Origin of the sequence: Bacillus sp. AFS015802 (assembly GCF_002561455.1) — a bacterium.
GTDB lineage: Bacteria > Bacillota > Bacilli > Bacillales > Bacillaceae_B > Rossellomorea.
The window spans coordinates 57,119-114,789 of sequence record NZ_NTUP01000059.1 but is presented as its reverse complement, the minus strand read 5'-3'; the positions used below and the strand labels follow the sequence as shown (position 1 = coordinate 114,789).

Annotated in this window: 56 protein-coding genes, 1 other RNA gene and 2 other annotated features (1 of these 59 cut by a window edge); of the genes, 50 read left to right on the top strand and 7 right to left on the bottom strand. The window is 47.0% G+C overall.

Features of this window, described 5'->3' with window-relative positions; translation table 11 throughout:
- Nucleotides 1–14: 14 nt before the first annotated feature.
- Nucleotides 15–551: a transcription repressor NadR gene (locus CN378_RS15300; protein WP_257141159.1), complete on the bottom strand. Its 537-nt coding sequence runs from the start codon at nt 549–551 to the stop codon at nt 15–17.
- Nucleotides 552–609: 58 nt separating this feature from the next.
- On the bottom strand, nt 610–1,746 hold the full coding sequence (locus CN378_RS15295; RefSeq protein WP_098353350.1) for an IscS subfamily cysteine desulfurase: 1,137 nt from the start codon (nt 1,744–1,746) through the stop codon (nt 610–612).
- 124 nt (nt 1,747–1,870) lie between these two features.
- On the opposite strand from CN378_RS15295, the gene nadB reads away from it, so the two are divergent.
- From nadB to yajC, 14 genes are all read left to right on the top strand, one after another.
- Complete coding sequence (gene nadB / locus CN378_RS15290) at nt 1,871–3,460, top strand: L-aspartate oxidase (RefSeq protein ID WP_098353276.1); 1,590 nt, start codon at nt 1,871–1,873, stop codon at nt 3,458–3,460.
- Complete coding sequence (gene nadC, locus CN378_RS15285) at nt 3,429–4,274, top strand: carboxylating nicotinate-nucleotide diphosphorylase (protein ID WP_098353274.1); 846 nt, start codon at nt 3,429–3,431, stop codon at nt 4,272–4,274. Before nadB ends, nadC begins: the two co-directional genes overlap by 32 nt.
- Before the next feature lie 2 nt (nt 4,275–4,276).
- Entirely contained in the window at nt 4,277–5,383 is a 1,107-nt protein-coding gene (nadA, locus tag CN378_RS15280; RefSeq protein ID WP_098353273.1) for a quinolinate synthase NadA, read from the top strand.
- 158 nt (nt 5,384–5,541) lie between these two features.
- Complete coding sequence (safA, locus tag CN378_RS23095; RefSeq protein WP_306471879.1) at nt 5,542–7,032, top strand: SafA/ExsA family spore coat assembly protein; 1,491 nt, start codon at nt 5,542–5,544, stop codon at nt 7,030–7,032.
- Entirely contained in the window at nt 7,010–8,008 is a 999-nt protein-coding gene (locus tag CN378_RS15270; protein WP_142323618.1) for a phosphotransferase, read from the top strand. The genes safA and CN378_RS15270 overlap by 23 nt, the downstream gene beginning before the upstream one ends.
- Before the next feature lie 103 nt (nt 8,009–8,111).
- Nucleotides 8,112–8,849, top strand: coding sequence for a YhcN/YlaJ family sporulation lipoprotein (locus CN378_RS15265; protein WP_098353267.1), 738 nt, complete (start codon nt 8,112–8,114; stop codon nt 8,847–8,849).
- Nucleotides 8,850–9,026: 177 nt separating this feature from the next.
- A complete protein-coding gene (locus tag CN378_RS15260; RefSeq protein WP_098353265.1) occupies nt 9,027–9,575 on the top strand; it encodes an intercompartmental signaling factor BofC in 549 nt (182 codons plus the stop codon).
- Nucleotides 9,576–10,058: 483 nt separating this feature from the next.
- A complete protein-coding gene (locus tag CN378_RS22340) occupies nt 10,059–10,250 on the top strand; it encodes a hypothetical protein (protein ID WP_142323616.1) in 192 nt (63 codons plus the stop codon).
- A gap of 43 nt (nt 10,251–10,293) precedes the next feature.
- Nucleotides 10,294–10,905, top strand: coding sequence for a Holliday junction branch migration protein RuvA (ruvA, locus tag CN378_RS15255; protein ID WP_098353263.1), 612 nt, complete (start codon nt 10,294–10,296; stop codon nt 10,903–10,905).
- Between the two features lie 24 nt (nt 10,906–10,929).
- Complete coding sequence (ruvB, locus tag CN378_RS15250) at nt 10,930–11,931, top strand: Holliday junction branch migration DNA helicase RuvB (protein ID WP_098353261.1); 1,002 nt, start codon at nt 10,930–10,932, stop codon at nt 11,929–11,931.
- Nucleotides 11,928–12,134 carry a DUF2905 domain-containing protein gene (locus CN378_RS15245; RefSeq protein WP_098353259.1) on the top strand — a complete coding sequence of 69 codons (207 nt, stop codon included), beginning with the start codon at nt 11,928–11,930 and terminating at the stop codon, nt 12,132–12,134. The genes ruvB and CN378_RS15245 overlap by 4 nt, the downstream gene beginning before the upstream one ends.
- 39 nt (nt 12,135–12,173) lie before the next feature.
- The gene (queA, locus tag CN378_RS15240) at nt 12,174–13,199 is read left to right on the top strand and encodes a tRNA preQ1(34) S-adenosylmethionine ribosyltransferase-isomerase QueA (RefSeq protein ID WP_098353257.1); all 1,026 of its coding nucleotides are present in this window, start codon (nt 12,174–12,176) and stop codon (nt 13,197–13,199) included.
- A 41-nt stretch (nt 13,200–13,240) separates the two neighbouring features.
- Nucleotides 13,241–14,380: a tRNA guanosine(34) transglycosylase Tgt gene (gene tgt / locus CN378_RS15235; protein WP_098353256.1), complete on the top strand. Its 1,140-nt coding sequence runs from the start codon at nt 13,241–13,243 to the stop codon at nt 14,378–14,380.
- A 43-nt stretch (nt 14,381–14,423) separates the two neighbouring features.
- Nucleotides 14,424–14,696 (top strand): preprotein translocase subunit YajC, encoded by a 273-nt coding sequence (gene yajC / locus CN378_RS15230; protein ID WP_098353254.1) that lies wholly within the window; start codon nt 14,424–14,426, stop codon nt 14,694–14,696.
- A gap of 70 nt (nt 14,697–14,766) precedes the next feature.
- On the opposite strand, the gene CN378_RS15225 is transcribed toward yajC, so the two are convergent.
- Nucleotides 14,767–15,138, bottom strand: coding sequence for a TIGR04086 family membrane protein (locus tag CN378_RS15225; protein ID WP_098353252.1), 372 nt, complete (start codon nt 15,136–15,138; stop codon nt 14,767–14,769).
- A 161-nt stretch (nt 15,139–15,299) separates the two neighbouring features.
- On the opposite strand from CN378_RS15225, the gene CN378_RS15220 reads away from it, so the two are divergent.
- Together CN378_RS15220 and CN378_RS15215 are read left to right on the top strand one after the other, a co-directional pair.
- Nucleotides 15,300–16,595: an ArsB/NhaD family transporter gene (locus CN378_RS15220; RefSeq protein WP_098353251.1), complete on the top strand. Its 1,296-nt coding sequence runs from the start codon at nt 15,300–15,302 to the stop codon at nt 16,593–16,595.
- Nucleotides 16,596–16,637: 42 nt separating this feature from the next.
- Nucleotides 16,638–17,312 (top strand): DUF421 domain-containing protein, encoded by a 675-nt coding sequence (locus CN378_RS15215; RefSeq protein WP_098353250.1) that lies wholly within the window; start codon nt 16,638–16,640, stop codon nt 17,310–17,312.
- A 46-nt stretch (nt 17,313–17,358) separates the two neighbouring features.
- Here the strand turns inward: CN378_RS15215 and spoVB are convergent, their stop codons facing one another.
- Nucleotides 17,359–18,909: a stage V sporulation protein B gene (spoVB, locus tag CN378_RS15210; RefSeq protein WP_098353248.1), complete on the bottom strand. Its 1,551-nt coding sequence runs from the start codon at nt 18,907–18,909 to the stop codon at nt 17,359–17,361.
- A gap of 125 nt (nt 18,910–19,034) precedes the next feature.
- Between spoVB and CN378_RS15205 the strand changes: the two genes are divergently transcribed.
- From CN378_RS15205 to dtd, 8 genes are all read left to right on the top strand, one after another.
- Entirely contained in the window at nt 19,035–19,355 is a 321-nt protein-coding gene (locus tag CN378_RS15205) for a post-transcriptional regulator (protein WP_098353246.1), read from the top strand.
- A 129-nt stretch (nt 19,356–19,484) separates the two neighbouring features.
- Nucleotides 19,485–21,749, top strand: coding sequence for a protein translocase subunit SecDF (secDF, locus tag CN378_RS15200; RefSeq protein WP_098353244.1), 2,265 nt, complete (start codon nt 19,485–19,487; stop codon nt 21,747–21,749).
- Between the two features lie 103 nt (nt 21,750–21,852).
- A complete protein-coding gene (locus tag CN378_RS15195) occupies nt 21,853–22,779 on the top strand; it encodes a cation diffusion facilitator family transporter (RefSeq protein WP_098353242.1) in 927 nt (308 codons plus the stop codon).
- Nucleotides 22,780–22,794: 15 nt separating this feature from the next.
- Nucleotides 22,795–23,130, top strand: a complete 336-nt coding sequence (locus tag CN378_RS15190) for a LapA family protein (protein WP_098353241.1) — start codon at nt 22,795–22,797, stop codon at nt 23,128–23,130.
- Between the two features lie 247 nt (nt 23,131–23,377).
- Nucleotides 23,378–25,741 carry a single-stranded-DNA-specific exonuclease RecJ gene (gene recJ / locus CN378_RS15185; RefSeq protein WP_098353239.1) on the top strand — a complete coding sequence of 788 codons (2,364 nt, stop codon included), beginning with the start codon at nt 23,378–23,380 and terminating at the stop codon, nt 25,739–25,741.
- Nucleotides 25,732–26,244, top strand: a complete 513-nt coding sequence (locus tag CN378_RS15180) for an adenine phosphoribosyltransferase (protein ID WP_098353237.1) — start codon at nt 25,732–25,734, stop codon at nt 26,242–26,244. The genes recJ and CN378_RS15180 overlap by 10 nt, the downstream gene beginning before the upstream one ends.
- Nucleotides 26,245–26,503: 259 nt before the next feature.
- Nucleotides 26,504–28,693, top strand: coding sequence for a RelA/SpoT family protein (locus CN378_RS15175; RefSeq protein ID WP_098353235.1), 2,190 nt, complete (start codon nt 26,504–26,506; stop codon nt 28,691–28,693).
- A 13-nt stretch (nt 28,694–28,706) separates the two neighbouring features.
- On the top strand, nt 28,707–29,150 hold the full coding sequence (gene dtd, locus CN378_RS15170; protein WP_098353233.1) for a D-aminoacyl-tRNA deacylase: 444 nt from the start codon (nt 28,707–28,709) through the stop codon (nt 29,148–29,150).
- Nucleotides 29,151–29,203: 53 nt separating this feature from the next.
- Here dtd and CN378_RS15165 read toward each other — a convergent pair whose 3' ends face one another.
- Nucleotides 29,204–30,964, bottom strand: coding sequence for an N-acetylmuramoyl-L-alanine amidase family protein (locus CN378_RS15165; RefSeq protein WP_098353231.1), 1,761 nt, complete (start codon nt 30,962–30,964; stop codon nt 29,204–29,206).
- A 189-nt stretch (nt 30,965–31,153) separates the two neighbouring features.
- Between CN378_RS15165 and CN378_RS15160 the strand changes: the two genes are divergently transcribed.
- The 10 genes from CN378_RS15160 to CN378_RS15115 all read left to right on the top strand — a co-directional run bounded on the left by CN378_RS15160 (nt 31,154) and on the right by CN378_RS15115 (nt 39,878).
- The gene (locus tag CN378_RS15160) at nt 31,154–31,306 is read left to right on the top strand and encodes an RNA polymerase subunit sigma-70 (protein ID WP_483295088.1); all 153 of its coding nucleotides are present in this window, start codon (nt 31,154–31,156) and stop codon (nt 31,304–31,306) included.
- Nucleotides 31,307–31,376: 70 nt separating this feature from the next.
- Nucleotides 31,377–31,606, top strand: a binding site (T-box leader).
- A 74-nt stretch (nt 31,607–31,680) separates the two neighbouring features.
- Nucleotides 31,681–32,955, top strand: coding sequence for a histidine--tRNA ligase (hisS, locus tag CN378_RS15155; protein WP_098353227.1), 1,275 nt, complete (start codon nt 31,681–31,683; stop codon nt 32,953–32,955).
- Between the two features lie 31 nt (nt 32,956–32,986).
- Nucleotides 32,987–34,753, top strand: a complete 1,767-nt coding sequence (aspS, locus tag CN378_RS15150; protein WP_098353225.1) for an aspartate--tRNA ligase — start codon at nt 32,987–32,989, stop codon at nt 34,751–34,753.
- 70 nt (nt 34,754–34,823) lie between these two features.
- A non-coding RNA gene (gene ssrS, locus CN378_RS15145) (6S RNA) lies at nt 34,824–35,013 on the top strand.
- Nucleotides 35,014–35,213: 200 nt separating this feature from the next.
- On the top strand, nt 35,214–35,978 hold the full coding sequence (locus tag CN378_RS15140) for a tRNA threonylcarbamoyladenosine dehydratase (protein ID WP_098353223.1): 765 nt from the start codon (nt 35,214–35,216) through the stop codon (nt 35,976–35,978).
- 160 nt (nt 35,979–36,138) lie between these two features.
- A complete protein-coding gene (locus CN378_RS15135; protein WP_098353221.1) occupies nt 36,139–36,918 on the top strand; it encodes a hypothetical protein in 780 nt (259 codons plus the stop codon).
- Between the two features lie 3 nt (nt 36,919–36,921).
- A complete protein-coding gene (locus CN378_RS15130) occupies nt 36,922–37,296 on the top strand; it encodes a GntR family transcriptional regulator (RefSeq protein ID WP_098353219.1) in 375 nt (124 codons plus the stop codon).
- A gap of 2 nt (nt 37,297–37,298) precedes the next feature.
- A complete protein-coding gene (locus tag CN378_RS15125; protein ID WP_098353217.1) occupies nt 37,299–38,009 on the top strand; it encodes an ABC transporter ATP-binding protein in 711 nt (236 codons plus the stop codon).
- The gene (locus CN378_RS15120) at nt 38,009–38,935 is read left to right on the top strand and encodes an ABC transporter ATP-binding protein (protein WP_098353215.1); all 927 of its coding nucleotides are present in this window, start codon (nt 38,009–38,011) and stop codon (nt 38,933–38,935) included. The genes CN378_RS15125 and CN378_RS15120 overlap by 1 nt, the downstream gene beginning before the upstream one ends.
- Complete coding sequence (locus tag CN378_RS15115) at nt 38,928–39,878, top strand: ABC transporter permease (RefSeq protein WP_098353213.1); 951 nt, start codon at nt 38,928–38,930, stop codon at nt 39,876–39,878. The genes CN378_RS15120 and CN378_RS15115 overlap by 8 nt, the downstream gene beginning before the upstream one ends.
- Before the next feature lie 57 nt (nt 39,879–39,935).
- On the opposite strand, the gene CN378_RS15110 is transcribed toward CN378_RS15115, so the two are convergent.
- Both CN378_RS15110 and CN378_RS15105 read right to left on the bottom strand, forming a co-directional pair.
- Nucleotides 39,936–40,646, bottom strand: coding sequence for a protein-glutamine gamma-glutamyltransferase (locus tag CN378_RS15110; RefSeq protein ID WP_098353348.1), 711 nt, complete (start codon nt 40,644–40,646; stop codon nt 39,936–39,938).
- A gap of 155 nt (nt 40,647–40,801) precedes the next feature.
- A complete protein-coding gene (locus CN378_RS15105) occupies nt 40,802–42,070 on the bottom strand; it encodes a replication-associated recombination protein A (RefSeq protein WP_179884946.1) in 1,269 nt (422 codons plus the stop codon).
- A 201-nt stretch (nt 42,071–42,271) separates the two neighbouring features.
- On the opposite strand from CN378_RS15105, the gene cymR reads away from it, so the two are divergent.
- The 16 genes from cymR to CN378_RS15025 all read left to right on the top strand — a co-directional run.
- Nucleotides 42,272–42,691 (top strand): cysteine metabolism transcriptional regulator CymR, encoded by a 420-nt coding sequence (cymR, locus tag CN378_RS15100; RefSeq protein WP_044339554.1) that lies wholly within the window; start codon nt 42,272–42,274, stop codon nt 42,689–42,691.
- A gap of 13 nt (nt 42,692–42,704) precedes the next feature.
- Nucleotides 42,705–43,847 (top strand): cysteine desulfurase family protein, encoded by a 1,143-nt coding sequence (locus CN378_RS15095; RefSeq protein WP_098353209.1) that lies wholly within the window; start codon nt 42,705–42,707, stop codon nt 43,845–43,847.
- Nucleotides 43,848–43,892: 45 nt separating this feature from the next.
- The gene (mnmA, locus tag CN378_RS15090) at nt 43,893–45,008 is read left to right on the top strand and encodes a tRNA 2-thiouridine(34) synthase MnmA (protein ID WP_098353207.1); all 1,116 of its coding nucleotides are present in this window, start codon (nt 43,893–43,895) and stop codon (nt 45,006–45,008) included.
- A gap of 168 nt (nt 45,009–45,176) precedes the next feature.
- Nucleotides 45,177–45,848 (top strand): tetratricopeptide repeat protein, encoded by a 672-nt coding sequence (locus tag CN378_RS15085; RefSeq protein WP_098353205.1) that lies wholly within the window; start codon nt 45,177–45,179, stop codon nt 45,846–45,848.
- Nucleotides 45,849–45,865: 17 nt separating this feature from the next.
- A complete protein-coding gene (gene recD2 / locus CN378_RS15080; RefSeq protein WP_098353203.1) occupies nt 45,866–48,262 on the top strand; it encodes an SF1B family DNA helicase RecD2 in 2,397 nt (798 codons plus the stop codon).
- 159 nt (nt 48,263–48,421) lie between these two features.
- Nucleotides 48,422–49,018 carry a biotin transporter BioY gene (locus CN378_RS15075; protein WP_098353201.1) on the top strand — a complete coding sequence of 199 codons (597 nt, stop codon included), beginning with the start codon at nt 48,422–48,424 and terminating at the stop codon, nt 49,016–49,018.
- A 15-nt stretch (nt 49,019–49,033) separates the two neighbouring features.
- Nucleotides 49,034–50,041 (top strand): biotin synthase BioB, encoded by a 1,008-nt coding sequence (gene bioB / locus CN378_RS15070; protein WP_098353199.1) that lies wholly within the window; start codon nt 49,034–49,036, stop codon nt 50,039–50,041.
- 188 nt (nt 50,042–50,229) lie between these two features.
- Entirely contained in the window at nt 50,230–50,415 is a 186-nt protein-coding gene (locus CN378_RS15065; protein WP_098353197.1) for a hypothetical protein, read from the top strand.
- 15 nt (nt 50,416–50,430) lie between these two features.
- A complete protein-coding gene (locus tag CN378_RS15060; RefSeq protein WP_179884939.1) occupies nt 50,431–50,562 on the top strand; it encodes a YrzQ family protein in 132 nt (43 codons plus the stop codon).
- 153 nt (nt 50,563–50,715) lie between these two features.
- On the top strand, nt 50,716–51,816 hold the full coding sequence (locus CN378_RS15055) for an AI-2E family transporter (RefSeq protein ID WP_098353346.1): 1,101 nt from the start codon (nt 50,716–50,718) through the stop codon (nt 51,814–51,816).
- 51 nt (nt 51,817–51,867) lie between these two features.
- Nucleotides 51,868–52,086: a binding site (T-box leader), on the top strand.
- Nucleotides 52,087–52,147: 61 nt separating this feature from the next.
- The gene (gene alaS, locus CN378_RS15050; RefSeq protein ID WP_098353193.1) at nt 52,148–54,784 is read left to right on the top strand and encodes an alanine--tRNA ligase; all 2,637 of its coding nucleotides are present in this window, start codon (nt 52,148–52,150) and stop codon (nt 54,782–54,784) included.
- An 83-nt stretch (nt 54,785–54,867) separates the two neighbouring features.
- Nucleotides 54,868–55,134, top strand: coding sequence for an IreB family regulatory phosphoprotein (locus CN378_RS15045; RefSeq protein ID WP_034757362.1), 267 nt, complete (start codon nt 54,868–54,870; stop codon nt 55,132–55,134).
- A gap of 3 nt (nt 55,135–55,137) precedes the next feature.
- Nucleotides 55,138–55,554 (top strand): Holliday junction resolvase RuvX, encoded by a 417-nt coding sequence (gene ruvX, locus CN378_RS15040; RefSeq protein WP_098353191.1) that lies wholly within the window; start codon nt 55,138–55,140, stop codon nt 55,552–55,554.
- Nucleotides 55,555–55,568: 14 nt separating this feature from the next.
- Nucleotides 55,569–55,859, top strand: coding sequence for a DUF1292 domain-containing protein (locus CN378_RS15035; RefSeq protein WP_034757367.1), 291 nt, complete (start codon nt 55,569–55,571; stop codon nt 55,857–55,859).
- Nucleotides 55,860–56,063: 204 nt separating this feature from the next.
- Nucleotides 56,064–57,164 (top strand): endolytic transglycosylase MltG, encoded by a 1,101-nt coding sequence (gene mltG / locus CN378_RS15030; protein ID WP_483295090.1) that lies wholly within the window; start codon nt 56,064–56,066, stop codon nt 57,162–57,164.
- A 202-nt stretch (nt 57,165–57,366) separates the two neighbouring features.
- Nucleotides 57,367–57,671: the start of an O-methyltransferase gene (locus CN378_RS15025; protein ID WP_098353187.1), read on the top strand. The gene runs 343 nt beyond the window's last position; the window shows 305 of its 648 coding nt (coding positions 1–305); the start codon lies at nt 57,367–57,369; its stop codon lies beyond the right edge, outside the window.

Below are 57,671 nucleotides of genomic sequence, written 5' to 3'. Positions count from 1 at the left end.
CATTTCTATTCGTATCAAGCCTGAATCAGGAACCCTGCATCCTGAAGGGCTTTTTCTGCTGTCTCCAGGGCTTGCTCACTATTCGCCATCAGGGTATGTAAATGAACACCGTCGGTTAATTCCGAAAGAAAAGAGGCCCCGGTTTCTTCAATCTTCTTCATAAATTGCTCCACTTCCTTACGGTTGGACACCATAATCGAAGCCGTCAGGTCTCCGTAAACGCCGTGTTCGATCTTGACATCCTTGACGGTGACCCCGTGATCGACCAGCAGGAAGAGTTCTTCTTCGGAGCGGTCAGGTGAATGCTGGCAGGCAACCGTCCGTTCCACCATGTTATCCTGATTGGAATGGGGCATATACAGGTAGCCCTGACTCGTCGCAATGATCGGTTCACCCTTTGCTTTCAGCAGGGTAATGTCACTTACGATCACCTGCCGGCTGACATTGGTCTGCTTGGCGAACTCTCCCCCTGTGATCGGTGCCTGCTTCGTGATCAGCTTATCGAGGATCCACTGTCTTCTTTCATCCCCGAGGATTTTTTTTCCTGTCAATGTTATCGCCTCCGTCCCGAATTGATATAGGAAATCATACCACAACCGGCCCTTCAAGTTAAGGGTATTTATGAGCATCATGAATGTCCGCGAGCGTATCCGCCAATGCCCCTGCCTGATCCATCCCCGTATCCCTTCCGAATGAAATCCGGATGAATTCTTTCCCGGCTCTCGAACTGACTCTCATACTTCCAAGTGTCCTGGACATGTCCTGTGACCCTGCACTGCATGCACTGCCGGTGGAAATAGAGAATCCCCGCCTGTTGCATTCAAGCATGAGCCACTGCCCCTCAAGGCCATGGATCCCAAGACCGATGACATGCGACAGCTGTGCATGTGAGGGAGCTTCATAAAGGGTGTATTGCCCTTGCAGCCGTTCTTCGAGCCGTGATATAAAATGTGTCCGCAGTTCCATGTAATGGGAGGTTCGTAAGGAATGGAGACTTTTTTCTGCAGCTGTCACAAACCCTGCTATCCCGGGCAGATTCACCGTTCCTCCCCGGAATCCGTCTTCATGGGTCTGTCCCGGTATCATGGGGGAGACGTCAAGCCCTGGATGGATATAGAGGGCGCCGACTCCCTTGGGTCCGTAGATCTTATGAGAGGAAAGGGTGAAGCTGTCGACCATGGAAGCATATTCCGTAATGTCTATTTTCCCGAATGATTGAACCATATCACTGTGAAGCAGCACATCACGGTTTGAAAGCATATCTTTAATGGCATGGAGCGGCTGTATCGTTCCGATTTCACCATTGACGTGTCCGATGCTCACGACGGTCGTTTGGTCGGAAAGGGATGCTTCTAATCGCTCCAGATCGATCAACCCTTTAGAATTCAGAGGAACCTTCGTCACTGAAAAGCCGAGATCCTGGAGGAAGCCTGCAGAGGAATGCAGGGAAGAATGCTCCGCTCCCCCGATGATGATGTGCTTCCCTTTCGTCCGTCTGCTTGTAGCCAGCGTGACGAGGGCCAAATGGTTCCCTTCCGTCCCTCCGGAAGTGAAGTAGATCCCCTTCGCCGGAACACCGAGCATGGTGCTTAGTTTTTCCCTGCATTTCGAAAGGAGATGCTGTGCTTTTCCCCCGATATCGTGAAGACTGCTCGGATTACCCCAGAACTCCTCGCTCACGGTCCGGAAGATCTGTAAACTTTCAGGGTCAACAGGGGTTGTCGCAGCGTAATCAAAATAGTTCATCATGTAACCTGCCTTTAATGGGAATTGTCTGAATATATGAGTCTTGTAAAAAACTCTTGTCATTAGTTTAAATATGTGTAAACATATGTGTCAAGACACCTGTAAATAATCAGGAGGGTTTTTAATGAAAAAAGCCGATATTATCATTGTTGGAAGTGGCATTGCCGCACTGCAATTGGCACGGCGGCTTCAAGATCATTTTTATGTGATGATTATCACAAAGGATGAAATCGAAAGCGGCAACTCGTTCCTTGCCCAAGGCGGTATCGCGGCACCTTTGGGACTGAAGGATTCCGTCCGTGCCCATTTGAAAGATACATTGGAAGCAGGCTGCTATCACCAGGAAGAAGAGAGTGTGAAGGAACTCATAGTCGATGGAAAGAGGATCGTTGAATCCATGGTGGATGATGGGGCACCTTTCGATCGAAATAGGGATGGAAGCCTTGCTCTCGGGATGGAGGGGGCACACAGTGAACACCGTATCCTCCACAGCGGTGGAGATCAGACGGGGAAATATTTAGTGAAGCATTTATTGAAGGGCCTATCGGGTAAGAAGGTCGAATTCGTTGAAGGACAAATGGTGTATGAGCTTGTCAAGGATGACAGGGGGCATTGCTGCGGGGTGAAAACGAAGGATAAAGATGAGGCGATCCGCTATTACTATGCTCCCCACATTGTTCTCGCCACAGGCGGGATCGGCGGGTTATATCCGTTTACATCCAATCACCCGGCAGTGACGGGAGACGGGATGGCCCTTGCCTTTCTAGCTGGGGCAAAGCTCTCAGATATGGAATTCATTCAGTTTCATCCGACGCTGCTTTGGTCGGAGGGGAAAACATGTGGACTTATTTCGGAAGCGGTAAGGGGAGAGGGAGCCCTTCTTTTAAACGATGAGGGAAAAAGGATCATGGAGGGCGTCGATTCCCTTATGGAGCTTGCCCCCCGGCATATCGTAGCTGAGTGCATATATAAGGAACGGCAAAAGGGAAAAGACGTGTATCTGGATATTAGTAGAATAGAAGACTTTCAACGGAAATTCCCTTCTATTTCCGCCCTTTGCTCAACCCATCATATTTCCATCGAGGCAGGGAGGATCCCTGTTTCTCCGGGATGTCATTTTATGATGGGAGGAATCGTGACCGATCGTGCAGGACGGACCAATATCCCGGGATTGTACGCCATCGGGGAGGTTGCGTGCAGCGGCATCCACGGTGCGAATCGCCTGGCAAGCAATTCACTTCTGGAAGGATTGGTGTACGGAGACCGCCTCGGTGAGTATTTGATCCGGAGCGGTGTCACACACTCCCCCCGGGTTCATTCTCCGATTGATCAGTTAGTAGAGGGAGAGTCGCTGCATATTCCCTTTCAACCCGATGAGTTGAAAAGAGGAATGATGAATCATGTGGGGATCATCCGGGAGGAAAACGGATTGCTTGCTCATCTGAACTGGCTCAAGAAGCAGCCTCTGACATTCCATGAACACCTTGATTTTAATTCACGTGAAGAGATTCATGCCTATTTCATGTGGGTCGTCAGCCTGCTTGTCTCAGAGTCCGCTCTATTACGGACGGAAAGCAGGGGAGGGCATATCCGGGCGGATTACCCCGGGGAAGATCAAGATGGGTGGTTTAAACGAAAGATCATTTTACAAAATAATGAAGGCCGATTGAGGGTGGGATACCATGAACAAAATGAAATTAAAATCTATGCTTGAAGCATTTTACCGGGAAGATCTTGGCGACGGTGATATATCGTCCCAGATTTTATTCGGTAAAAACGATGAAGGGTCCTTTTCCTTCCATATGAAAGAAAACGGTATTTTTTGCGGTAAGGATGTGATTGAAATCGGTTTTTCCCTGTTTGATCCTTCTATCCATGTGCAAATGTACGTGGAGGATGGTGAATCGGTGGAGGAAGGACAAAAGGTTGCTGAAATGACGGGTCCGATGGGGGATCTCCTTCAAGCTGAACGGGTGGTGCTGAATCTGATTCAGCGCATGAGCGGTATTGCAACGGAAACATACCGGGCCGTCGAGCAGGTGAAGGGCAGCGGCGTAAGGCTCTGTGATACGAGGAAAACGACGCCGGGGCTCAGGATGCTTGAGAAGTATGCCGTAAGGACCGGCGGGGGGTTCAATCACAGGAATGGCCTGTATGATGCCGTCATGCTGAAGGATAATCACATTTCCTTTGCCGGCTCGATCACCGGGGCCGTAAAGCAGGTGAAAAGTCGGATCGGTCATATGGTCAAAGTGGAAGTTGAAATCGAAACAAAGGAGCAGTTAATGGAAGCGGTCGATGCCTGTGCCGATGTCATTATGTTCGATAACTGCACACCAGAGACGATCCGGGAGTGGATCCCCCTCGTGCCTTCCCATATCGTGACGGAAGCTTCAGGAGGAATCACCAGGGATACGCTCGGTGCTTATGCGGAGACCGGGGTGGACTATATCTCCCTCGGATACTTGACACATTCGGTGAAATCACTTGATATCAGTGCAAGAGTACGGATAGGAAAAGGGGTATGAACATGGGGTTACTGGATGAATTAACGAAGGAAACGGGCGTTTTGCCTGAAGCGATTACGCGACTTTCCATTGAAGAGATGGAAAGAAGAGTGAAAGAAATCAAGCTCCAAATGGGAAAGAAGCTTTTTATCCCGGGGCATCATTATCAGAAGGACGAAGTGATCCAATTTGCTGATGCCGTTGGGGATTCCCTGCAGCTTGCCCAACTATCAGCCGAAAATAAAGAAGCGGAGTATATTGTGTTTTGTGGTGTTCATTTTATGGCTGAAACGGCCGATATTTTAACGGACGATCACCAGGCAGTCATTTTGCCGGACATGAGGGCAGGGTGTTCCATGGCGGATATGGCCGACATTTATCAGACGGAAAAAGCATGGAAGACACTTAAGGATGTTTTCGGGGACAGTATCATCCCCCTTACGTATGTGAACTCGACTGCGGCGATCAAAAGCTTTGTCGGAAAAAATGGGGGAGCCACGGTGACGTCATCCAATGCCCATAAAATGGTGGAGTGGGCTTTGGGGGAGAAACAACGCATCCTTTTCCTTCCTGATCAGCATTTAGGACGCAATACAGCAGCCGATCTCGGTGTGCCCTTGAGTGAAATGGCCGTTTGGGACCCCATCCGAAATGAACTGATTTATGAGGGGGATGTGGAAAGGGTGAAAGTGATCCTGTGGAAAGGTCACTGCTCGGTGCATGAAAATTTCACAGAGAAAAATATCGAAGACATCCGCAACCATCATCCTGAAATGAAAATCATCGTTCACCCGGAATGTCGACGTGAAGTCGTCGAGAAATCCGATCTGAATGGAAGTACAAAATATATTATCGACACGATCGAACAATCTCCGCCGGGTTCGTCCTTTGCCATCGGGACGGAAATGAACCTTGTGAAGAGGCTGATCAACCAGCATCAGGACAAGAAAATTGTTTCCCTCAACCCCTATATGTGTCCCTGCTTGACGATGAATCGAATCGATTTGCCCCATCTCCTGTGGTCATTGGAGAAAATGGTGGAAGGAAATCCTGAAAATATCATTAAAGTGGATGAAGAGATCTCAAAAAATGCGATTTTCGCTTTAGATCGCATGTTGGTCCGCGCTTAATGCATATAAATAGTTAGTTGAACAAGCTGAAATATACCGTCCCTATCCTGGAGACGGTATATTTTTTTTTGCTATCTCATAAGTTTTTATGTAGATGATTAGCAATTTGCCTATCTTGTCATAGGATATATAGACTTATGCCTGAGGAGGGAAACAGAGTGAAAATCCATATTGTTCAAAAAGGGGATACTCTTTGGAAAATCGCCAAGAAGTATGGCGTGAATTTCGAAGAATTAAAGCAAATGAATGCCCAGCTTTCAAATCCTGACATGATCATGCCCGGCATGAAAATTAAAGTGCCGACTGCAGGCGGGACCGTGAAAAAAGAGACACAGATCAAATACGGTTCCAAGGAAATGCCGAAGAAGGAGATGCCGAAAGCCGAGCATCCATTCAAAGAGCAGAAGCCTATGGCCATGCCGGTAGAAGAGCCAAAGAAAGAAATGCCGAAAGAAGTACAAAAGCCATTCGCACCAAAAATGCCAAAGCCGGTAGTCCCGGAAATTGATATCAACAACTATTACATGATGAATATGGCGAATATGCAAGTGCAGCAGCCAAAACAGCAGGCAAAACCAATGCCTAAACCTGTATCGCCGCCTAAACCTACCAACGTACTCCCGAAAGCGAAAGAACAGCCAAAGCCAAAACAAGAAGCCGTGAAAGGTGTTCAAGAAGAAGAAAGCTTACAAATGCCAGCACAACCACAAGGAGGGAACACCCAGCCTATGTATTATAACCCGAATAATTGCGTACCTGTATCACCCGTCATGCCAGGATCAGGTTTCTGCCCGCCACATGGAGGAATGTATCCAGGAGCAGGCTATGGAATGCCGATGGGACCAGGAAGTCAGGTCCAAGGTGCTCAATCGATGCCTGGAATGCAGAACATGCCAATGATGCCTCAGATGGGATATGACGAAGAGTCCTCTTCCGTTATGCCATACATGCCTCATGCTCAGATGCCGATGCAGATGCCAATGCAACAGCCGATGCAACAGCCAATGCAAATGCCGATGCAGCAGCCGATGGGTCAGCCGTCTGGAGTCATGGGTGTATCAGATGAGAATTATCCATCTGTTCAAATGCCGCAGCAACAGGCTCCATACATGCCGTATCCAGGAAATTGTTATCCTGTCTCACCCGTCATGCCGGGACCTGGATTCCAAGGAGGAATGCCGGGCGGATATCCGATGGGGCCGGGAGGTCAGGTTCAGGGAATGATGTCGGAAGAGTCACCTTCCATGGGCGGATATCAAATGCCGATGGGCCAGCCGTCCAATGTGATGGGAGCACAGTATCAAACGCCGATGGGTCAGCCATCCAATGTGATGGGAGCAAGTGACCAGGGGGATTGCGGATGTGGTGGACCTCAATATGGTCAAATGATGCATCAACCGATGATGCAGCAATATATGCCCCAAGGAATGCAGCAGCCATACGGCTACGGACCTGGAATGATGGGTCAGGGAATGCCTGGTGCAGGAATGCCGATGGGACCTCAAGGTCAGGGAATGGGTATGGGTATGCCGATGGGACCTCAAGGGATGCCAATGGGGCCTCAGGGAATGCAAATGGGATCACCAGGGATGTTTGGGCCAAGAGCATTTGCCATGCCGAATTTCAATGACGATGATTTTGAGGGATAACATGCTTGCCGGAGGGGACGATTATTCACATCGTCTCCTTTCTTTTTTGCAAAATAAGTTAAAGGATCCCGGTGCATCATTAAAAATCATTAAAGAGGGAAAATGGGTACTGAAAAGCCAAGGGAGAAAATGGTTCGTGAAACGATTTCCCAACCAATTGAAATTTCTGCTTCAGGAACGCCTGATTTCAACCCTGTTAAGAGAAAAGTTTTACCATGTCCTGCCGTTTCACCCGATTCATGAAAGGGAAATGCTATTATTTGAAGGGTTTCCCATCGGGATTACGATGTGGTTGGAAACATCCACCCCCATCAGCTATGATCAACCGAAAGACAGGGAAGATGCACTGAATGTATTGAAAAAATTTCATACCGTTTCGAAAACGATCCAGGGTTCTTGGACAGAAGAGATCCCACACTATAAATGGCTGAAAAAATGGAAAAAGCGAATGATGCAGTTTCAACATAATCTTCCCTATTTGCAGGCATTCATTCAGCCGTATTATTTGTATACTTATTTAGAGTGGGGAAAGTGGGCATTAAAGCAATTAAAATCAATCGGCATCCATGAATATGGAAACTGCATCACCCATGGAGATGTAGCGCATCATAATTTCTTAAGGGGAAAGAACGGGATTGTATACTTGATCGACTTCGACCTTATGTCCTTCTCTACAGAAATGACGGACGATCTGCAATACTGCAACCGGATTTTACCTTATTTAAATTGGTCCCTCAGTGACATCAGGGAGACGGAACACTTCCAGTCTTATCGTGATCAGCTGATCTTTTATATTGGATTGATGTACCCATCCGATGTGTTCCGGGAGTGGAATCGATTCATAAGGGAAGACCAATATTATAAACAGCGTGTGTGGGGGTATTTAACCGATTTGACCATTGTACAATTCCCGCACCGGATGCAATTCAATCAAGAGCTGCATGGAGAAGTGAAACGGATCAATACCCAATTGTAGGGGATGTCTCCAAACTTTGATCTGAATGAAAGATAACCTCCTTTCACAACCTAATGGTGAGCAGAAAATATGCTCAAGTATTGGGTTGAAGGAGGAATCACCATTGAATAAACGCTTATTCATGGTACCATTAACAGCCGTCATGACCCTGGGTCTTGCTGCATGTAACAGTGGAGAAGAGAAAGCTCAAAATCGTTATTCAGACTCCTACGAGCCGCTTGGCTTCTACTCCAACGATGGACATGGTGGAGACAACCGGGATGAAAGGGACGGACCTCTGACTGAAATGTATGATCACTCTGTCGGAAAAGAGGGGCAGGATATCCGTCAAAAGAAACGTCAGTTCCTTCAAGTGAGGGATGAGAATGGAAATCCGAAGAACCCATCACGACCACTTGCCAATTATGACGAGAATTTCTTAGCACGGGATGGCCGTGCGAGCCACGGGGATGCAAATTATCATGGTCATTTGGATGATAATACCCGGGATGCGAGAAGATCTTATTATACAGCTTATGAAGGGGATCTCGCTGAGAAGATAGGTGATGTCACTGGAAAGGTTGAGAACGTCAGTGACGTTCGTGCAGTCGCCTATGGATCGGATGTCCTCATCGCTGTTGAGCTTGATGACCATAGTAAAACCGAGGAAACAAAAGCCCGTGTAAAAGAAGCCGTGCAGCCTTATCTCCACGGAAGAACGGTTTCGGTGGTGACGGATGAAGGGACTTTCAGCCGGGTGAGAAACATTGATAATGACTTGCGGGACGGTGGTCCGAGGGATGCCATCAACTTCGATATGCACGATATGTTCCGATCAGTGAAGGACCGCATCAACCGATAACAAGTATGGACTACTTAAAGAGAGAACTCTCTTGGGTAGTCTTTTTTTTGCTTACGGCCTGCATCTTGTAAGGGGAGGTCCGTCCCTAAAAAGTTTGGGGAAGGTTGGATATTCTTAACAGGCTTTGGTAAGACTAGTGGATAGAGAGTTACATAAATCAAGTTCGAGGTGATCACGATGACGATGAAGGTTCGGATCGTGTTTATGGTGATGTTATTAATCGGTGCATTTTATTTCACGTTTTTTTATACAGAGGAGAAGCAGGCAGCTGACGGAAGCTCTCTTCTTGAGCTGAATGAGACGCCTGCCGAGGTCGCGTCCGCCCATACCGTCACGGTTATTCTGGAAAGAGTATACCTGGATGGGGAAGTGAGTGAGGAAATCGTTCAGGAAACAATCTGGAGCATGGAAGACTTCTGGGCTGCCTATGAAGACTGGCAGCTGATGGATATGACGGAAGACCAAATCGTGTTTCAGAAACAGATGGATGATATCTCCCCGCTCTTGAAGACAAATGGCTATTTCGGAATATCCGATAATGGCGTACTGTCCATTTTCAACGGCAAACCGGGACAGGCGGAGATCATTCAATCCTTCTTCCAGATTGATGTAGAGAAGCTTGAGAGTAAGCGGCATGATGATCTGGTCAAGGGTATCCCGATCAAGTCGAAGCAGGAGTATGAAGAGGTACTCGAACAGTACAAACCTTACTCCGTCCCTAAATAAGAGCGGAAAACCAGTGCACATGCCACTGGTTTTTTTATTGCCGGATTTTCCCCTGCCCAACTGTTTCATTTTTTGATAAAATTAGAACAAGTGTTTCTCTTTCGTCTCCCTTTCCCATCCCTTCAAATAGTGATATGATACAATAGATTTTATATGTCTTTCGGATAGACTCTTTTCGTAAAGTTAGTTGCTGTCATAGAGAAGATAGTAGTAGTAGTTGATTTCCGCTCCAGGATGCTCGCTTTCCGCGGGGCTGGTGGTGAGCCTCCTCGGGCTTTGCCCTGTGGGGTCTCACCTGTCCAGCTATTCCCGCAGGAGTCGAGCACCTTCCGCTCCAATCAACTTTCCAAGCATGTGTTCATTAAAAAAGGGATTCACTAAAGAAATTCCAGCAAAAAACTCTTTCAGGTTGGTAGATGGTACTTTCTTGAGCAAGACCTTTTAGCTCTGTCACGAAAAAACCTTGAAAAATGGTGGGGGGAATTGCGTAGACTCCTGCGGAAAAACGGGCGTGCCGAGACCCCGGAAGCAAAGCTGAGGAGGCTCGGCCGTTCGTCCGCGGAAAGCGAAGCGGTTTCCCCCACCATTCAGCACAGTCTAATGGACAGAGCATCAGGCAGACATTTTGATCAAGAACAACAATTTTTGCCACATGAGTCTTTTGAATATGGATAAGGGACGAAAGATTAAGTTGTGGGAATGATGGGGAGAGAATGAAATGTATGAATATATAAAAGGGACAGTGAGTCAAGTGGGTCCTGAATATGTAGTGGTGGAGAATAATGGGATCGGGTATCAGTTGTATACGGCGAATCCGTTTGTGTATTCAAAATATCAAAATCAAGAGATTCAGATTTTTACATATCAGCATGTGAGGGAAGATCTGATCGCCCTTTACGGGTTTCTTGCCATCGAAGAGAAGCTGCTCTTTATGAAACTATTGAATGTTTCAGGAATCGGACCGAAGGGTGCCCTGGCGATTCTCGCGTCAGGTGCCCCTCAGCAGGTGATCACGGCGATCGAGGAAGAAAATGAAAGTTTCCTGACGAAGTTTCCAGGTGTCGGGAAGAAGACTGCCCGTCAGATGATCCTTGATCTGAAAGGGAAGCTGCAGGATGTTGTGCCGGACTATTTCCCAAGCCTATTCTCAGACCATGGGGAGGCGGAAGCATCACACGGAAGGGATGAGGCATTTGATGAAGCCATCCTTGCCCTTAAAGCCCTGGGATATTCTGAACGTGAGATCAAGAAGATCACCCCTAAACTGAAAGGGGAAGGGCATTCGGCAGACGAAATCATCAGGAAAGCCCTTCAGCTTCTATTGAAGTAAATCCCAGGAAAGGAGGAAATCTAAATGGAAGACAGAATCGTATCCGGCGAATCAGAATTAAATGAAGATTCCTTTGAATATTCCTTGCGTCCTCAGACAATTAAACAATATATTGGGCAAGATAAGGTGAAGCATAACCTTGAGGTTTTCATCGAAGCGGCAAAGATGCGGCAGGAGACCCTGGATCATGTTCTCCTTTACGGCCCGCCCGGGTTGGGTAAGACGACCCTTGCCGCCGTCATCGCAAACGAGATGGGCGTGAACCTGCGCACCACGTCAGGTCCTGCCATCGAGAGACCGGGGGACCTGGCCGCAGTGCTTACGGCACTCGAGCCCGGTGATGTATTGTTCATCGATGAAATCCACCGGTTGCCCCGGGCCATTGAGGAGGTTCTTTATCCCGCGATGGAAGACTTTTGTCTGGATATCGTGATCGGAAATGGTCCGAGTGCACGGTCGGTCCGTTTGGATCTTCCCCCTTTCACACTGGTGGGGGCGACGACCCGTGCCGGTGCATTATCGGCTCCGCTGCGGGATCGATTTGGTGTATTATGCCGATTGGAATATTATAATGAAGAGCAGCTGAACGAAATAGTTCAGCGGACCGCGGCCATCCTGAATACGAAGATCGAAGCGACGGCTTCTGAAGAGTTGGCCCGGAGATCAAGAGGGACACCGCGTATCGCCAATCGATTACTTCGGAGGGTGAGGGATTTTGCCCAGGTGAAGGGAAATGGGGATATCACCACCACCCTGTCAAGGGAAGCCCTCGAGCTTCTTCAGGTCGATAAACTCGGTCTTGATCATATCGACCATAAGCTCCTGAAAGGGATCATCGAACGCTTCAGGGGAGGACCTGTGGGACTCGATACCATCGCCGCAAGCATCGGAGAGGAGTCCCATACGATTGAAGATGTGTACGAACCGTACCTTTTGCAGATTGGATTCATCCAAAGGACGCCAAGGGGGAGGGTCGTCACCCATCTCGTGTATGACCATTTCCAGCTGGAGGTGCCGGAGAATTGACGGGGTTGCCTAAAATAGTCATGATCATCGGTGGAATCATTCTTGTAATCGGCTTCCTGATGCAATTTATCAAAATAGGGAAGCTTCCTGGTGATATTATCATCAAAAAAGAAAATGCGACATTTTATTTTCCACTTATGACTTCTATTCTGTTAAGTGTTATACTTTCCGTTGTGTTTTATTTCATCGGGAAATTCAAATAGGACTCATGAGTGAGATTTACATAAGCTAGGTGACGAACTGTGAAAGTAGAAGATTTTGATTTTCATTTACCTGAAGAACTGATTGCCCAGACGCCTCTTGAGAACCGTTCTGAGAGCAGGTTGATGGTGTTGGATAAAGAAGATGGTTCCATGGATCATATCCGTTTTAAACAGATTACCGATTACCTGGAAGAAGGGGATTGCCTCGTACTGAATGATACAAGAGTACTGCCGGCCCGCCTTTTTGGGCAAAAAGAAGATACAGGTGCCAATATTGAAGTGCTGCTTCTGAAACAGGAGGACGGTGATCAGTGGGAGACCCTCGTGAAGCCTGCCAAGCGGATCCGGGTCGGAACGGAAATCGTATTCGGGGACGGTAAGTTAAAAGCAACCTGTGTGGACTTAAAGGATCATGGAGGGAGAATCCTCGAGTTTCAATACGAGGGGATTTTTTACGAAGTCCTGGATGAACTGGGCGAAATGCCTTTGCCGCCGTATATCCGTGAACGACTGGAAGAACAGGATCGCTATCAGACCGTATTTGCACGGGAAAGGGGATCAGCGGCTGCTCCGACGGCAGGGCTTCACTTTACGGAAGAACTCCTCGATGAGTTGAAGGAGCGGGGAGTGCACATTGCATTCATCACCCTGCATGTCGGGCTCGGGACGTTCAGGCCGGTTTCCGTCGAGACCATCGAGGAACACGATATGCATGCTGAGTTCTATCAGGTATCAGAAGGGACCGCCCGCCTTTTAAATGAGGTAAGGGAAAATGGGGGCCGAATCATCACGGTCGGCACGACATCCACCCGTACCCTTGAAACGATCGCATCAAAGCACGGCACATTCGTCGAGGAGAACGGCTGGACGAATATCTTTATCTATCCCGGATATGAATTCAAAGGAATCGATGGACTGATCACCAATTTCCATCTGCCGAAATCGACCCTGATCATGCTGGTCAGTGCCTTTGCCGGGAAGGAAAACGTCATGCATGCCTATGAAACCGCCGTTAAAGAGAAATACCGCTTCTTCAGTTTTGGAGATGCCATGTTGATTAAATAAAGAACGAAAACCCAATGGAAATTGGAAGGAGAATTCCCAAGTTGACTGCAATAAGATATGAATTGATTAAAACATGTAAACAAACCGGTGCAAGACTGGGCCGTGTGCATACGCCACACGGTTCATTCGAGACGCCTGCCTTCATGCCGGTAGGAACGATGGCCACGGTGAAAACGATGTCCCCGGAGGATTTAAAATCCATGGAATCCGGCATCATCCTTAGCAATACGTATCATCTATGGTTACGTCCGGGCCATGAAATTATCAGGGAAGCGGGCGGCCTTCATAAATTCATGAACTGGGACCGTGCCATCCTGACCGATTCAGGCGGCTTTCAGGTGTTCAGTTTAAGTAAGCTTCGCCAGATTGAAGAAGAAGGAGTCCATTTTCGTCATCATCTAAACGGGGATAAACTTTTCCTCAGTCCGGAGAAAGCGATGGAGATTCAGAATGCACTGGGATCTGATATCATGATGGCATTCGATGAATGTCCACCGTATCCTGCTGAATATGACTATATGAAGAGTTCTGTGGAGCGTACTTCACGCTGGGCGGAGCGGTGTCTTGAAGCACATCAGCGACCGCAGGATCAGGGATTATTCGGTATCGTGCAGGGTGGGGAGTACGAAGAGCTTCGTAAGCAAAGTGCCCGTGACCTTGTTTCGATGGACTTCCCTGGCTATGCCGTCGGTGGACTATCTGTCGGGGAGCCGAAGGACGTCATGAACCGCGTACTTGATTTCACGACGCCGCATCTTCCTTCGGATAAACCTCGTTACCTGATGGGAGTGGGATCTCCCGATTCATTGATCGATGGATCGATACGGGGGATCGACATGTTCGATTGTGTCCTGCCTACCCGGATCGCCCGTAACGGGACGCTCATGACAAGTGAAGGACGCCTGGTCGTGAAAAATGCCAAGTTCGCCAGGGATTTCAGGCCGATCGATGAGAATTGCGACTGCTATACATGTAAAAATTATAGCCGTGCGTATATCCGTCACTTGATCAAATGTGACGAAACGTTCGGAATTCGCCTTACGACTTATCATAATCTTCATTTTCTGTTAAAATTAATGGAGCAAGTCAGACAAGCGATTCGTGAAGATCGTCTAGGAGACTTTAGGGAAGAATTTTTCGAGCAGTACGGCTTCAACCGTCCTGATGCGAAAAACTTCTAAAAAGCATGCTATAAATAGATCATGGAAAGGAGGGGAATAAAGAATGGGAGGAAGTTTAGGAACAATACTACCTTTAATATTAATGTTCGTTCTGTTTTACTTTTTACTGATCCGTCCTCAGCAAAAGCGTCAAAAAGCGATCTCAAAAATGCAAAATGAGCTTGCGAAGGGTGATAGAATCATCACGATTGGCGGTTTACACGGATCGATCGATGCCATCGAAGAAGGTAAAGTAGTCATCCTGTGTGGTGACGGCAGCCGTCTTACATATGATCGCAATGCGATCAGGGAAGTCGTTAGAGCAGAGCAGGTATAATAAAAAAGGGTTCCTCCTGTAAAAGTGCCAAGGCACGTTGGGAGGGACCCTTTTTTTATTTATGGATGAACTAGCTTTCCCTTGGACTGCCACTCAAATTGACACCAAGGATCCCGCCCATCATGGCTGTGAGGATGTAGCAGCCGTGGTAGATGAGCTGTTCCATTGAGAACAGGCTATCGTATCCCAGGTATTGAAATAAGAAAATCACCAGAGTGTAAATGAGTCCTGTCGACCCTCCAAGCACCCATCCTTTCGTCTTTCCTTTTCCACCTGACATGAATCCACCAACAAATAACGAAAGAAACGATATGATCGTGACAAACAATGTGATGGAGTTTTCAGTAAGATCGGTAAACCGGAGCAGCAAAGAGAATAATAAGCTTGCGACAATCGCTATGACAAATATGGTGGTGGTTCCGTACAGAACGGCACCACCCATTTTTTTTGCTTCGATGACGGTCCTCTCCCTTCTATCTCAATAATTTTATTCCGTATTAGTACAAGCATATTCCCCGTCTTCTGAAAAAAGACTAGAAATTTTCCGTGGTCAAGCCTCATAGACTAGTATGAAACTTCCTGGAGGATAAGGAGTGAGTGACCATGTCTCCGTTGATGGTATTGATCGTGTTCGTTTCTGTATATATTTTGTTAATGACCGAGAAGTGGAATCGGGTGCTCGCTGCCATGACCGGTGGAGTCGCCATGCTATTAATAGGGGCTTTTCCCATCGAAAAGGCCCTGTTTACGTATATCGATTGGAAAACGATCACGCTTCTGTTTTCCATGATGCTGATCGTCACGATCACGAGCAAAACGGGGGTGTTCGAGTATGTCGCCATTCGGATCGCTCAATGGGTGAATGGGAATGGACTGGCACTCCTCATCCTGTTCTCCTCCCTCGCAGCCGTGGGATCCGCCTTCTTGGCGAATGTCACCATCGCCATGCTGCTCGTTCCGATTCTATTCAAATTGACCAGGCTTCTTGAACTGCCGCCCATCCCTTTTTTGATCATGACGATCCTCGCCTGTAATATAGGGGGGACGGCCACCCTGATCGGTGATCCCCCGAATATGATGATCGGCCAGGCCGTGAAGCACTTTACATTCAATGCCTTTCTTGAAAATCTGCTGCCTGTCGTGTTGATGGTTTACGGAGTGACGCTACTGATCATGTGTGTTCTGTACAGGGAAGTCCTTCATGTGAAAGAAGACAGGAAACTGCTTCTGAAAGGGATCGACCCTAAAGGTTACTTAAAGAAAAACAACGGATTGCTCCAGTCCATGTTCGTCCTGGGATTGGTGCTGGTGGGCTTTTCCGTGTATCCGGTGTTTCATTTGGATGTGACGACGGTATCACTAGCCGGTGCCGTTCTGCTCATGCTGCTCCTTGAGAAGATTTATCCTCCCGAGAAGATTTTGAGGGAGGTGGAGTGGGGGACACTGTTTTTCTTCATGGGTCTGTTCCTTCTTGTCGGAGGAATCGAAGAAGCGGGCTTCATCGATGAAATCGCCCGTGAGATCCTGCGTGCAACCGATGGGGATATGAAGAAAACGGCCTTTGTGATCCTGTGGGGAACGGGCATATTGTCTGCGGTGGTCGATAATATTCCGTTTGTTGCGGCGATGATTCCCGTCATCCAGGAATTCGGTGAATTCGGGATGGTCAATATGGATCCATTATGGTGGTCATTGGCTCTTGGTGCCTGCCTTGGCGGGAACGGCACACTTCTCGGTTCTTCTTCAAATCTCGTCATTGCTGGACTTGCATCCAAGGAAAATGTACATATTAAATTTCACCACTATTTACTGATCGGTGTCCCCGTCACCATCATTTCCCTTGCCGTTTCCACCGTCTACGTTTACTTTAAGTACATCCGCCCGTTTATGGGTGGGTAAATATTCCTCCGATTAAATTTCTCCTTCTGTCGATACTACATAATGACATGTGTATGGGAGGGAAAAGTAGTGGAGGAATATTTCATCATCATTTTACGCACTCTTTTTCTATATTTTTTAATCATCTTTATATTCCGGGTCATGGGGAAGAGGGAGATCGGAGAATTAAGCATACTGGATCTCGTCGTCTTCATGATGATTGCCGAGATGGCGGTCATGGCGATTGAACAGCCGGATGATCCGATCATTCATACGGTGCTTCCCATGGGGGTCATCGTCCTCGTACAGATCCTCTTTGCATGGTTTTCCCTCAGGTCCAAGTCCTTCCGGGAGCTGCTGGACGGAAAGCCCACCGTCATCATTCATAACGGGAAAATCGACGACAGAGCGATGAAGAAACAGCGATACAATTATGACGATTTACTCCTTCAATTAAGAGAAAAAGATATCTTTAATCTTGCAGATGTAGAGTTCGCCATTTTAGAGCCTTCGGGGAAACTCTCTGTATTAAAGAAAGATAAAAAGTCTCCGCATTCCCTGACCCTGCCGCTGATTCTCGATGGACAGGTCCAAACAACGCATCTGGACATGATCGGAAAAACATCCTTCTGGCTGCGAAAAGAACTGAGGGAACGCGGCTTCAAAAACATCCAGGAAATCTCCTTCTGCAGCTTTCAAAACGGGCAGTTTTATATCGATGAAAAAAATCATTCATAAAAAATACTCCTGAACATTTGTTAAGGAGTATTTTTTATGGGAGAGACTATGGAGTGATGAATCTCCGGATGAACGGAATCCGGATAAGATCACTTTTGACGATAAGCTTCAGGGCGATGGAGAGAATGGTGTAGATGACCGTGGAAGTCACGACTCCGAATAGTAAACGGATGACGGCGGACTCACCTGCGAATAAGTAAAGATACGAAAAGTGGCCCCATACACCCGTAATCAATAGGACAAGGACCGTTTTCACATAATCCCGTGCGTAAATCGTCATCGGGATATACTTCAGGATGGTCATGAAATGAAGCAGGGTCACAAGCAGGAATCCTGTGACGATCCCGAGTGCCGCACCGTTGATCCCGAATGCCGGCTGTGAAGCGAGGACAAAGATGACGCCCGTTTTGACAACGGCTCCGATCAAGCTGTTGATCATCGCGGCCCTCGCCAGATTCAATGCCTGCAGAACGGCCTGTAATGGCCCCTGATAGTAATAGAATAAAAAGAAAGGCGCCATGATCATCAGGAACCCTGCACCGTTTTCATTGCCGTACATGACCTGCATGAGGGGCTTTGCATACACATAAAGAATGACGACGGAAATGCCGCCGGTGATCAAACAGAATCTGAGCGCCTGCTGAAGTCTGTGTTCGATGAGAGTGAAGTTTTTTTGAGAGTTGGCTTCACTGATGGCCGGGACAAGAGATTGAGATAAGGAAAGGGTCACGAATGATGGAAGAAACAGGAGGGGCAGGGCATATCCTGTCAGGGACCCGTACTGCTTCGTCGCCATTCCCGCCGCCACTCCGGCGATGGCAAGGCTATTGGCCACCACAATCGGTTCAAAAAACCATGCGATCGATCCGATCATTCTGCTGCCTGTCGCCGGCAGGGCCACGCTCATGAGTTCGTTGAACGTTTCCCGGCCATTTCGGATCGATGTAAAGAAATTGCGCCGGATCTTGAACTTCTTCTTTAACTTAAAGCTTGCGAACAGATAAAGGAGGGAGGCGAGTTCCCCAAGCACCGACGCCACCATGGCAGCAGCTGCTGCATATTCGATCCCGTAAGGAAGGAAGGTCTTGGTCAAGACGGCAATCAGCGTAATGCGCACCACCTGCTCGATGACCTGGGAATAGGCGGATGGTTTCATGTTCTGCCTGCCCTGGAAGTAGCCCCGGATGACGGAAGAAATGGCGACGATCGGGATGATCGGAGCGATGGCAACCAGCGGATAATAGATCCGGTCGTCCGTGAATAATACGTCTGTTAAGTATGGGGCAAGCAGGATGAGTGCCGGGGTGAAGATCATCGATAACCCCACGGTGATGGACAGGGAGACCACCAATATTTTTTTTACCTTTCGGATATCGCCCTTTGATTCCGCTTCTGCTACATTTTTCGAGATGGCTACCGGGAGTCCCATTTGGGTGATGGTGATGACGAGTATGAGGGTCGGGAAAGCCATCATAAAGAGACCGACGCCTTCTTCCCCGATGAATCTGGCGACGACAATCCTGTTGACAAACCCTAATATTCTAGTAATAAAGGCGGCCATCATTAAGATCATGGTGCCTTTCAGAAATTTTGACATAAAATTCCCTGCCTTCTCAAAATTGGTATAATCGTATACAATGATGTATATGCACAAGGGTGGACAAAGCATGACAAGTAGTGAATAATTCCGGCTAAATATAGCCCAGATGGGGTGAACGGGGAATGAAGAATAATCAGCATCCTTATGACCGTTTTTATGAATCATTAGTACCAGCGCTTGTTAGCAAAGTAGAAGAATTCGAAGTGTTTGGCTACGGAAAGGCAGACACTGACCGCCTATGGGCCTACTTAACGAAGAAAAAATGGAAGAAACCCGAGGTGGATGTGAAATTCTTTCAATTGGTGAGTGATGTACTGACGGTCAAGCCCGGGGAGTATATGAGCTTTGAAACCATCGAAGCCTACAGGTCTCCCAACTGGTTTGCCGAAGTGAATGAAGAGGAGTTGAATGAGCTTCTTCGTCCCAATAAGAATGGAAAATAGCCTGAAAAGAAATTGACACTCTTTTCTTTCTCGTAGATAATGATAATGTTGAAGAATTCAGGAATTATATTACTTTTTGAAGCACATAGTTCGTATGGTTTTTAAAACGGCAAGGAGGATCTATACATAATGGTAAAGCGTGGCCGAATAATTGCCTTCTTTATACTTGTGGTATTACTTGCAGGTACTATGGGAGGAACAACGAAGAGTATTGTAGATAACATTAAACTGGGATTGGACCTGCAGGGCGGGTTTGAAGTCCTTTATGAAGTCCAGCCGATCAAAAAAGGTCAGGAAATCACGAAGGAAACCGTCGCCAATACAGCCGACGCACTGGACAAGCGTATTAACGTGCTGGGTGTCAGTGAACCGAATATCCAAATCGAAGACGGGAACCGGATCCGGGTTCAACTTGCCGGGGTGGAGGACCAGAACGAAGCAAGGGAAATCCTCTCCACTCAAGCCAATCTGACGTTCCGTGACGTAAACGATAAAGTCCGTCTGGATGGATCGGATATTGTGTCGGGATCTGCGAAACAAACGTTTGATGACAAAAACAATCCGATCGTTTCTTTAAAGTTAAAAGATCGTGAAAAATTCTATGAATTAACGAAAGAAATAACTGCCATGGCTCCCCAGAATCAGCTGGTCATCTGGCTTGATTTCGAGGAAGGAAAAGATTCCTATAAAGCGGAAGCGGGGAAAGAAGACCCGAAATTCTTATCGGATCCTGCTGTAAGGCAGCCGATCAACTCCGATGAAGTCATCATCGAAGGGAACTTCACAGTCGAGCGTGCCCAGAATCTGGCGTCGCTCTTGAATGCAGGGGCACTTCCGGTCAAACTGGATGAAATATATTCGACATCCGTTGGAGCCCAATTCGGTCAGCAGGCACTGGATAAAACCGTGACAGCGGGGATCATCGGGATCGCGATCATCTTCTTATTCATGATTGCGTATTACCGCTTCCCGGGACTGATCGCAACGATCACCCTCTCTGTTTACATTTACTTGATCCTGTTGATTTTCGACATGATGAACGGGGTCCTGACCCTGCCGGGAATCGCAGCGCTTATCCTCGGTGTCGGGATGGCCGTTGATGCCAATATCATCACCTATGAACGGATCAAGGAAGAGATGCGCGTCGGAAAACCGATTCGTTCTGCATTCCAGGCCGGTAATAAATCATCATTCTTAACGATCCTCGATGCGAACGTGACGACGATCCTCGCAGCGACCGTCCTATTCTTCTATGGGACAAGTTCGGTCAGAGGATTTGCGACGATGCTGATCGTCAGTATCCTGACAAGCTTCATCACAGCCGTCTGGGGCTCCCGTCTATTACTTGGCCTATGGGTCAACAGTCGTATCTTTAACAAAAAGCCGGGCTGGTTCGGCGTCAAAAAATCCGAAATCAAGGATCTGGCAGAGAACTACGATACACTGGATCTGCCTACCCGTTTCGACCGATTTGATTTTGCTGCCCAGCGCAAGAAATTCTTTACGCTGTCAGCTGTCCTCATCACAGCGGGGATCATCATCCTTGCCATCTTCAGATTGAATCTTGGCATCGACTTTGTCAGTGGTTCCCGTATGGAAATCCTGGCTGATCAGTCCCTGAAGACAGAACAGGTCAAAGATGAACTGAAAGAAATAAAACTTCCTTCTGATGACGTGGTCATTTCAGGGGACAAAGAAAATATTGCTGTTGTCCGCTATAAGGATGACTTGAATAAAGATGATATTGCCAAGCTGAAGGATCACTTCAATAAGCTTTATGGAGCAGAGCCTAGCATCAGTACCGTATCTCCCGTCATCGGGAAGGAACTCGCCCAGAACGCCATGATCGCTGTGGCGATTGCTTCTGTCGGGATTATCATTTATGTGACGCTCCGCTTCGAATGGAGAATGGCGCTTGGAGCGATCCTTGCCCTCCTGCATGATGCATTCTTTATCATTGCGTTCTTCAGCTTGACAAGGCTTGAAGTGGATATCACATTCATTGCAGCCGTGCTGACGATTGTCGGTTATTCGATCAATGATACGATCGTTACTTTCGACAGGCTACGTGAAAATCTTCATAAGAAGCGTCGCCTGAAGACGGATAAAGACATTGAAGAGGTAGTGAACCAAAGTATCAGACAAACGATGGGCCGTTCAGTGAATACGGTATTGACTGTCGTGTTCACGGTCATTGCACTCATGATCTTCGGAAGTGAATCCATCCGCAACTTCTCCATCGCTTTATTGGTCGGATTGATTTCAGGTACGTATTCTTCCGTATTCATTGCTTCCCAGGTATGGCTGGTGATGAAGAAGAAGGAACTGAAGAAAAAAGGTACGATCAAAACCGTAAAAGAAAAGAAAACGTGGTCGGATGAACCACAGGTATAAACCTGATAATAGGTCCGGGGAGTGTCTCTTCCCGGACCTATTCTTTTTTGTTTTTTTACGGCATTGGGTTACAATAATAAGAGTTCTAAGGGAGGCGACACGAATGAATCATGAAGATCGTTTTAAGAAAGCGGAGTTCGCTGCCATGGTCGGCGTGGTAGGCAATATTGCACTGGCCATTATCAAGTGGACCGCCGGTATTTTAGGAAATAGTAGGGCGCTCATTGCAGATGCGGTCCACTCAGCATCGGATGTAGCAGGATCCCTTGCCGTCTTTATCGGCCTGCGTGCCGCCAAGCAGCCCCCGGATAAGGACCATCCCTACGGTCATGGGAAGGCTGAGTCCATCGCCGCAATCATCGTGGCTGTCCTGTTATTCCTTGTGGGAATTGAAATCGGGAAATCATCGATTGAATCCTTCTTTCACCCGCTCTCTCCTCCGACAGCGATTGCGATCTATGCTGTCATCATCTCCATCGTTGTGAAAGAAGCAATGTTTCAATACAAATATCGATTGGGTAAAAGGATAAAGAGTGATGCATTGATTGTAAATGCATACGAGCATCGTTCGGATGTCTTCTCTTCGATTGCGGCCCTGGTGGGGATTTCTGCCTCGATCCTGGGAGGGAAATTCGATATCGGCTGGCTTGTATACGCGGATCCGGTCGCGGGACTATTCGTTTCCCTGCTTGTCCTCAGAATGGCATGGCATTTAGGGGCGGAATCCATACATACGACACTGGATCATGTGATGCATGAAGAAGATATCCTGCCATTTCGCAAGATTGTCGAGTCCGACCCTGAAGTGAAGAGCATCAACGAGCTTCATGCAAGGGAGCATGGACATTACGTCATCATTGACCTGAAGATTAGTGTCGACCCCTTCATGACTGTAGAAGAAGGTCATCGAGTGGGGAAAAGAGTCAAAGAGAAGCTGATGGAAGAATCAAATGTGAATGATGTGTTCATCCACATCAATCCGTTCAATCCTGCTTCTGAAGAAAGCGATGACCAAATAGACTTAAGTTAAAGGGAGGGAATCCTCATGAAATTTCAATGGACGTTATTATTGGGCATTTTCTTTGCATTGGTCGTTTCGATATTTGCCGTCATCAACGTCGATCCCGTCACCGTCAATTATCTGTTCGGAGAATCCGACTGGCCTCTTATTTTAGTTATCCTTGGATCTGTCTTCATGGGCGGGATCATCGTCGGCTCCGTTGGACTGTTCCGGTTATTCGTTATCCAGCGTAAGGTCAAATCCCTTGAAAAAGAAAATATGTTATTGAGGGAACAGGCAGAAGGGATGCACAAAGAAAAGACGGAAGATATCCCATTAAAAAAACGTGCCCCGGACTCAGTAGGGGATGTGGGGGAATAAGGAAGCTTGGTGGCTATTTTGCCGCCAGGCTTTTTTTAATGGGTTTGTGGTTGGAGGTAGGGTGGAATTGGTAATCGGCTGGATTTATCCCGAGTTCCCATCCGTCCCACCCCAAAAACAGCCGGACACCCCCAAATACAGCACACCAAGTCCAATTATCGCTAATCCACCCCATCATACTGCCCTTCATTAAGATTGAAACAACCCCCACACTTTTGTATAATGAGTAAGGCTGAGGGGTGAACGTATGTTAAACTCAAAAACACGTTGGATATTGACAGAATCAGATGAACAGAAAATAGCAGAATTAGCACATGGATTGGGAGTACCCTCGCTTGTGGCGAAATTATTGATGAACCGGGACTTGAACGATATAGAAGAAGCCCGGAATTTTTTATTTGATACAGGGGACTCCTTTCACGATCCATTTTTATTTGAAGATATGAAAAAAGCAACGGAACGAATCCATAAAGCCATCCAGGACGGGGAAAGAATCCTCGTTTATGGTGACTATGACGCGGATGGGGTCAGCTCTACGTCGGTGATGATGACGGTCCTCGGGGATCTTGGCGCAGAGGTGGAATTTTATATCCCGAACCGGTTCTCAGAAGGATACGGCCCGAATGAAGGGGCATTCCGCTGGGCAAAGGATGAGGGATTCACTCTCATCATAACCGTGGATACCGGAATATCCGCTGTGAACGAAGCCAGACTCGCGAAAGAACTCGGGATGGACCTGATCATAACCGATCACCATGAACCTGGCCCGGAACTGCCTGAAACGTATGCCCTGCTTCATCCGAAGGCAGGGGAAACACCGTATCCATTTGGGGAACTTGCCGGAGTGGGGGTGGCCTTTAAATTGGCCCATGCCCTTTATGGTGAGCTGCCGACCCATTTACTGGATCTTGCCGCGATCGGAACCATTGCCGATCTTGTACCCTTGAGAGGGGAGAATCGTCTTCTGGCTAAGAAGGGCCTTGCACAGCTCCGTGTCTCGAACCGTTTGGGGATAAAGGCATTGTGCAAAATCGCCAATGCCCAGCAGCAAGAGATCACTGAAGAGACGGTCGGTTTCATGATCGCCCCGCGCATCAATGCCGTCGGACGACTGGGCGATGCCGATCCTGCCGTCGACCTCATGCTGACAGAAGATCTTGAGGAAGCAAAGGCACTTGCCGGGGAAATTGACGCTCTTAATAAGGAAAGACAGGCAATCGTCGCTCAAATGACCGAGGAAGCTGTCGAGATGGTGGAGCGTGACTTCCCAATGAATGATAACCACGTCCTCGTCATCGGGAAAGAAGGATGGAATCCCGGGGTCGTGGGGATTGTTGCTTCACGCCTGGTGGATAAGTTTTATCGTCCGACCATCGTACTCAGCTACGACTCTGAAAAAGGGACGGCGAAGGGGTCGGCGAGAAGCATCGTCGGATTTGATTTGTTCAAGAATCTATCAACCTGCCGGGACATCCTTCCCCACTTCGGAGGCCATCCGATGGCTGCGGGGATGACCCTGCAATTAGACGATGTAGCTCAGTTAAGGAACCGTCTCAATGAGCTCGCCGGGTCAGAATTGACTGCTGAGGACTTCATTCCTGTCACACAACTCGATGCTCCCGTCACGATGGATGAAATCTCCGTGGAGTCGATTGAAAAGCTTCAGCTTCTCGCACCATTCGGCATGAAGAATCCAAAGCCGAAGTGGATCATCGACAATGTAAGCATCGAACATTATAAAAAAATCGGGTCACAACAGAATCACCTTAAGCTCGTTCTAGAGGACAATGGTGTGCAATTGGACGGTGTCGGATTCGGACTCGGTGAACTGGCCGACCATATGACCCCGTTTTCCAATGTTTCTGTAATTGGTGAATTATCGATAAATGAATGGAATAACCGCAAAAAGCCACAGGTATTTTTGCAAGATGTGAAAATTGATCATTGGCAATTATTTGATGTGCGGGGAATCAAACAGGTCCAAAAATGGAATGATCTCATTCCTGAAGAAAAAAAGATCCTGGTCTGCTTTCACGCATCCACAATCGACAGACTGAATCTGCCGAAAGAAGAAGTCGTTTTACTGGAGGAAAGCACGTCCCTTGAAGGTCTCTCCACCGAGGGGGCAAGCCTTGTGCTATTGGATCTGCCGACTTCCAAACGAGTACTTGAAGAGCTTTTGAAAAAGGGGCGTCCCTACAGGATCTATGCTCATTTCTTCCAGGAAGAAGACCATTTCTTCAGTACGATGCCGACGCGTGATCATTTCAAATGGTACTACGGGTTTTTAACAAAACGTGGATCATTTGATTTACGCAAACACGGTGATGACCTCGCCAAATATAAAGGCTGGTCAAAAGAAACGATCGATTTTATGTCACAGGTGTTTTTTGATTTGAAGTTTGTTACAATAGACAATGGATTTATTTCTCTTAATCCTGCGAAAACCAAGAAAGATCTTTCTGAATCTCGGACATATCAGAAGAAACAACAACAATACGAGCTTGAAAACGAATTGTTATATTCTTCCTATCAAGAGTTGAAGACTTGGTTTAATGAAAGGATAGAAGAGTCTGTTACAATTGAGGAGGAAGTAGAAGCATGGACTTAAAACAATATGTTACAATCGTTGAGAATTGGCCTAAAGAAGGGATTAAATTTAAAGACATCACAACCCTGATGGACAATGGTGATGCCTATAGATATGCTACAGACCAAATTGTCGAATATGCAAAAGAAAAACAGATCGACCTGGTTGTAGGACCGGAAGCACGCGGATTCATCATCGGCTGCCCAGTCGCTTATGCACTCGGTGTGGGCTTTGCGCCTGTTCGTAAACCTGGTAAATTACCACGTGAAACGATCCAGAAGGAATACGGCCTTGAGTACGGTAAAGATGCACTTACAATCCATAAAGATGCCATCAAGCCGGGTCAGCGTGTCCTCATCACGGACGATTTACTTGCAACGGGCGGAACCATCGAAGCAACGATCAAGCTTGTGGAAGAGCTTGGCGGGATTGTTGCCGGTACAGCCTTCCTGATAGAGCTTACGTACCTTGACGGCCGCGATAAACTTGAGAACTACGACATTCTTACATTGATGCAATACTGATCCCGGTTATCAAAACTGATAAACGGACAGACTTTGTGATATACTGAAATAAGGGACTGACATTCGAATCAAGTGTCAGCCCTTATTTTTTTAATTTCAAGAAGTTAACTTTATAATCGACATTTATCGACAAAAATAGATGATATCTGAGAATTTTTCTCTAAACACTTTACAGAACCTCTTTTTTTTTTGATAATAGTAACAATCATTAAAATCGTACAATCGTGAACTATATTAAAATATAAAGGTGATTTTGATCATGGCTAAAGATCAAGTACTAACCCCCGAACAGGTTATTGATAAGACAAGAGCATACTTAAACGATGAGCATGTAGAAATGGTCCAGAAGGCATATGAGTATGCCAGGGATGCCCATAGTGAGCAATACCGTAAGTCTGGAGAACCCTACATCATCCATCCGATCCAGGTGGCCGGGATACTGGCGGACCTTGAGATGGACCCGGCAACCGTCGCTGCAGGGTTTCTTCATGATGTAGTGGAGGACACTGGTATTTCCCTCGGTGAAATCGAAGAAGCGTTCAATGCTGAAGTGGCTATGCTCGTCGATGGGGTCACAAAGCTCGGGAAGATTAAATACAAGTCCCATGAAGAGCAGCAGGCCGAAAATCACCGGAAAATGTTTGTGGCAATGGCCCAGGATATCCGGGTCATCCTGATCAAGCTGGCAGATCGCCTCCATAATATGAGGACCCTGAAGCATTTACCTCAGGAGAAGCAAAGAAGGATCGCAAATGAAACACTTGAAATCTTCGCTCCCCTTGCGCACCGTTTAGGAATTTCAAAGATTAAGTGGGAACTAGAGGATACGTCTCTCAGGTATTTGAATCCGCAACAGTATTATCGCATCGTCAATCTGATGAAGAAGAAGCGTGCGGAGCGTGAAGAGTATTTAGAGGAAGTCGTGAATGAGGTCAAGGATAAATTAGGCGACGTGAAAATCGTGGCGGAAATCTCTGGACGCCCGAAGCACATTTACAGCATCTATCGGAAGATGGCCCTGCAAAACAAACAATTCAATGAAATTTATGATCTCCTTGCCGTACGTGTCGTAGTGGACAGCATCAAGGATTGCTATGCTGTACTCGGGATCGTCCATACGTGCTGGAAGCCGATGCCCGGCAGGTTCAAGGATTACATTGCCATGCCGAAGCCGAATATGTATCAATCCCTTCATACGACGGTCATCGGTCCGAAAGGCGACCCTCTCGAAGTGCAGATCAGGACCCTCGAGATGCACCAGATCGCTGAATACGGGGTAGCGGCACACTGGGCGTATAAAGAAGGGAAAGAAGCCAATGAACCCGTTTCTTTCGAGAAAAAGCTTTCCTGGTTCAGGGAGATATTGGAGTTCCAGAATGAATCCGCCAATGCTGAGGAATTCATGGAGTCTCTTAAAATCGATCTCTTTTCCGATATGGTCTTTGTGTTCACGCCAAAAGGGGACGTGTTGGAATTGCCGTCAGGATCCGTCCCCATCGATTTTTCCTACCGGATCCACTCGGAAATCGGAAACAAGACAATCGGTGCCAAGGTCAATGGAAAGATGGTCACTCTTGATTACAAGCTGAAAACGGGGGATATCATCGAGATCCTTACGTCCAAACATTCGTATGGTCCGAGTCAGGATTGGCTGAAGCTTGCCCAGACTTCCCAGGCGAAGAATAAAATCAAGCAGTTCTTCAAGAAACAGCGCAGGGAAGAAAATATCGAAAAAGGCCGTGAGCTGGTCGAAAAAGAAATCAAGAATCAGGATTTCGACGTGAAGGAAATCCTGAATCCGGAAAATATCAAGCGTGTATCCGAGAAGTTCAATTTCTCCAATGAAGAGGATATGTATGCTGCTGTCGGCTATAACGGCATCACAGCGGCTCAAATCGCCAACCGCTTAACGGAAAAACACCGGAAGCAGCGCGAACAGGAAGACAACCTGGTAGAAACGATGAAAGAACTGAACAGTCAACCTGTCAAACGCAAAAAAGATGCAGGTGTACAGGTGGAAGGGATCGATAACCTCCTGATCCGCCTTTCCCGCTGCTGCAGTCCGGTACCAGGGGATGAAATCGTCGGCTTCATTACGAAAGGGCGCGGCGTTTCCGTCCATCGGGCCGATTGCACGAACGTCATGGCTGATGAAGTGGAACAGCGTCTCATTCCTGTGTCCTGGGAAAGTGACGGGAATGACCGTAAAGAATACAATGTCGATATTGAAATCTCCGGCTACGACCGCAGGGGCCTTCTGAATGAAGTGCTTCAGGCAGTGAATGAAACGAAGACGAATATTTCGGCCGTGAGCGGGAAGTCGGATCGTAACAAGGTGGCCACCATCAATATGTCCATCTCGATTCAAAATATTTCTCATTTGCACAAAGTGGTAGAGAGAATCAAACAGATTTCAGATATATACGCTGTAAGAAGAATCATGAACTAAAGGAGATTTCTTTATGAGGGTTGTACTGCAGAGAAGTAAAGAAGCCTCCGTCACTGTTGATGGAGAAGTAAAGGGGGAAATCCGCTCAGGCGCTGTATTGCTTGTGGGGATCACCCATGAGGATACAGAAGAGGATGCCCGTTATGCAGCAGACAAAGTGGTGAATCTGCGCATTTTTGAAGATGCAGAAGGGAAGATGAATCATTCCTTACTGGATACCGGGGGAGAAATCCTCTCCATTTCCCAATTCACCCTTTACGGGGATTGCCGTAAAGGAAGAAGACCGAACTTCATGAATGCGGCCAAGCCCGATCATGCGGAAACCATCTATGATCATTTCAATACTTTACTCGAGGATAAAGGAGTGAAGGTGGAAACGGGCGTATTCGGTGCGATGATGGATGTCAATCTGACGAATGATGGTCCCGTTACACTATTGATTGAGAGCAAATCATAATAAAAGGCTGATCCTGAACTATTTCAGGATCAGCCTTTTCAATTGGGTGAACGTCAGTCAGAGAAATAATCACCTAGACCATGATAGATGGCCGTCGCCGCCAGGTCTTGAAAATACTGAGTATTCACATTGGCTTCTTCTGTCGGATTACTGAGGAATCCTAACTCCAACAGGATGGCGGGTTGATTGTTTTCACGGATGACGTGATAATCACCGATGCGGACACCGCGGTCGGCTGTCGGTAAACGGTCGGCCAGGCTTCCATGTATCTCTTCTGCCAGTTCCTTCTGCCGGTCCCGATAGTAGTAGGTCGTATGCCCGGCGATGGATGAATCCAGGATGCTGTCAAAATGGATACTGATGAAGGCGTCGGCCTGGTAATAATGGGATAATGAGACCCTTGATGGTAACGATAGATATTCATCGGTTTTTCTTGTCAATATGACCTTCGCACCTGCACTCTTTAACTTTTCAGCGAGGAGTTCCCCTGTCTTCATGGTAAGCAGCTTCTCCAGTGTTCCACTCGTTCCTGTGGTACCTCCGTCCCTTCCCCCGTGTCCGGGATCGATGACGATCACTTTATCTTGAAGGCCGCCGCTTTTTTTGCGGACAGGCGTCGTGTTTTCACCTGCCGCAGATCGGACCGATACGACCCATCCGGCTACAAAACCTGCACTGCCATCGGCTAATTCAACTTCATACCAGTCTCCGTCCTTGTTCTTGACGGGAAATGATTCTCCACTTGAGGCCCGTTTGATGACACTTGCCCCGGTATTGGCTTCACTTCGGATGTTTGTTCCATTGTATAGAATCGTAATGTTCTCACTTGGATCACTGCTCTCATGGGCGGCTGCTGTCACCGTTTTTTGAACATACCAGCCGGCGATCCATCCTTTTTCTCCATTGGAGAGCTTGATTTGATACCAATTATTCTTCTCTTTCAGCAGCTTGTATTTCTCGCCCTTCGAGACGGTACCGACGATGCGGCCGTTCAGGGAGGTTTCATCACGGACATTCAGGCCGTGAACCGTAATGATCCCAACCAGATGCTCCTGGGACGATGTATCTTCCTCTTCGACCGACTCATCCTCAGAGCTTGAGAACTCTACATAGGACTCACTGACCCAGGCAGGACTTTCGCCGAATCGGATCTCGTACCATCCGGACACACTTCCGGTCACTTCCACCACATCACCCTTATTCAGTACTCCGAGCACGGAGCCTTGAAGGGAAGGGGATGTTCGGACATTTAAAGCGTTATCGGTGATGATCCCTTGTTTGTCCTCTTCTTTTTTGGACGGTGTGGTTTCCGCTCCCGATATGTATTCACGGTGGACCCATCCACTGGTGCTTCCCGATTCCACCAGCAGCCAATCGCCGTCTTCATCTGTCACAGTCACAGAATCTCCATTTTGCAAGACCGTCACAACCGGGTCTGATGTGCTGGGGCCTTTCCGGACCCGGAGGCCATCGGTGTTCACTTGACCTTCATGAATGGTGGAATCTCCTGAAACCGCAGATTCCACCGAGACGAGCCAATCGGCGACCCAGCCTTCCCCGCTGTTCGTGTCCACTTTATACCAATCTTTTTGTGTGTCTACTATCCTGTACTCTTCCCCCCTATGTACCTTCGTCAGAACCGGGAAGCTAAGCCCCGGCCCTGTCCGGACATTCAGGTTCGAAACGCTGATCGTGACCTTCCCCGACTCGGCATGTATAGGACCCATGCCCGGTTGAAAAGGGAACATCAAGAGCACAATCAATAGTGATGCCGCTGCTTTCTTAATCCTTTTCACCTCCAGAATGAAATACAAACACCCATAGTAATATCGGATAATCCTTCACAAGTGTTGAATCTTTCTTAGAAGAAATCCTTATGGTTTTAATACGATAAAAAAAATTAAATTCCTCTAAAACGAAATAAAAATAGGTAATTGGAAATGATAAGGGTAGGAATGTTTTTGAAAGGATGATTGAAATTGAGGTCGAGTGAGAAAGGTTTCATGAACGCAAATGGAGATAACCAGTTATTTGGGGTGGACTTCCATCAGTTTCTGGAACGTGAAAAAGATGCATTGAACGTGGAGCTTGCTTCTGAATTCGGATTGAGTTTACGGGAAGTAAAGTTGTTGAAAAAGAAAATGGAGAGATCCTGACGAAATTTTCTTCAACCTCTTGACATGGACTTACGGCATCCGTATCATTATAGAAATAAAATAACATTTACAAAAACCGTTGATCGAGCATAGTAGCTAACCCCCACGTGTAAAGAGAGGAAATGCCTTGGCTGAGAGCATTTCTACAATGTGACTTAGTGAATGAACACTCAGGAGGTTTCTCTCTGAAAGAGGTCCTTTAGTAGGAGATGAACGTACCAGGCGTTAACTGGCTAAGTGGAGGTCTTATTAGACTTCAATTAGGGTGGCACCACGGGAATAACAGCTCTCGTCCCTTGTATGATATACAAGGGATTGAGGGCTTTTTTTATTTACATAAAGATCAACGTGCACGATAAAAGGAGGAAATGATCTTGACCATTCAGATTCCAAGAGGTACTCAGGACATCCTGCCGGGTGAAGTGGAGAAATGGCAGTATGTAGAGGAAGTGGCAAAGACCCTTTGTCACAACTATCAGTATAAAGAAATCCGTACCCCGATTTTCGAGGCGAGTGAATTATTCACACGTGGAGTGGGGGATACGACGGATATCGTCCAGAAAGAAATGTATATGTTTGAAGACCGCGGAGGCAGAAGCCTGGCGCTCAGACCTGAAGGAACGGCTTCTGTCGTCCGCTCCTTTGTAGGAAATAAAATGTTCGGTCACCCGAATCAGCCGACCAAGCTCTTCTACTCCGGTCCCATGTTCCGTTATGAGAGACCTCAAGCCGGACGATACCGTCAATTTGTACAGTTCGGGGTCGAGGCCCTCGGGAGTGAAGATCCTGCAATCGATGCAGAAGTGATTTCCCTTGCAATGGGGATTTACAAGAAGCTGGGATTATCCCAGTTAAAGCTTGTGATCAATAGTCTTGGGGATTCAGATAGCAGAAATGCCCACAGAGAGGCATTGATCAATCACTTCAAGCCCAGAATCGATGAATTCTGCGGCGATTGTCAAAACCGGCTGGAGAAAAATCCATTACGTATCCTGGATTGTAAAAAAGACCGTGAGCATGAACTGATGTCTACGGCCCCGTCGATCCTGGATTACTTAAACGATGAATCAAAGGCCTACTTTGAAAAGGTACAAACCCATCTGTCTGACATGGGTGTGGAATTCGTGGTTGATCCGACCCTTGTACGGGGACTTGATTACTACAACCACACAGCCTTTGAAATCATGAGTGATGCAGAAGGCTTTGGAGCCATCACGACCCTTTGCGGCGGCGGACGCTACAACGGTCTCGTCGAAATGATCGGGGGTCCGGAAACACCCGGAATCGGATTTGCCTTCAGTATCGAAAGACTTCTTTCGGCTTTGGAAGCAGAAGGAATCGAACTCCCGATCGACCAAGGAGTCGAATGCTTCATCGTATCACTGGGGGAAGAAGCGAAGGATTATGCCGTTAAGCTTCTTCACACCTTAAGGGCGGAAGGTATTTCATCTGAGAAAGATTATCTGGATCGCAAGGTGAAAGGCCAATTCAAAGCGGCTGACCGGTACGAAGCGAAATATGTAGCCGTGATCGGCGACAACGAATTACAGGAAAATAAAATCAATCTGAAAGATATGTCCACAGGTGAACAGGAAGAAATAAGCCTGGATCGCTTTGTTGAAAAAATGAAAGATAAGCTCGGTAAATAGAACGCATTGATTCAATAAGGAGGAGAACATGATGACGAAAAGAACGGCATATTGCGGAGACATCACGGAATCATTTATCGGTGAAAAAATCACGATCAAAGGCTGGGTGCAAAAGAGAAGGGACCTGGGAGGATTGATCTTCATCGATCTTCGTGACAGAGAGGGAATCGTGCAGGTTGTGTTTAATCCCGATTTATCAGAAGAGGCCCTTGCCCTTGCAGAGAAAATCCGGAATGAATATGTGTTGAGTGTGACGGGTACGGTCGTAGCAAGGGGAGAAGGAACGGTGAACCCCAACCTGAAAACAGGGAAAGTGGAAATCCATGCAGACGAGGTTCAGATCATCAATGAAGCTAAGACGCCTCCATTCATGATCGATGACCAGACGGAAGTGTCCGAGGATGTCCGCCTGAAATACCGTTATGTGGACCTTCGTCGTCCGGCGATGATGGAAACCTTCAAGATGCGCCATAGTGTGACGACATCTTTCCGGAATTTCCTGAACGACAACGGATTCCTGGATGTGGAAACACCGATTTTAACCAAGAGTACGCCTGAAGGGGCCCGTGATTACCTGGTTCCGAGCCGTGTTCATAAAGGTGAATTCTATGCGCTTCCTCAGTCACCGCAAATCTTCAAGCAGCTGTTGATGGTATCCGGTTTCGACCGTTACTATCAAATCGCCCGCTGCTTCCGTGATGAAGATCTTCGTGCAGACCGTCAACCGGAATTCACACAGATCGATATGGAAATGAGCTTCATGGATAAAGAACAGATCATCGCCCTTGTGGAAGATATGATGAAGAAGCTGATGAACGACGTGAAAGACGTGAACGTTTCATTGCCGATCCCACGAATGACGTATGATGATGCCATGAGCCGCTATGGGTCTGACAAACCGGACACACGCTTCGGGATGGAATTGATCGATGTATCCGAAATCGTGAAGGATTCAGGATTCAAAGTATTCGCAGGCGCTGTCGCGAACGGTGGTCAAGTGAAGCTGATCAATGTAAAAGGCGGGGCCTCAAAGTATTCCCGTAAAGACATTGATGGCTTGACGGAATTTGTCTCCCGTTACGGAGCTAAGGGACTTGCCTGGTTGAAGGTGGAAGAAGAAGGCCTGAAAGGACCGATCTCCAAATTTGTGACGGAAGAAGATGGGGCAGCGATTTCTGCCTCGGCAGCTGCAGAAGCAGGAGACTTACTTCTATTCGTTGCGGATAAGAAATCGGTCGTGGCAGACGCCCTTGGTGCCCTTCGCTTGAAATTAGGGAAAGAATTGAAGCTGATCGACGAAACGAAGTTCAACTTCCTATGGGTGACTGACTGGCCGCTTCTTGAGTTTGATGAAGGGGAGAACCGTTACTACGCCGCCCATCATCCGTTCACAATGCCTGTGAGGGAAGACCTCGAACTCTTCGAGACAGACCCGGCGTCCGTCCGTGCAGAAGCGTATGACCTTGTCTTGAACGGATACGAACTTGGAGGAGGCTCACTGCGGATCTACGAGCGTGACATCCAGGAAAAAATGTTCAAGGTCCTTGGATTCTCACAAGAAGAGGCGGAAGAGCAATTTGGTTTCCTATTGGAAGCATTTGAATACGGGACGCCTCCACATGGGGGCATCGCCCTTGGACTTGACCGTTTAGTGATGCTGCTTGCTGGCCGAACGAATCTTCGTGATACAATTGCCTTCCCGAAAACGGCGAGTGCAAGCTGTGTACTCACAGACGCTCCAGGTGAAGTTAGTGAAGCTCAGCTGAAAGAATTATCTTTGTCGCTCGATGTAGAATAATGTAAGTAAATACCGGGGGTCATTCGTTGAAATCATGAGGGTGATATGATATTATTTAGACAATCACAAACGAGTCCTGATGTGTGCGACGTTTTTACCTAACAGTTTTGACCGAACACTTCAAACTTCGGGAGCTTGACGTTTCCGCTAGGCGTTCATGCCCCGTGCCGGGGACTAACAAATAGTGGAATAAAGCACCCACCTGCCGAGAGCGGGTTCAAAACGAAGGAAATGATGGCGACGGCACGATTGGGACTCGTCCAATCATGATATGTTAATGAAGATCTCATAGAATGAAAAGTCAGGCTCTCAGCGGCCTGGCTTTTTTGTTGGGACTAAATCTCCTCTTAATAGGGTAAACGAAAGGGAAGGACAACATTTCATATTGATTTTCAGTCCCCTATCCTTTATTCTAATTCAGTATAAACCTAGTTGAATACTTATAATGGAGTTGATTATTTTGCTACACCAGTTTTCACGAAATGAACTAGCGATCGGTAAGGAAGGTCTTCAAACCCTTAAAAATAGTACAGTGGCAGTACTCGGAATCGGGGGAGTGGGATCCTTTGCAGCTGAGGCCCTGGCCAGGTCAGGTGTAGGCCGTCTAGTGTTAGTGGACAAAGATGACGTGGATATCACAAATGTGAACCGTCAAGTCCATGCCTTGCTCTCAACAGTGGGTCAGCCAAAGGTCGATCTCATGAGGGACCGCATCATGGATATAAACCCGGACTGTGAAGTCATTGCCCTTAAGATGTTCTACACGGAAGAAACATATGAAGAATTCTTCAATCAGGGATTCGATTATGTCATCGATGCCTCTGATACGATTTCCTATAAAATTCATTTAATGAAAGAATGCCTGAAACGGGACATCCCGTTGATCGCAAGCATGGGAGCGGCGAACAAAACCGATCCGACCCGCTTCCAAATTGCCGATATCAGTAAGACGCATACAGATCCGATTGCTAAGGTGATCCGGACCCGTCTCAAAAAGGAAGGAATTAAAAAGGGCGTGACGGTTGTCTTCTCCGATGAAAGCCCCATCGTCATCCGTGAAGATATCCGGAAAGAAGTAGGGAAAGATGATGCCAAGATCCGTAAAGCTCAGCTTCCTCCTTCCTCGAATGCATTCGTCCCTTCAGTGGCAGGGCTGATCGCAGCGAGCCATGTCATGAACCAATTGCTGAAAGACATTGAAATTAAAAGGGTGAAAGATAAATAAGCGGCGTTTGCCGAAAAAAGACTGAATCTCATAAGGGATTCGGTCTTTTTTTATGCAAAAAATAATTCCATTAAATGGGTGTAAAAAGGATTGACGTTTCAACGTGTCATAGTGTACTATCTAACTAGAACACTAAAACACATTACGGAGGAATGCAATCATGCACGCGTTTAAAGGTCTTCTCTGGAAAGATTTCAAAACCTCCAGCATTTGGTTTTATGGCTGGATCGCCATTGTTTTTCTGATTTTTATCATTGGACTGGTGATCGGTAATTTTGTCAAAGAGCCGGGGGTTTCCCAAATATTTCTCATTATGATCGGTATTTTCCACGTTGCTTTTCTTCCGGGCATCGTCTGCTCCATGCTGCGGGTGGAAGGAAAAACGCAGCTGTGGCTACATAGCCCCCACAGCGGGTTGATGCTGCTTTTATCAAAACTCATCATTGCCTTTATGTACTCCACCCTGTCACTCTTGTTAGTCGATGGATTGGGGATGCTGACCATGGCCATGTTTCAGGAAGACGCGTTATTCTCCTATTGGCCCATCAAAGAAGGCATTCTTTTCAACCTGGGTGTGACGGTCGTCGGCCTCTACTTTTCCGGATGGACAATATTTTTGTGGACGCTTTACCATTCCCTTTCAAAATATCCTTCCCTCAAGAACATACGGTGGATCTTCATCGCGGGATTCATCATTGTGTATCAAAGTGTGGTAGCCTTCCTGACGAGCATCGAATGGGTGGAGAAGTTCTTCTTTGAAACTTTTACCGTGAAGGTGAGCACCGGATTCTTTTTCTCTGTGGGTGCAAATGAGGCGAATGCAGGCTTCGATCCCGAGATGATTCCATTCCCGGTCATGCCATTCCTGTTTGAAGGAATGATCATGATCATCGTCTTCCTCATTTCCTGCCGCTTATTAGATCGCAAGGTTGAGGTGTAAGGCATGACAGAAGAATATACAGCCTCAAAGCCCATATACCTGCAAATAGCCGATCGCATCATACGTGAAATCGTGAGGAAGGAATTGACCCCGGGTGACAAACTGCCTTCCGTCCGGGAAATGGCCGTTCAATCAGGAGTGAATCCAAATACCATCCAGCGGACGTACAGTGAATTAGAAAGGATGGACATTGTGGAGACGAGGAGAGGGCAAGGAACATTTGTGACAGAAAAGGAAGATGTCCTGACCATATTGAATGAAAAGGTCCAGGAGGAAGTGATCGAGTCCTTCATCCGAAACATGAAAGAATTGGGACTCACAAAAGAACAAATGATCCAGGGTGTTGAAAACTATTTGAGTCGAAGAGAGGGGAAGTAGAGATGGTTGTGACATTTGATGGTGTCACCAAGAAATATGGAAAGGAAACAGCATTGAACGATACCTCCTTTCAATTCCAAAAGGGGAAGATATATGGTCTGCTGGGTCCGAACGGCAGCGGGAAATCGACTACATTGAAGATGATTGCAGGGCTTGTGCTTCCGAATACAGGGACCGTCACGATGAACGGAAAGCCGGTCACACGGAAAATGGCCAGTGAAGTCGCCTATTTGACGGAACTGGATATGTTTTATGAAGCATTCACCGTGGATGGGATGATCCGGTTCTATGCCTCCCAGTTCCCTGACTTCGATACAGACAGAGCCAGTGAACTGGTGGAGTTTATGGAACTTGATGGCGGGAAGAAGATCAAGCATTTATCCAAAGGGAACCGGGGCAGGCTGAAACTCGTCCTCGCCCTGTCGCGGAACACCGAGGTACTGCTTCTCGATGAACCATTCTCAGGGCTTGATCCCATGGTAAGGGACTCCATCGTAAAAGGACTGCTCTCCTATATTGATTTCGGGAATCAAACAGTGATCATTGCCACCCATGAAATCGATGAGATCGAAGCAATCCTGGATGAAGCCTATATCATCTCTGGTGGAGAAATAAAAGGGCACTGCCAGGTGGAAGAGCTGAGGGAAGCGGAAGGCTTGTCTGTCCTGCAGTGGTTGAAGAAAACGACTAAATCGGAAGGGAAGATGAAATGATGAAGACGGTTGTGCAATTACAAAGTGTTTCCAAAGTCATCAAAGGCAAAACCATCATTGATAATTTAACGTTTGACGTGTATGAAGGGGAGGTATTCGGTTTCCTTGGCCCGAATGGAGCCGGGAAAACGACAACGATCCGGATGATCGTAGGGCTGATGAATATTTCAAAAGGGGATGTCCTCATCTCCGGCAAAAGCATCAAAAAAGACTTTGAAGGCGCCATTAAAGATGTCGGGGCCATCGTTGAAAATCCTGAGCTCTATAAATTCATGTCAGGATATCAGAACTTAAAGCATTTTGCCCGCATGCAAAAAGGGATCACCGATGAACGGATGAAAGAAGTCATCGAGCTGGTCGGCTTGACGGACCGGATCCATGACAAGGTGAAAACATACTCCCTCGGAATGAGACAGCGTCTGGGACTTGCCCAATGCCTTTTGCACAAGCCGAAGCTGCTCATTCTCGATGAGCCGACAAACGGCCTGGATCCGGCGGGAATCCGCGAAATCCGTGCGTATATCAGAAAGCTCGCACAGGAAGAGGGGATGGCAGTCATCGTATCAAGTCACCTATTATCCGAAATGGAAATGATGTGTGACCGGATCGGGATCATCCAGTCCGGTAAACTGGTCGATGTGCAGCAAGTGAGGGACTTTGTGGAGGGGGCCGAACAGGTCTATCACTTCGAGGTCAACGAAGTGGATCGACTCAAGGCGGTTCTGACCGCATTCGATCCCGGCGTCAAGTTTGAAGCCCAAGGCTCACACGTTCAGGTGGCCCTGACAAAAGAGCAAGTACCGGACGTGATCCGCGCCCTCGTAGAAGCGGATGTACAATTATACAGCGTCATGCCTGTTGCCAAAACATTGGAAGACAGGTTCCTGGAAATTACAAATGATAAAGGAGAGGTCGTGCATGCTTAGTCTTATTAGAAATGAATGGACCAAAATCTTCAAGCGCGTCGGCACGTATGTCATGCTGGGACTGCTGATTCTCATTATTGGGGTGACAGCTGCCTTCACGAAGTATGAGGACCTGAAAGCGGATGAATCGGGTAACTGGAAACAGGAACTCTCGGCCCAGGTGGAATCGGAAAAGCAAATGCTCGCTGAAAATCCGGATATGAACAAGTTTATGATGAAGGACGCTGAAAGAAGGATTGCCATCAACGAATACCGGATTGAAAACGACGTGCAGCCGAGTACGAAGGAAACCGTTTGGACGTTCGTCGAAATGAATGCTTTTTCCGTCCTTGTCGTAGGTCTGTTTGCCATCATCGTGGCAGCGGGCATCGTCGCAAGTGAGTTCAGCTGGGGCACGATCAAGCTGTTGCTCATCCGCCCCATTTCCAGAACCAAAATATTGTTATCGAAATATGTTACCGTCATTTTATTCGGGATGAGTATGCTGCTTGTATTATTTGTTGTCTCATTCCTGATTGGACTTCTCTTGTTCGGGGGAACCGATCAGTCCACTCACTTAGCCTATGTGGATGGAAAGGTAGTCGAACAGAACATTGTGGGATACCTGATTAAGACCTATTTATTGAAAACGATCGATGTCGTGATGATGGCTACGATGGCCTTCATGATTTCGACCGTATTCAGAAGCAGCTCACTGGCGATCGGGATTTCATTATTCCTGCTATTCGTCGGAGGGAATGCCACAAGCTTACTGGCCCTTAAATTCGACTGGGCGAAATACAGCCTGTTCGCCAACACTGACCTGACTCAATATACCGGATTCACGCCGCCGCTTGTTGACGGGATGACCATGGGCTTCTCCATCACGATGCTCATCGTCTACTTCATCATCTTCCAGCTGCTATCGTTCATCGTATTTAATAAACGGGATGTGGCGGCATAAAGGCTGTAATTAATAAGCAAACCAAAAAGTGACGACCTCATCAGAGTTCGTCATTTTTTATGTGTACCGGTACAAATCGGAAAATTTCAGGCGTGTCACCTGATTAAGGAGATAGGCGGATTCTTTGCCACCCTTTTTTCGAAGCGTATTGAGGGCTTCGATCATTTCATCGTGGGTCACAAGCCCCACCCCGTGGCCGAAGTATTGATCCTCTTTGATAAAGACAGAGTTTTCACCCATCCAGATCGGGTCTTCAAAGTCGGGGTTGAAAAAGTAATAAACATCCCCGGGGATATAATCAAGTCCTTTATATGTGACCATCGGAAGATCGTCATCATAGTTGTGGCCCCACACAAGGAGCGGGGAATACAGCCGGTTGAAGTAGGGGGTCCTGATCGTATCGAGGATCGATTTATAATAGATCAGCACGATGCTTGTGACACATTCGAAGCTGTAAGCGGAGCCGTTGGTAAAGATGTCTTCGATAGCGTCAGAAGGAAGCTTGGATTCCTTTAGACGGTACCCGTAAGGAGTCTTCAACCAGAATGCCGGGTTGAATTTGGAATGCTCGAAGGCAGAAAATTTGGCGTCACTATCATTCATGAGTTTTGCATTGGCAATGATTCTTTCTCTTACCTTCAGTTCATATTTCAGCTCTGAAAGATTAAGATATCGATAGTCGGTAGGGCTTTCTTTTAATGAAGTGAAAATATTTTCCTGAACAGGTGTCAAATTCGGTAAATCCTTCGGTGATGATTCATTTTCCATGATGATCAATCCATCCACCTCCAGGCCTTTTTACTAATGTATGATGGGGTGGGGAGAAATGGCATTCTCAAATGAATTAAAGTGTCTGTCACTAAAACAAACCTGCCAAAAAGGAAAATCCCTTTCCGGCAGGTTTGTATTTTCTGGTGGTTCAATTACTTCATCTGTTTAGTAATCTTCTCATAAACCTGAGCAATGGCCTGTTCGAATTTCCCGGTTGCTTTCGGGGTGTAGTAGCGTGCATTTTTCAGTTTGTCAGGGAGATAGGTTTGCGGGACCCACCCTGATTCATAGCTGTGAGGATACTTGTATTCCACTCCTCTGCCCAGTTCCTTGGCCCCTTGATAATGGGCGTCCTTCAGGTGATCCGGGACCTCACCGCTCTTTCCTTTCCGGATGTCTGAAAGGGCCAGATCGATGGCTGTGATCGCTGAATTCGATTTAGGGGAAAGACAGAGCTCGATGATTGCGTTAGCCAGCGGTATCCTCGCCTCTGGAAATCCGATCTTCTCAGCAGTTTCCACTGCAGCGAGCGTCCTTGGCCCCGCCTGAGGATTGGCGAGTCCGATATCTTCATAGGCAATCACCAATAATCTGCGGGCGATGCTCGGCAGGTCTCCCGCTTCAACGAGTCTTCCGAGATAGTGGAGAGCGGCATTCACGTCGCTTCCGCGGATCGATTTCTGAAACGCGCTCACGACATCGTAATGGGCATCCCCGTCTTTATCATGGGAAAAGCTTTTCTTTTGAAGGCATTCTTCTGCGACCCCGACATCAATATGAATGACACCGTCCCCATCCGGAGAAGTGGACAGCACAGCAAGCTCCAGTGCGTTCAGTGAACTCCTCACATCCCCGAAGCTGCTGCTTGCAAAATGTTCGATGGCTTCGTCCGTAACCTGGAGGGAATAGGCGCCGAGTCCCCTCTCTTCATCTTCAATGGCACGGGTCAAGGCAATTTTCATTTCTTCTATTGAAAGGGGCTTTAATTCGAATATCTGGCATCTGCTCCGGATGGCCGGGTTGATGGCATGATAAGGGTTGCTTGTGGTAGCACCGATCAATGTGATCATCCCGTTTTCCAAATAAGGAAGGAGGAAATCCTGCTTTCCTTTATCAAGCCGGTGGACCTCATCCAATAGGAGGATCACCTTACCAGACATTTTCGCTTCTTCTGCCACGATCTGAATATCCTTTTTATTATTTGTCACGGCATTAAGGGTTTTGAAACGGTATTTTGTACTTCCGGCGATCGCGCTTGCGATGGATGTTTTTCCAATGCCGGGAGGGCCGTACAGGATCATGGATGAAAGCTGCTTCGCCTTCACCATCCGGTCGATGATTTTCCCTTCTCCGACTAAATGCTGCTGCCCGATGATTTCCTCGATGGTCCTCGGTCTCATCTTAAAGGCAAGTGGTTTTATCGACATGAAACATCTCTCCAAACTGACGTTCTAGTTATCTTCACTTTATCACAGGCGGTTTCATTAAGGAAATATTGTGGCTGAAGAAGGAGGGTGAATCGCCCCTTTCACAGTGTGAGGGCGGATATGCTATAATAACAAAAGTCAATGCAGAAGAAATACACGTCTCTGACGTTATTAAATATAGTAGAGGTGCTGGACATGAAGATATCAACTAAAGGCCGATACGGTTTAACGATTATGATTGAGCTTGCAAAACGCCATGGTGAAGGGCCGACTTCACTGAAAACGATCGCGCAGCAGCATGAGCTGTCGGAACATTATCTTGAACAGCTGGTCGCTCCGCTTCGTAACGGCGGTCTTGTCAGGAGTATCAGGGGGGCTTACGGTGGTTATGTATTGGGCCATGAGCCGTCTGAAATCACAGCGGGGGATATCATCCGCATCCTTGAAGGCCCGATCAGCCCCGTAGAAGGAATCGAGGATGAGGAACCGGCTAAGCGTGAGCTGTGGATCCGGATCCGTGATGCGGTCAAGGAAGTACTCGATAATACAACGATAGAAGATCTGGCGAGCCACTCGGATGACGGGGAATCCGATGCGTACATGTTCTATATCTAGGAGGTAACGATAAATGGAAAGAGTGTATCTGGATCATGCTGCAACGTCGCCCATGCATCCTGAGGTGATTGATGAAATGACAGCGGTGATGAAGGAGACCTTTGGTAATCCATCGAGCATACATTCATTTGGCCGTGCATCGCGTCACCTTGTGGATCGTGCACGCACCATCATTGCAGAGAGCATTCATGCAGATTACAATGAGATCATTTTTACGAGTGGTGGAACCGAGGCGGATAATTTAGCGATCATTGGAACGGCTGAAGCCAATAAGGAAAAGGGAAACCACATCATTACGACACAAACGGAGCATCATGCCGTATTGCATGCATGTGAATTTCTTGAGTCCAGGGGGTTCGAGGTAACGTACCTGCCGGTGGACCGGACAGGGAGGATTTCCGTTGAAGAGCTTCAAAAGGAACTCCGTGATGACACCATTCTTGTGACAATCATGTTCGGAAACAATGAAGTGGGGACACTTCAGCCGATTAAAGAGATCGGCAAGCTTCTAGAGGATCATCAGGCCTATTTTCATACGGATGCCGTACAGGCTTTCGGATTGACTGCCATTGATGTGCAGGAGCTCGGGGTCGATCTGCTTTCAGTCTCTGGACACAAGATCAATGGCCCTAAAGGGATCGGCTTTCTTTACGCCCACAAACGTGTGGATCTTCAGCCCGGGTTATACGGCGGGGAGCAGGAAAGGAAGCGCCGGGCCGGAACGGAAAACGTGCCGGCGATCCTCGGCCTCGGCAAAGCCGTTGAAATCGCCCAACAAACGATGGAAGAGAAGAGTGCCAGCTACTCCCGCTTCAAGGCTTCACTGAAAGAAACCTTAGAAGGAAGCGGCATTGAATTCGAGGAGAACGGATCCCTTGAGCATGGATTGCCCCATGTGCTAAACTTAAGCTTTCCCGGCACGGATGTTGAATCCATGCTGGTGAATCTGGATATGTCAGGTATCGCTGTATCAAGCGGTTCCGCTTGTACGGCTGGATCTATAGAACCTTCACATGTACTCGTGGCGATGTATGGGAAGCAGTCTGAGAAATCAAGGAACTCCATCCGTTTCAGCTTTGGTCTGGGGAATACGGAGGAGCAGATTACCTGGACTGCCCATGAAGTCGCTGAAATCGTGAAGCGATTAACAACTTAAATCGTCCGAACGGGGCGAATTGAACGGAATAAGGAGGTGGCGTTAGTGAAAAAAGAACCAAAGGATACAAGGGTGGTCGTTGGGATGTCCGGCGGAGTGGACTCTTCTGTAGCCGCATTACTGCTAAAGCAGCAGGGCTATGAAGTCATCGGGATCTTCATGAAAAACTGGGATGATACCGATGAAAACGGAGTGTGTACGGCAACCGAAGACTACAACGATGTCATTCGTGTGTGTAACCAAATTGGTATTCCTTACTACGCTGTGAATTTTGAAAAACAATACTGGGATAAAGTGTTCACGTATTTCTTGGATGAGTATAAAGCCGGGAGAACACCGAACCCTGATGTAATGTGCAATAAAGAAATCAAGTTCAAAGCATTCCTTGATCATGCCCTGAAATTAGGAGCGGATTACCTTGCGACAGGTCACTATGCACAGGTTGAATACCGTGACGGGGAGTACAAGATGCTCCGGGGTGTCGACAATAATAAAGATCAAACCTATTTCCTGAATCAGCTGGGGCAGGAGCAGCTTGAAAAAGTGATGTTCCCGCTTGGGAGCATCGACAAGAAAAAGGTAAGGGAAATTGCGAAGGAAGCCGGCCTTGCTACGGCGACCAAAAAAGACAGTACAGGGATTTGCTTCATCGGTGAACGTAATTTCAAGGATTTCTTGAGTAATTATCTTCCGGCACAACCAGGTAAGATGGAAACGTTAGATGGGAAAGTGATGGGCAAGCATGACGGCCTCATGTACTATACCATCGGTCAACGTCATGGCCTTGGCATCGGTGGTGCAGGTGAGCCATGGTTCGCCATCGGGAAGGACCTGGAAAGAAACGTCCTTTACGTCGGGCAAAGCTTTGAGCATCCTGCCCTTTATTCCGATTCCATCCTTGCGACGGATGTTCACTGGACATCGAATTCAGAGAAACCTTCTGAATTTGCATGCACGGCGAAATTCCGTTACCGCCAGGATGACAATAAGGTCACGGTGGTGCCGCTTGAAGACGGCAAGGTGAGAGTCATTTTTGATGAACCGATCCGTGCGGTGACACCAGGACAGGCGGTTGTTTTCTACAACGGCGATGAGTGCCTGGGTGGAGGAACGATCGATACTATCTTTAAAGACGAAAAGAAACTTACCTACGTCGGGTAAGGATTAAAGGAAAAGGACTGAGAAGAGGAGAGGCCAAATCTCTTATCTCTCAGTCCTTTTTTCATCATGGATGGATAGCCGACTCCCGGGTACCTTATGTTATACTATTAACGATAAGATCATCGACAACTTGCATACATAAATCATGACAATATAGAGGTGTTTACATTGGATAAGAATTTAAAAGGAATTGAATTGTTACAAGAAGGAAAAGTGGAAGAAGCGGTTAAACTTTTTACAGAAGCCATCGAAGAAAATCCAACGGAACCGGTGGGGTATATTAATTTCGGAAACGTACTGATGTCGGTCGGGGACAATGAAAAGGCGAAGAAGTTCTTTGAACGGGCAATCTCCATCGACGAGAACGCAGGGGCAGCGTATTATTCCCTTGGAAACCTGTACTTTAATGAAAATCACTTTGACGAAGCGAAGGATCAATTCGAAAAGGCGATTTCTAATGGAATGGAAAATGCCGACGTGTACTTCATGCTGGGAATCAGTCTGTTCCAGTTGGAGCAGCCGAGACTGGCGTTACCTTATTTGCAGCGAAGTGTCGAATTAAATGAAGAGGATGTGGAGGCGCGCTTCCAATTGGGACTTTGTCTTGCTAAGGTGGAAGCTTATGAAGAAGCGATTACTCAATTATCCAGGGTAGTGGAAGCGGATCCCGAGCATGCCGATGCTTATTACAACCTGGGAGTTGCGTATGCAGGGCATAAGGATGATGCAGAAACAGCACTCATGTATTTCAATAAAGCGGTCGACGTCCAGCCTGATCATATGCTGGCGGGCTATGGCATCAAGATGATCGAAAAGCTTAAAAATGAACAAAGTGAATAGTTAGGGGGTTCACTGCCTTGAGCCAGCAAGATTCTTTAAAGCTGTTTGGTGAGGAAGAAATCTACATTAAAGGAAGGCATCTTGTCACCATTTTTCATAATGAGGAAAATCTTTATACCGTGGTCCGGATCAGGGTGGACGAGACCAATGATTCTTATGAAGATAAAGAAGCGGTCGTCACCGGGAATTTCCCTAAGATTCATGAAGATGAAACCTATGTGTTTTATGGAAGATTTCAAGAGCATCCCCGGTTTGGCATGCAGTTTCATGCGAAGCATTTCAAGAAAGAGATCCCCCAGACCACACAGGGTGTCGTCCATTATCTATCGAGCGATTTATTTAAAGGGATCGGGAAAAAAACAGCTGAGAAGATCGTTGAACACATCGGTGAAAATGCCATCGGTAAAATACTCGAAAATCCGGGCCTCTTAGACGAGATTCCGAAACTTCCAAAAGAAAAGGCAAAGAGTATTTATGATACGCTTTCCGAGCATCAGGGCCTCGAGCGGGTCATGATCATGCTGAATGACCTGGGTTTCGGACCCCAGATTTCCATGAAGGTCTACCAGGCCTATAAGGAGCAGGCACTCGAAATCATTCAAAAAAATCCCTATAAGCTGGTGGAGGATATTGAAGGGATCGGATTTACCCGGGCAGATGAATTAGGGTCCAAAATCGGATTGACGGGCAGTCATCCCGACCGGATCAAAGCAGGCTGTCTCTATACACTCGAGCAAACCTGTGTCAAGCAGGGCCATGTGTATCTTGAGGCGGAAGAACTCATTGTAACGGTGAAGGAGCTCCTTGAGAAAAGTCAGCCTGAAAAAATCGATTACACGGAGATATCCACTCAATTGGTTTCCCTCGAGGAAGAAAGCAAAATCATTGGCGAAGGGACGAAGGTATATGTTCCCTCCCTTTATTTTTCTGAAAAAGGGATCGTGACGAATATTGAAAAAATTCTGTCCCAGACCCAATATAAAGATCAATTCCCCCAATCCGAATTCCTATTGTCACTGGGGGCCCTTGAGGACAGGTTGGGAGTGCAGTACGCCCCTTCCCAAAAAGAAGCCATCGAAACGGCCCTGATGTCTCCCATGCTCCTGTTAACGGGAGGACCGGGTACGGGAAAGACGACGGTCATTCAGGGAATCGTCGAACTGTTTGCCGATCTGCACGGCTGTTCGTTGGATCCCAAGGACTACAAAGATGAACCGTTTCCCGTATTGTTGACAGCCCCTACAGGCAGGGCGGCGAAACGGATGACAGAGTCGACGGGCCTGCCCGCCATGACCATCCACAGGCTCCTCGGATGGAACGGTCAGGAAGGATTCCAGAACGATGAAGAACGGGCGATCGAAGGCAAGCTTTTGATTGTGGACGAGGTATCCATGGTAGACACATGGCTTGCCCATCAATTGTTGAAGGCTCTCCCTGAGGATATCCAAGTGATATTTGTCGGGGATGAAGATCAATTGCCCTCGGTCGGTCCGGGTCAGGTTTTGAAGGACCTGTTGAAATCAGAAGTGGTGCCGACCGTCAGGCTGACGGATATTTACAGACAGGAAGAGGGCTCATCGATCATCGAACTCGCTCACCATATGAAAAGGGGTGAGGTGCCTCAAGACCTGACAAAGCAGCAAAAGGATCGTTCTTTCTTTCCGTGCAGGACGAATCAGATTTCCGAGGTCGTTCAAAAAGTGGTGGAGAATGCAAAGAAAAAAGGCTACTCCCCAAAGGATATACAGGTACTTGCCCCTATGTACCGGGGCCCGGCTGGAATCGATCGCTTGAATGAACTGCTTCAGGAAATCTTCAATTCCAACGATGGGACCCGGAAAGAACTCGCCTTCGGGGATGTGAAATACCGGATTGGGGATAAGGTCCTTCAGCTTGTCAATCAGCCTGAAAACAATGTTTTCAATGGGGATATCGGTGAAATCGTTTCGATATTTTATGCAAAGGAAAACACTGAGAAACAGGACATGATCATCGTTTCATATGAAGGCAATGAGGTCACGTATACACGGCAGGACCTCATGCAAATTACCCATGCGTATTGCTGTTCGATCCATAAGTCACAGGGAAGCGAATTCCCGATTGTGATCCTGCCTGTCGTGAAGAGTTACTACCGAATGCTTCGGAGGAATCTTCTGTACACGGCCATCACACGCAGTAAACAGTTTCTCATTCTCTGCGGGGAGTTGGATGCTTTTAGACTGGGCGTTGAAAGGGAAGATGATTTTCTCAGAAAGACGACCCTGAGTGAAAAGTTAAAGGGGCTACTGGATCAAGAATCCAGCTTGAAACAGGATCCATCTGCCGACAGCATGCCCATTGAGGAACTTCTGCTGAATGAAGATCCCATGATTGGTATGGAAGGCATCACCCCATACGATTTTATGAAAGCATAAGGTTGACGAATGAAGAATTTCCGATTTGGAAATGGTTCATTCGTCAACCTTTTTTTGTATCAGGTTATTTGTGTTAACTTAAAAATAATTTAGTTGACATATATTCATTGTAAGCGATATCCTTATCTTGTACAAGAAACGACAGATGGGGGAAAACAGATGAATAGAAAATTAAGAACGATCGATCTTACACTTGCAGGGATGTTTGTTGCACTAATGGCGATCGGTGCCAATATCACAACTTTCGCACCTTTTATGGTAGTAGGCGGAGTTCCCATTACGTTACAAACATTCTTCGCCATTTTAGCAGGGGCAATCCTTGGGAGCAGGGTCGGGGCCCTTTCCATGACAGTGTACGCACTGGTGGGATTAGTGGGTGTTCCTGTATTTGCACGATTCGGGGCAGGTTTATCTACTATTGTGAGCCCTACCTTCGGATTTATCGTTTCATTCATTTTTACAGCTTACATTACAGGGAAAATTGTAGAAAAACACAAAGGGATCAAGACCTACATCTTTGCCGCATTAGTCGGCATGATAGTCAATTATGTGGTCGGTACGAACTGGATGTACGCAGCATATAAGTTTTGGGCACAGGCTCCTGAAGGATTCACTTATAAGCTGGCATGGGCCTGGATGGTCGTTCCGCTTCCCAAAGACATCATCTTAGCCGTCTGTGCAGGTATGATGGCTCATCGGTTGGAGAAATCGGTTCTGTCAAAGAGCACATTCAGAAACGTGAATCGAGCAGCATAAAGGGGAGGAAACGAGATGAAAACGTGGAAGGAGCTTGCCGGAGAGGTCATTGGGGGAGCGGAATTAACAAATGAAGAAGCATTATCGATTTTGGAAAGTCCGGATGATGAACTCTTAGAATTATTGCATGGCGCTTATAAGATTCGAAAACATTATTACGGTAATAAGGTCAAGTTAAATATGATCTTCAACACCAAATCTGGACTATGTCCCGAGAATTGCGGCTACTGTTCACAGTCGAGCGTGTCTGATGCACCGATCGAGAAGTATCGGATGGTCGAGAAAGAAACGATCCTAAAAGGAGCCGAGAACGCTCATCAATTGAACGTCGGTACCTACTGCATCGTCGCCAGTGGGCGGGGCCCGAGCAACCGGGAAGTGGATCATGTCGTGTCAGCGGTAAAGGAAATCAAGGAGAAGTATGATTTGAAGGTATGCGCCTGCCTCGGGTTACTGAAGGGGGATCAGGCGAAGAGGCTGAAGGAAGCAGGGGTGGACCGTTACAACCATAACATCAATACTTCCAGTAACCACCATGAGAACATCACCACTTCCCATACATATGGAGACAGGGTGAATACAGTGGAACAGGCAAAGGCGGCAGGCATATCCCCTTGCTCGGGTATCATCGTCGGTATGAAAGAAACACTTCAGGATGTTGTGGATATGGCACGCAGCTTAAAGGCGCTGGATGCCGATTCGATACCGGTGAATTTCCTTCATGCCATCGACGGGACGCCTCTTGAAGGCACCAATGAACTGAACCCAAGATATTGTTTGAAGGTCCTTTGCTTGATGCGTTTCATCAATCCGGCAAAAGAGATCCGGATCTCTGGCGGGCGAGAAGTGAACCTACGCAGTTTACAGCCACTCGGTCTATATCCGGCCAATTCGATTTTCGTCGGGGACTATTTGACGACCGCCGGGCAGGAAGGGACTGCGGATCATCAAATGCTTGAAGACCTCGGATTTGAAATCGATTATGTGAAAGAAGAAAGCGGGCTATCCGTCACCACCCGTTAAAAAATTTCAATGGATGCGATGGAAAAGGTTACTCCTTATGAAATCAGGAAAATATCCCACACTATATAAGAACGGTGATCCACCGTTTGTGCGTCCATTCTCATTAAACAAGTATAAATCAGGCTCCCGTTGGACATGATGGTAGGGAATAATCACCATTTATGGTGTAACCAGAGGTGACCTTACCGATGAAATGTCCAAATTGTCAGAGCAAAGATATCGGAAAGATCGGCATCAACCAATACTATTGTTGGGGCTGCTATATAGAGCTTTCCTTGTCTAAGGGAGTCATTCATACCTACCAGGTGGAAGAGGATGGATCACTCAGCTCCTTAGATGACTTGTTTGATGAGGAAGAACGCCGACTAAGCTAGGAAGAGGTGTCTTTCTTGAATAAAACATTTGCATCCATCGTTGGTTTTGGAGCAGGAATCGCGGCTTCCATCTATTCTCAAAGATCCAATATGATGAGTCAAAAACAGATGAAACGAATCCGTAAACAAGTAAAGAAACTTTTTTAACAGCAGAGAGGGACTGGCTCATTTTTTGGGTCAGTCTTTTTTGATGGTGCAGAAACTAAATCTCCCCCTGGTCCACATGAAAATGCATATTATGAATAAAACCACCTCCATTGTTCGAACAATAGATAAGAGGATAAGGAGGTGTTCATGCAGATGGAGAAGAGACCCTATACAAAATGGATATACAAACTTTCAATGGCCCTCATTTTTGCATTATTCCTATATGTTCTCTATTTATTAAAGCCTGTATGGCATCCTGTATTAGAGGTCTTATTCTTTTCCCTGCTTCCTTTCTTTATAGGGGGATTCATTGCGTATCTTCTTCATCCGGTTGTAGAGAAACTGCATGAAGCCGGCATTCACAGGGGCATCGCGATCCTGCTCATCTATCTTCTGTTCTTCGGGGGATTGGGTTATGGGATCTATAAAGGGACCCCTGCCATCATTCATCAGCTGAAGGATTTATCGGAGAATGCCCCTGTTTTCACGGAGCAGTATCAGGGCTGGCTGAAGGTCATTCAAAGTGAGACCTCCACCTGGCCGGACGGGATCCAATCACAGCTGGAAGAAAGGATCGACGGCCTGGAAGCTTGGGTGACGGGGCTTGTGGCTCTGGTGCTGGCAACCGTCATGAAGTTCATGAACAGTCTGCTCCTCGTGGCCATCATCCCCTTCGTCTCCTTCTACCTTTTAAAAGATATCACAAAGGTAAAAGCATTCATGTGGCAGCTCACCCCCAAAAAATGGAGGCAGAGTGCCATCTCGTTCGCAAGGGACGTGGATGAATCACTCGGAGGATATATCCGGGGGCAGCTCTTGGTCTGTTTGATCATCGGCGGCTTTTCAGCCGTTACGCTATGGTTGATCGGCATGAAATATCCCTTGATCCTTGGCATGATCATCGGTGTGACAAATGTAATTCCGTATTTCGGCCCCATCATCGGCGCTGTGCCCGCCGTCATTGTGGCAAGTACGATTTCAATCGATATGGTGATTTATGTCGTCATCATGGTGGTGGTCCTGCAGTTCCTGGAGGGGAACATCTTATCTCCCCTCATCGTCGGCAAGAGTCTGCATATGCATCCACTTTTCATCATGGGGGCACTGATCCTCGGCGGCGAAGTGGGTGGTGTGATCGGAATGATCGTGGCAGTGCCCTTTCTTGCGGTCCTGAAGGTGGCCATCTTACACGGGCGCACCCATTTTCTATATACGAGAAACAATGATGAACCGAAAAATGGGAATGATCATTGACAAATACCCTGAATCTTTCTATAATCCAACATATACAAGTATTCGCATAACATGAAAGCTATGAAGGACCCGAGTACGTTATAGTCCATCTTCCAGAGAGAGATCCCCCAGGCTGCAAGGGATTTCAGATGAAGGATAACCGAATGCTAATCCCGAGTGCAGGTAAAGCCTGCCGTTTAGCCGCGTTAAGGTGTTTTGAGGGATGGATGAACCGTAAGACGTTCATTCATAACCAGGGTGGTACCGCGAGAAACAGCTCTCGTCCCTGTTTTAGGGATGAGGGCTTTTTTGTATTCTTTTTTAACCATACATATAAAGGAGGAAGCTTCACATGAACAAATTAACAGGCGCAGAAATTCGTCAGAAGTTTTTAGATTTCTTTCAGGAAAAGGGACACGGTGTAGAACCGAGTGCATCACTCGTTCCACATGAAGATCCGTCCCTACTATGGATCAACAGCGGGGTAGCGACATTGAAGAAATATTTCGATGGACGTGTGATCCCTCATAATCCGAGAATCGTGAATGCCCAAAAATCGATTCGTACGAATGACATCGAGAATGTTGGGAAAACAGCGCGTCATCATACGTTTTTCGAAATGCTTGGGAACTTCTCGATCGGGGACTACTTTAAAGTGGAAGCCATCGAATGGGCATGGGAATTCTTGACGGATGCCAAATGGGTTGGCTTCGATCCGGAGAAGCTTTCGGTCACCATTCACCCGGAGGATCATGAAGCATTCGATATCTGGAATAAAAAAGTGGGGGTACCTGCTGAACGCATCATCCGCATTGAAGGGAACTTCTGGGATATCGGGGAAGGCCCGAGTGGTCCAAATACAGAGATCTTCTACGATCGCGGGCCAGAATATGGAGACAATCCGGAAGATCCCGAATTATATCCGGGTGGGGAAAATGATCGTTATCTGGAAGTATGGAATCTTGTGTTCTCACAATTCAACCATAATCCTGACGGGACGTACACTCCGCTTCCTAAGAAGAATATCGATACAGGTATGGGCCTTGAACGGATGGCATGCGTCGTCCAGGAAGTACCGACAAACTTCGATACGGACCTTTTCATGCCGATCATCTCAGCAACGGAAGAAATCTCAGGTAAATCATATGGTAAGGGCCTTAAAGAAACTGATGTTGCCTTTAAAGTGATTGCCGACCATATCAGAACCGTTTCATTTGCCATTGGCGACGGAGCCCTTCCATCCAATGAAGGTCGCGGGTATGTATTAAGAAGACTGCTTCGACGTGCCGTACGATTTGCCAAGCAAATTGAAATCAACCGCCCGTTCATGTATGAATTGGTTCCGGTCGTATCTGAAATCATGGTTGACTTCTACCCAGAGGTGAAACATAAAGCAGAATTCATTCAAAAAGTAATCAAAAATGAAGAAGACCGTTTCCATGAAACGTTGAATGAGGGACTTTCCATTCTTTCATCCATCATCAAGGTTCAAAAGTCTGCGGGAAGCAATGTGATTCCTGGAGAAGATGTCTTCCGTCTGTATGACACGTACGGCTTCCCGGTTGAATTAACGGAAGAGTACGCTGAAGAAGAAGGATTGAGCGTCGATCACGCCGGCTTTGAAAGAGAGATGGAAGGTCAGCGGGAAAGAGCGAGATCTGCACGCCAGGATGTAGGAAGCATGCAGGTGCAAGGTGGAATCCTGAGTGATATTACAGTGGAAAGCCGTTTTGTTGGATATGAAACGCTGGAAAGCACAGCTACGGTCCTTGAATTATTGGTTGATAACGAACGTCAGCCGAAAGTCGATAAAGGACAGGAATGCCAATTCATCCTTGATGAGACTCCTTTCTATGCGGAAAGCGGCGGACAAATCGGGGATAAAGGGTATATCGAAGCCGAAGGCGTAAGAGTATTCGTAACCAATGTGAAGAAAGCACCGAATGGGCAAAATCTTCATACGGCAATCGTAGAAGAAGGGACTTTGAATCAACATGCAGAAGTGCTTGCAAAAGTTTCCCGTGAATCACGTACCAAAGTGGAGAAAAACCATACGGCGACGCATATCCTTCATCAAGCATTAAAAGATGTCCTAGGTGATCATGTGAACCAGGCGGGTTCTTTAGTAGAACCGGATCGCCTGCGCTTTGACTTCTCTCATTTCGGTTCCGTCTCACAGGATGAGATCGAACAGATTGAAACCATCGTCAATGAGAAGGTCTGGAAAGCGATGTCCGTGAACACGGCGCTTAAATCACTATCCGAAGCTAAAGCGATGGGAGCCATGGCCCTGTTCGGGGAAAAATACGGATCGGAAGTCCGCGTCGTCTCAATCGGCGATTACAGCCTGGAGCTTTGCGGGGGCTGTCACGTGTCGAATACATCCGAGATCGGATTATTCAAGATCCTGTCTGAAAGCGGGATCGGCGCAGGTACAAGAAGGATCGAAGCCGTTACAGCAGAAAATGCGTATAAAGTATTGAACGATCAGGTTTCTCAACTGAAAGAGGTTGCAGCTAAACTGAAATCGAATCCTAAAGAAGTCGTCCATCGTGTCGATTCGTTAATGGCTGAAATGAAAGAGCTTCAACGTGAAAATGAATCATTAGCTGCAAAGTTGTCTAACATAGAAGCAGGCAGCTTATCGGATCAAGTGAAGGTCATTGATGGTGTGAACGTTCTTTCTGCGAAGGTTGCAGCCGGAGACAGCAATGGACTGCGCACGATGATGGATGATCTTAAACAGAAGCTTGGATCCGGGGTCATTGTACTGGCAACAACTGGAGATGACAAAGTCACCATCATTGCAGGAGTTACGAAGGATTTAGTCGAAAAAGGATATCATGCAGGAAAACTGGTGAAAGAAGTCGCTTCACGCTGCGGTGGAGGCGGCGGCGGCCGTCCGGACATGGCACAGGCTGGAGGGAAAAACCCTGAAAAAGTGGAAGAAGCGCTTCAATTTGTAGAAGAATGGGTCAAATCCGTTTAACTCCGTGTGAAAGTGGTGTACAATGTAGGTAACGATTAACAATTCGGTTGTCAAAAAGACAAGCCTGAAGAGAGGTGCTAAAAATGAGTTCTTTTGACAAAACGATGCGGTTTGATTTTTCGGAGGAGCCGTTCGAACATGATGTGAAAGAAGTGCTTTTACAGGTTCATGATGCCCTGCAGGAAAAAGGGTACAATCCGATCAATCAAATCGTGGGATACTTATTATCTGGAGATCCGGCTTACATTCCCAGACATCAGGATGCCAGAAATATCATCCGCCGTTTAGAACGTGATGAAATCATCGAAGAATTAGTCAAATCGTATTTGAAACAGCACAAAGAGGGATAATAGATGCGTGTAATGGGTTTAGACGTCGGCTCTAAAACAGTCGGAGTCGCAATCAGCGACGAGCTTGGCTGGACAGCTCAAGGAATTGAAACGATTAAGATCGACGAAGATCAAGGTGTGTTCCGGATGGATCGAATCAAGGAACTTGCCGAAGAATACCAGGTGGATACCGTTGTGGTGGGATTGCCTAAAAACATGAATAACACGATCGGTCCACGTGGGGAAGCGTCTAAAGCTTATGGAGAATTGATTCAACAGGAGTTATCCCTCCCCATTAAATATTGGGATGAAAGACTGAGCACGATGGCTGCTGAGAGAGTGCTTTTAGAAGCCGATGTAAGCAGGAAGAAACGTAAGAAAGTGATCGACAAAATGGCTGCGATGATGATCCTTCAAGGATATCTTGACAGTCAAAAATAATGAGGTGAATGTTCATGGAACACGGAGAAAAACAAATTACAGTAGTAGACGAACAAGGAAATGAGCAATTATGCGAGGTCCTTTTCACATTTGAATCAGATAAATTCAATAAATCATATGTCCTTTACTATCCACTGGGAGCAGATGAGAACGACGAAGAAGAAATCGAAATTCATGCATCTGCATTCATGCCTGGTGACGAAGGTCAGGAAGGCGAATTGAAGCCGATTGAAACAGAAGAAGAGTGGGACATGATCGAAGAAATGTTAAACACTTTCCTTGACGAAGAAGAAGACGCTGAATAAGCAGTCGTCATAGAATATATGAAACAGGGACCGCAAAAAGGGACAAAAAATTCACCCTTTTTGCAGGTCCCTGTTTCTCTTTGTGCAAAATATTGTATAATAGTGAAGATGATGTCGAATTACGCATAACGGATAGCCCGCTTTTTTGCTCGAAAGGGGGAAATGAAAGATTTGGAAGAAAAGAAAAAGATAAAAGAGACACTTATGAAAAAATTGCTGGAAAGACAAGAGGAGGCAAAGGTCATTAGAAAAATAGTAGGTCTTGTCATTCTTTGTCTTGTCATTATCATTGGGGGAACGGCGATCGGTGGTTACCTGTATGTGAATTCCGCCCTGAAACCGGTCGATCCGGATGATACGAAACCGGTGAAAGTGGAAATACCGATAGGGTCCGGGGTGACGAGTATCGGAAAGATCCTGGAAGACAAAGGGATCGTCAAGAATTCAACGATCTTTAAATATTATGTGAAATTCAACAATGAAGCAGGATTCCAGGCAGGTTCTTATGATCTGACGCCTTCCATGACAATGAATGAAATTGTCAACAGTTTAAAGACGGGAAAGGTCATGAGAAAAGCAGAGTTTAAGATTACCATTCCAGAGGGGCTGCAATTAGATCAGATTGCAGAAATCATTGCAGAAAAGTCCCCGTATAAAAAAGATGAGATTGAAAGCAAATTGAACGATAAGAAATGGCTCGAGCAATTAAAAGAGGAATATCCGGAACTGATCACAGATGAAATCCTGAACAAAGATATAAAACGTCCGTTGGAAGGGTATCTGTATCCTGCCACGTACCCTTTTTATGAAAAGAAACCTTCTTTAGACACGATTTTAAAGAAGATGATCGCACAGACGAATGAAGTATTGGCTCAATACCAGGAAGCCATGGCAGCAAACGATTATACTCCTCACGAGCTTCTCACCCTTTCTTCCCTAATCGAGGAAGAAGCGACGGAAAAAGCGGATAGAGGGAAAATCTCAAGTGTGTTCTATAATCGGATGGAAGAAGGGATGCCCCTTCAGACCGATCCGACGGTCCTATATGCATTAGGAAAGCATAAAGCGAAAACCGTCTACAAAGATCTGGAAGTGGACTCCCCTTATAACACGTACCAAGTGAAGGGATTGCCGCCGGGTCCGATTGCGAATGCGGGCGTATCATCGATCGAAGCGGCCCTGCAGCCAGAGGATACCGAGTATTATTATTTCCTTGCTGCTTCCAACGGTTCGGTCTATTACTCTGAGACACTGGAAGAACATAACGAGAAAAAAGCGAAATACATTACCAACAAAGAAGAATAGCGCGCGTCGAGAAGAGGAAAGAAATATTCGCTTTCCTCTTCTCTATGTGGTAAAATAGTACAAGTTATTTTTATAGACGGGCGTTATCTTTATGAAGATGTGTGTGAAGTGGAAAGCTCATTGTGGCTTTCTTCTTTTCATGTTGTCTTCAGAAAGGATCATTGCCCGGAATCACTTATGACAATGATCGTGAGGCTTATATATGAACGAACAGGTAATTCACTATATAGAATCAATCGTGAGGGAACGCAACCCCTTACTTAGTGAGATGGAGGAGTATGCAGAAGCCCAAAACGTTCCCATCATGGAACTTGTAGGGATTGAAGCACTCCTTGGGATGTTAAGGATCCAACAACCAAAACGCATCCTGGAAGTAGGGACGGCCATCGGTTATTCGGCTCTCAGGATGGCGGAGGCCCTGCCCGGCTCCACCATCGTGACCCTCGAACGGGATGAAGAGCGATTTGAGGCAGCCACCACATTTTTATCCCGTACGGAGGATGGTAA

Excerpts from the sequence above, each read along its gene's own strand:
- CN378_RS15190 (WP_098353241.1), top strand. The coding sequence starts at position 22,795 with ATGAAATTTCAATGGACGTTATTATTGGGCATTTTCTTTGCATTGGTC.
- dtd (WP_098353233.1), top strand. The coding sequence starts at position 28,707 with ATGAGGGTTGTACTGCAGAGAAGTAAAGAAGCCTCCGTCACTGTTGAT.
- aspS (WP_098353225.1), top strand. The coding sequence starts at position 32,987 with ATGACGAAAAGAACGGCATATTGCGGAGACATCACGGAATCATTTATC.
- CN378_RS15295 (WP_098353350.1), bottom strand. The coding sequence starts at position 1,746 with ATGAACTATTTTGATTACGCTGCGACAACCCCTGTTGACCCTGAAAGT.
- nadA (WP_098353273.1), top strand. The coding sequence starts at position 4,277 with ATGGGGTTACTGGATGAATTAACGAAGGAAACGGGCGTTTTGCCTGAA.
- CN378_RS15130 (WP_098353219.1), top strand. The coding sequence starts at position 36,922 with ATGACAGAAGAATATACAGCCTCAAAGCCCATATACCTGCAAATAGCC.
- CN378_RS15055 (WP_098353346.1), top strand. The coding sequence starts at position 50,716 with ATGGAGAAGAGACCCTATACAAAATGGATATACAAACTTTCAATGGCC.
- CN378_RS15045 (WP_034757362.1), top strand. The coding sequence starts at position 54,868 with ATGAGTTCTTTTGACAAAACGATGCGGTTTGATTTTTCGGAGGAGCCG.
- CN378_RS15110 (WP_098353348.1), bottom strand. The coding sequence starts at position 40,646 with ATGGAAAATGAATCATCACCGAAGGATTTACCGAATTTGACACCTGTT.
- CN378_RS15180 (WP_098353237.1), top strand. The coding sequence starts at position 25,732 with ATGGACTTAAAACAATATGTTACAATCGTTGAGAATTGGCCTAAAGAA.
- ruvX (WP_098353191.1), top strand. The coding sequence starts at position 55,138 with ATGCGTGTAATGGGTTTAGACGTCGGCTCTAAAACAGTCGGAGTCGCA.
- CN378_RS15035 (WP_034757367.1), top strand. The coding sequence starts at position 55,569 with ATGGAACACGGAGAAAAACAAATTACAGTAGTAGACGAACAAGGAAAT.
- CN378_RS15260 (WP_098353265.1), top strand. The coding sequence starts at position 9,027 with ATGACGATGAAGGTTCGGATCGTGTTTATGGTGATGTTATTAATCGGT.
- cymR (WP_044339554.1), top strand. The coding sequence starts at position 42,272 with ATGAAGATATCAACTAAAGGCCGATACGGTTTAACGATTATGATTGAG.
- CN378_RS15120 (WP_098353215.1), top strand. The coding sequence starts at position 38,009 with ATGAAGACGGTTGTGCAATTACAAAGTGTTTCCAAAGTCATCAAAGGC.
- recJ (WP_098353239.1), top strand. The coding sequence starts at position 23,378 with ATGTTAAACTCAAAAACACGTTGGATATTGACAGAATCAGATGAACAG.
- mltG (WP_483295090.1), top strand. The coding sequence starts at position 56,064 with ATGAAAAAATTGCTGGAAAGACAAGAGGAGGCAAAGGTCATTAGAAAA.
- ruvB (WP_098353261.1), top strand. The coding sequence starts at position 10,930 with ATGGAAGACAGAATCGTATCCGGCGAATCAGAATTAAATGAAGATTCC.
- secDF (WP_098353244.1), top strand. The coding sequence starts at position 19,485 with ATGGTAAAGCGTGGCCGAATAATTGCCTTCTTTATACTTGTGGTATTA.
- CN378_RS15225 (WP_098353252.1), bottom strand. The coding sequence starts at position 15,138 with ATGGGTGGTGCCGTTCTGTACGGAACCACCACCATATTTGTCATAGCG.
- CN378_RS15115 (WP_098353213.1), top strand. The coding sequence starts at position 38,928 with ATGCTTAGTCTTATTAGAAATGAATGGACCAAAATCTTCAAGCGCGTC.
- CN378_RS15175 (WP_098353235.1), top strand. The coding sequence starts at position 26,504 with ATGGCTAAAGATCAAGTACTAACCCCCGAACAGGTTATTGATAAGACA.
- CN378_RS15195 (WP_098353242.1), top strand. The coding sequence starts at position 21,853 with ATGAATCATGAAGATCGTTTTAAGAAAGCGGAGTTCGCTGCCATGGTC.
- CN378_RS15135 (WP_098353221.1), top strand. The coding sequence starts at position 36,139 with ATGCACGCGTTTAAAGGTCTTCTCTGGAAAGATTTCAAAACCTCCAGC.
- spoVB (WP_098353248.1), bottom strand. The coding sequence starts at position 18,909 with ATGTCAAAATTTCTGAAAGGCACCATGATCTTAATGATGGCCGCCTTT.
- CN378_RS15065 (WP_098353197.1), top strand. The coding sequence starts at position 50,230 with ATGAAATGTCCAAATTGTCAGAGCAAAGATATCGGAAAGATCGGCATC.
- CN378_RS15125 (WP_098353217.1), top strand. The coding sequence starts at position 37,299 with ATGGTTGTGACATTTGATGGTGTCACCAAGAAATATGGAAAGGAAACA.
- nadC (WP_098353274.1), top strand. The coding sequence starts at position 3,429 with ATGAACAAAATGAAATTAAAATCTATGCTTGAAGCATTTTACCGGGAA.
- CN378_RS15160 (WP_483295088.1), top strand. The coding sequence starts at position 31,154 with ATGAACGCAAATGGAGATAACCAGTTATTTGGGGTGGACTTCCATCAG.
- CN378_RS15215 (WP_098353250.1), top strand. The coding sequence starts at position 16,638 with ATGACATGTGTATGGGAGGGAAAAGTAGTGGAGGAATATTTCATCATC.
- ruvA (WP_098353263.1), top strand. The coding sequence starts at position 10,294 with ATGTATGAATATATAAAAGGGACAGTGAGTCAAGTGGGTCCTGAATAT.
- nadB (WP_098353276.1), top strand. The coding sequence starts at position 1,871 with ATGAAAAAAGCCGATATTATCATTGTTGGAAGTGGCATTGCCGCACTG.
- CN378_RS15220 (WP_098353251.1), top strand. The coding sequence starts at position 15,300 with ATGTCTCCGTTGATGGTATTGATCGTGTTCGTTTCTGTATATATTTTG.
- bioB (WP_098353199.1), top strand. The coding sequence starts at position 49,034 with ATGAAAACGTGGAAGGAGCTTGCCGGAGAGGTCATTGGGGGAGCGGAA.
- CN378_RS15075 (WP_098353201.1), top strand. The coding sequence starts at position 48,422 with ATGAATAGAAAATTAAGAACGATCGATCTTACACTTGCAGGGATGTTT.
- CN378_RS15095 (WP_098353209.1), top strand. The coding sequence starts at position 42,705 with ATGGAAAGAGTGTATCTGGATCATGCTGCAACGTCGCCCATGCATCCT.
- alaS (WP_098353193.1), top strand. The coding sequence starts at position 52,148 with ATGAACAAATTAACAGGCGCAGAAATTCGTCAGAAGTTTTTAGATTTC.
- yajC (WP_098353254.1), top strand. The coding sequence starts at position 14,424 with ATGGGAGGAAGTTTAGGAACAATACTACCTTTAATATTAATGTTCGTT.
- CN378_RS15205 (WP_098353246.1), top strand. The coding sequence starts at position 19,035 with ATGAAGAATAATCAGCATCCTTATGACCGTTTTTATGAATCATTAGTA.
- CN378_RS15270 (WP_142323618.1), top strand. The coding sequence starts at position 7,010 with ATGACGATGATTTTGAGGGATAACATGCTTGCCGGAGGGGACGATTAT.